A 57,671-nucleotide genomic window follows, 5' to 3' on the forward strand; every position below is an offset into this window, starting at 1 on the left:
ACGTTCGTGCAGGCGCCGGCCACCACCGCAGCCACCGCGACCACCGACCGACCGGTCACCCAGGTGACCCAGAGCGCCGCCGCGCAGGTCGTGCCCGAGCTGACCCGGCTCGTGCAGGCCGGCCCCGGCACCCACCGGATGGTGCTCCGGCTCGACCCCGAGCACCTCGGTGACGTCCGGATCACCCTGACCGTGCACCCCGGCGGGGTCCGGGTGCGCATGGCCACCGGCTCCGAGGACGCCCGCGCCACCCTGCACGAGGGGCTGCCCGCCCTGCAGCGCGCGCTGGAGTCGATGAGCGGCCGACCGGCCGGCGAGACGCAGCTGAGCGTGCTGCACCACTCGCAGGCCGCCGGGCAGCAGGGCAGCCAGCAGGCCGGCCACCACGCCGGCAGCCAGGCAGGCGGCCAGGCAGGCGGCCAGCCCGACCCCCAGGCGTACGACGGCGACAACCCGCCGCCGAGCCAGACCGACGCCGGCGCGTCGGACCACCAGACCCCCGGCGAGCGGCCCCAGGCCGAGCACCGGGCCGCAGGACGACCCGCAGGGACGCAGGTCGACACCACTGCCAGGGACGGCAGCCAGGGCGCGGGGACCCCCCGCCCGGCCGACCCGCCCACGTCGGACGCCTCGCGGCGCCTCGACGTGAGCATGTGAGGAGGGACCGTGACCATCCCAGCCACCGAGGCTGTGACGGGCAGCGGCATGGCGGGGCTCTTGCCCGCCAGCACGACGGCGGCGACCGATGAGAGCAAGGAGATGTTCCTGCAGCTCATGGTCGCGCAGCTGAGGTACCAGGACCCGATGAACCCGGCGGACTCCAGCGAGTTCCTCGCGCAGAACGCCCAGTTCACCGCCCTGGAGAAGATGCAGGCGGTCGCCGACCAGACGGCGATGGTGCTCCAGGCCACGACGGCCTTCGGCGCCAGCTCACTGGTGGGCCGCGACGTCTCCTACACCCTCAGCGACGGCACCCAGGGCACCGGAGCGGTGCACGGGGTGAGCTTCGGCGCCGCAGGACCGGTGCTCGACGTCGGCGGTGTCGACGTCCCGCTCGCGTCCGTGCTCGCGGTCACCGACGGCTCACGAGCCGGCCAGTCGTCAGGCCCCTCAGAGGGCCAGTCCTCCAGCACCCCGTCCGACCCGACCACGTCGGCCGTCTGACACCCGCCCCAGCAGTCCACCGGTCTCCACCGACCTTCTGAGACAAGGAACTCGTCCCATGCTCCGTTCGCTCTTCGCCGGCATCTCCGGCCTCCGCGTCAACCAGACCATGCTCGACGTCACCGGCAACAACATCGCCAACGCCAACACCACCGGCTTCAAGTCCTCGACCACCGTCTTCCAGGACACCCTGAGCCAGATGATGACCGGCGGCACCGCCGCCAACGCCGAGCGCGGCGGCACCAACCCGGTCCAGATCGGGCTGGGCGTCCAGATCGCCACCACGTCGACCAACTTCAACCAGGGCTCGGCCCAGATGACCGGCCGCGGCACCGACCTGATGCTGCAGGGCGACGGGTTCTTCGTCGTCCAGCGCGGCAACGAGCAGATGTACACCCGCGCCGGTGCGTTCACCTTCGACGAGACCGGCACCCTGGTGACCAACAGCGGCGCGCGGGTGCAGGGCTACGGCCTGGACGCCACCGGCGCCCCGGACTACGCGGCCGGCCTCATCGACATCACCCTCGACACCGCCGTGCTGCCCACGCTGACCCCGCCGGTGGGTGCGGGCACCGCGCTGACGTCGTACACCTTCGGCTCCGACGGCATGCTGCGCGGCGTCTTCTCCGACGGCATCCAGCGCGACATGGCCCAGCTGGCCAGCGCCGACTTCGCCAACGTGATGGGCCTGGAGAAGATCGGCGAGACGGCCTACCGCGCGTCGGCCAACTCCGGCGCAGTGCAGCTGGGCGTGCCCGGCCAGGACGGTGCGGGCACGATCATCGCCGGAGCGCTGGAGATGTCCAACGTCGAGCTCGCCGCCGAGTTCACCAACCTGATCCTCGCCCAGCGTGGCTTCCAGGCCAGCTCGCGGGTCATCACCACCTCCGACCAGGTCCTCGAGGAACTGGTCAACATCAAGCGCTGACCCCCGCGGAGAGGCCGTCGGCCCGGACCCCTCAGGTCCCGGTGCCGGCGGCCGATCTGTTTCCTCGACGGCCACGGACGGCCGTCGGGCCAAGCACAAGGATGGTGCCACCCCATGATTTCCCTGACCCGTCTCTCGGGGTCCGTGTTCGCTCTCAACGCCGACCTCATCGAGCGCATCGACAGCACGCCGGACACGGTCATCACGTTGGTCGACGGCAAGAAGTACGTCGTCGCCGAGCCGCTGCGCGACGTGATGTCCTCGATCCTGCGCCACCGCGCCGAGGTCGTCGCGCTGTCCAGCCACATCCAGGTCGGTGACCTGCGGCTGCCGGCCGACACCCACGACCCGCACGGGCTGGTGCCCGAGCAGCAGGCGCTCGCCTCACTGCTCGACCTGCACCAGCCCCGACCGAGCCTGAGCGTGATCGACGGCGACCACCCGAGTGGTGTCGCGGCGACCGTGACGGAGGAGGTGAGCCCCCGATGAAGGACCTCGCCACCGCGGTCGGCATCTTCGGCGGCTTCGGCGTCGTCATCACCGCCAACATCCTCGAGGGCGGCAACCCGATGTCGATGTTGCTGCTCCCGCCGATGCTCCTGGTGTTCGGCACCTCGATCCTCATCACCATCGCCGGCGGCACGCTGCCTGACGCCAAGGCCGCGGTGAAGGCCCTGGGTCGCGCCTTCGGCGGCAGCGGTCAGATCTCGGGCGCCGACGCGGTGCCGCAGATCGTGTCGCTGGCCGACCGCGCCCGCCGCGAGGGCCTGCTGGCCCTGGAGGACATGGTCAAGGACATGGACGACCCGTTCCTGGCCAAGGGCGTCACGCTGGCCATCGACGGCACCGACCCCGAGGAGGTCCGCGACATCCTCGAGGCCGAGGTGAGCGCCAAGAAGCGGGCCGACAAGCAGTCGGCCAAGTTCTACGCCGACGCGGGCGCCTACGCGCCCACCATCGGCATCGTCGGAACGGTCATGGGCCTGGTCCACGTGCTGGAGAACCTCGCCGAGCCCGAGAAGCTGGGTCACCTCATCGCCGCCGCGTTCCTCGCGACCCTGTGGGGCGTCGCCAGCGCCAACATCATCTTCCTGCCGATCTCCGCTCGCCTGAAGCGGCTCTCCGAGCTCGAGTGCGCCCGGATGGAGCTGGTCGTCGAGGGCATCGCCGCCATCCAGGCCGGCGCCAACCCGCGGGTGATCCAGCAGAAGCTCACCTCGCTGCTCCCCGCGGAGGACCAGCTCTCCGAGGCGGCGTGACATGAGCAGCGGCCACGGGTCCCGTCGCAAGAAGCACGAGGAGCACGAGGAGCACGAGAACCACGAGCGGTGGCTGGTCAGCTACGCCGACATGGTCACGCTGCTCATGGTGCTCTTCGTCGTCATGTTCGCGATGAGCCAGGTCGACGAGAAGAAGTACGCCCAGCTCAAGGAGGGTCTCGCGGCCGGCTTCGGCAGCAGCGACTCCCTCCTCGTGGGCAGCTCTTCGCTGCACGACCAGCCCGGGTCGGCCCCCGTCGACTCGGTGTCCCCCCAGCTGGCCACCGCCAACCTCGACTCCGAGCAGCGGCAGGTCGTGGCCAACGCCGTCCAGCAGGCGGCGGCGCTGCAGAACCAGCGGTCCTGGGACGAGGCCGCCGCCGAGGCCGAGCGCCTGGAGAAGGTCCGCGCGACGCTGACCGAGGCCCTGGAGCGCGAGGGACTGGCCGGCGACGTCGCGACGTCGTACGACCACCGCGGCCTGGTGATCAGCCTGGTCTCGCGCCACGTCGTCTTCCAGGCCAACCTGGCCTCGCTGAGCCTGCGCGGGCAGCAGGTCGTCGACGCGGTCGCGCCCGTGCTGCGGTCACTGGAGGACCCGCTCCAGATCGACGGTCACACCAACCAGGTGCCGGTGAAGCCGAAGTACTACGCCACGGACTGGGACCTCTCGGCCGCCCGTGCCGTCACCGTCCTGCGCCGTCTCGAGGAGCAGCACGGGCTCCCGACCGCCCGGCTCTCGATGGCCGGCTACGGCTCGACCCGACCACTGGTCGACCCCAGCAAGCCCGGCGCGCAGGCGGTCAACAAGCGGGTCGACATCGTCGTGTTGACCGACCTCGCACCCCAGGACGCCGCCCTGCTGCCCGACGCTGCGGCCAAGCAGGAGGCCGACGCCGCGATAGCACAGGAGAAGGCGACCGGCAAGGCCCAGAAGAAGGCCCGGACGAAGGCGGAGAAGAAGGCCGCCCGCAAGGCCAAGAAGGCCGAGCAGGCAGAGACCGACGACACGCACGACAGCGACACCGACGAGACCGACTCCCCCGACACCGACGGGGCCCACGCGGCCGCCGGACGCATCGCACCCGATCCGAAGGAGCAGTCATGAGCACCACCGCGACCGCCCCCGCCGCGGCCGGCGCCGCCCCCGAAGCAGAGGCCAAGGGCGGCAAGAAGAAGCTGATCATCATCGTCGTCCTCGTGCTGCTGCTCGGCGGCGGAGGCGGCTACTGGTTCTTCCTCAAGCCCGCCGGCGCGGAGCCGGCTCCGGAGCCGGGCGAGGTGCTCGTCCTGGACCCGGTCCAGATCAACCTGGCGGAGGGCCACTACCTACGCATCGGCATCGCGTTGCAGTTGGTCGTTGACATCAAGCACGAACCCGACGGCAGCAAGGCGCTGGACGCCACGATCGAGCTGTTCTCCGGCCAGGACATGGTGGACCTCGGCAAGGCCAAGCATCGCCAACAGCTCAAGGAGGAGCTCCTGGTGTACCTGGAGGAGGAGTACCACGGCGACGTGATGGGGGTGTACTTCACCGAGTTCGTCACCCAGTAGCGCCGCAGGGCGCACTCCCGCCGAACGGCGGGACGTCACCCGGGACCGGGCAGGAAACCGGTCCCCGGGCATAGTCCGAACGGACTATTTCCACGCCTGAGCCCGCTGGCGGCGCACGTTGCGGCAGCCGGTTGTCTCAGGAGAGGCCATGGACGGCCGATCGGGGCAACGTGAGCCTCCCGTCGAGCCTGCCGGCCGCCCCCGGACCGACCTCCGGCGGCCGGTCGCGCCGTCGCGGCGGCGCGGACGTCGTGCCCTACGACTTCCGTCGCCCCATCCAGCTCTCGCGTGAGCACCAGCGGATCCTCCAGCTCGGCTTCGACGGCTTCACCCGCCAGGCCACCACCGTCTTCACCAGCGCGCTGCGCTCGGTGTGCGCGGTCTCGATGCGCACCATCGACCAGCGCTCCTACGCCGAGTACGTCGACAGCCTGGACCAGCTGACCTACCTCACCCTCTTCACCACCGAGCCGATGCCCGGTCGCGGTGTCCTGCACCTGCCGCTGGACGCGGTGATGTCGTGCGTGGACCACATGCTCGGCGGGCCCGGCTCCCGGACCCAGCCCAAGCGGCCGCTGACCGAGATCGAGTCGGGCGTCGTGCGCGGCCTCGTCGAGCGGCTGCTGCGCGAGATGCGCTACTCCCTGGCCGCCATCGTGGCGATGGACCCCGAGGTCACCGGCGTCGAGTACAGCCCCCAGTTCGCCCAGGTCGCCGGCCCCGCCGACGTCATGGTCGTCATGGAGATGGAGCTGCGCATCGACGACGTGCCGTTCGAGATGTCGGTCTGCCTGCCCTTCAGCGGCCTGCACCCGCACCTCGCCGCCGCGGCCGCACCGGCCCCCGTGTCGAACCGGGAGCGTGCCCAGCGCGCGGAGGCCGCCCAGGTCCTCCAGCGCAGCTTCACCGACGTGCCCGTCGACGTGAGCGTCCGGTTCCGCTCCAGCTTCGTCGACCCGGCGCTGCTGTCGAGCCTGAGCATCGGCGACGTGCTCCGGCTCGGTCACCCCGCCTCGGCCCCGCTCGACATCACCGTCGACGACGAGGCCTTCGCCCACGCCACCCCCGGCACCCAGGGCGAGCGGCTCGCCGCCCTGATCGTGGCCGCCCGTCCGACGTCGCCCGATGAGCTCGCCGAGCTCAGCGGCGGCGGCGCCCACCAGCCCGCTCCCCCCACCCCGGTGCACCAGGTGACCGACCTCGCCGCGGGGCTGCCCCCCGACGTTGCTCGCGACCTTCCCCCCGGCTTCCCGCCGGGTGCCCCCACCGGCCTCGACGACCCGACCCTCACCCTGCAGGAGCTCCGATGACCGCCGCCCCGATCGTCCCCGGCCCGCACGACGCGGTCGCCACGACGGCTGCCGCCGCGCTGGCCGCGATCCTGCCGTCGTCCGAGCAGCTGGAGCCCGGGACGCCGCAGCCGGGCACCGAGCACGTCACGTCGCTCTTCTCCGCCGCAGTGGTCGCCGACCTCGGCGGCGCCATCAGTGGCCGGGTGGGCGTGCTCGTCGCCGACGAGCTGACCTCGGCGCTGTCCTCCAGCCCCATGGGGGAGCTGGACCTGGCCGCCGCCGTGCAGCCCGCACTCGACGCCGCGGCCGCCGCGCTGGGCGGCACCGCCCAGGCCGGCCGCACCGTCGACCTCGACGACGTCGTCACCGACATGGGCGGCGACTTCACCGCCGTCCCGCTGATGGGCAGCACGATCTTCGCCGCCGTGCTGGTGCCCGACTCGACGCTGCAGGAGGCGGAGCGGGCGACCGCCCCTGCCTCGACGGCGACGCCAGCGGCACCGGCCGCCGGCGCGACCGACGCCCCGTCGACCCTCGGTGAGGCGATCGGCGAGGCGCTGGGTGGGTCCGTGGACGAGTCCATGGGTGGGTCGACGGGCGCGGGTGCTGGGCACGGCTCGATCGCCCAGCCGACCCTGCCGCCCGTGCCCGGCCCGCCGGTCGAGGGCAACGTCCGCTCGATCGCCACCGGCCGCCGCGGCATCGAGATGCTGCACGGGGTCGAGATGGAGGTCACCGTCGAGCTCGGTCGCACCCGGATGTCCGTGCGTGACCTGCTCGCCCTGACGCCCGGAGCCGTGCTCGCCCTGGACCGGGCCGCCGGCAGCCCGGCGGACCTGCTGGTCAACGGTCGGCTCATCGCCCGGGGCGAGGTGGTGGTCGTCGACGAGGACTTCGGCCTCCGGATCACCGAGATCATAGACCAGAGCGCCGCGGTCTGATCCGCGTACGAGGGGGGAGAGAACCATGGGAGAGCTGCTGCTGCGGATGGTGTTCAGCCTGGCGGTCGTCGTCGGGCTGCTGATCCTGATCAGCCGGGTCGCCGCGCGTCGGCTGCACGGCAGGGCCGGGTCGCCGATCGAGGTCCTGCACCGCCAGGCGCTGAGCAAGTCCGCGTCCGTCTCGGTCGTCTCGGTCGCCGGCCGGGTGCTGGTGCTCGGCAGCACCGACCAGCAGGTCAACGTGCTCACCGAGCTCGACCCCGACGCCTTCAGCGCGGAGGAGGACAGCGCTGCCGAGGCGGCCGCCGAGCACGACGAGCAGTCCGACGACCTGGCCGAGGACCTGACCGGCGACGAGCTCACCGCCCTTCTGGCCGGTGAGACCGGGTCGATCGACCCGGCGGCGTACGACTCGCTGCCCTCGCTGGAGGCGCTGCTCGCCGAGCCCGACCAGGTCACCCTCGAGGAGCTCTTCGGCCACCGTCCGCCGACGCACGCCGCTCCGGCCACGTCCCCCGCCGCGGCCGCGGCCGCCTACGCCGCGCCCGTCGTTCCAGCCCCGGCCCCCGCGCAGCCGACCGCCTCCGACGAGGAGGACCCGTTCCTCCCCGAGGACCCGTCGTACGCCGCTTTCGCCTCGGCCCTGCGCGCGCAGTTGGCCACCGGGGCGCACGCCGACCCCGTCTCCCCGGCCGTCTCCTCCGGGGCCCGCAGCGGCCGCCACGCCGCTCCGGCGCCGGCCATGGAGCTGCCGCCGACGGTCACCGGCGGTGCCCGGGCCGCCCGCACCACCGAGGCGGCCCCGGCTGCCCCGGTCGCCCCGGCCCAGCCGACCGTCGCCGCAGCGCCGGCCGGCCCGTCCGCCGCTGACCTCGCCGCCCTGCGTGCGGCGCTGCTCTCCGCGCAGCTGCAGGCCGGCAGCAGCACCGCCGCCCGCACCACGGCGCCGACCTCGCGGCCGGTGCCCGAGGCGGGGCTCGCACCCGAGGGTGCGCTCAGCGGGTCGGTGCTCTCGCCCACGACCTGGCGTCAGGCCTACCGCGCCGTCACCCGCCGCGCCTCCTGACCACCGCGGCCCGGGGACCGGGGAACCCACCGGCCCCCGACCCGCCATGCCCTGACCGACCCTGACCGGCCCTGACCAGCCCCGACCTGCAGAGAGAGGTGAACCCGATGACCAGCAGCCGCACCGTCCGCCGTCACCCGGGCTCCCCCTCGACCCTCGTCCGCGCCCTGGTGGTCTCCCTGCTGGCGCCGCTGGCGCTGCTGCTGGTGACGGTCGGGACGACCGGCCAGGCCGCTGCCGCCCCCGGCCTCGCGACTGCCCAGGCCCAGGCCCAGGTCCAGGTCCAGGCCCAGGTCCAGGCAGCCCCGCAGCCCACCGCACCCGACGCCGAGCAGACCCAGGGCGGCAACGGTCGCAACCGCGGCAACCAGGGTGCCGACGAGACCGGCGCCGACAGCGTCGTCATCGACGTCGAGGGCCTCACCGACAAGCCGAGCTCGTCGGTGACGCTCCTGCTGACCCTGACCCTGCTCTCGCTGGCCCCGGCGATCCTGCTGACCTGCACCAGCTTCACCAAGATCCTGGTGGTGCTGGGCCTGACCCGGAACGCGCTGGGCCTGCAGCAGACCCCGCCCAACCAGGTGCTCGCCGGACTGGCGTTGTTCTTGAGCGTCTTCATCATGGCGCCGGTCCTGAGCCAGGTGAACGACGAGGGCCTGCAGCCCTACCTCGACGGTCAGAAGAACGCGGCGGCCGCCTACGAGTCGGGGGTGGAGCCGCTGCGGGAGTTCATGCTCGACCAGACCGGCGACGAGGAGCTGGCCCTGCTGACCAACGTCGCGCGTCGCGACCTCCCGGCCAACCGGGCCGAGGTGCCGATGTCGACGCTGGTGCCGGCGTTCATCATCAGCGAACTCAAGCAGGCCTTCATCATCGGCTTCATCATCTTCATCCCGTTCCTGGTCATCGACATCGTCGTGAGCGGGGCGCTGATGGCGCTGGGCATGATGATGATGCCGCCGGTGATGGTGTCGCTGCCCTTCAAGCTGCTGCTCTTCGTCCTCGTCGACGGATGGGCGCTGATCATCACGAGTCTGGTCCAGAGCTATGCCTAGCGGCCGTGAGGCCGCCAGCGCCCCCGACAGACCAGCCATCCGGGCCCGCCACGACGTGTCGGCCCCGGCTCCCCGGAGGACCCCATGAACGACACCACGGTCATCGAGATCGCCACCCTCACCATGGAGGTGGCGCTGAAGCTGTCCGCGCCGATCCTCCTCACGGCGCTCTCGGTCGGCTTCACGGTGTCGCTGTTCCAGTCGATGACGCAGATCCAGGAGTTCACCCTGGCGTTCGTGCCCAAGGTGGTCGCCGTCGGCGCCGCCCTGGTCGCCTCGGGCAACTGGATGCTGCAGACGCTCATCAACTTCACCCAGGACCTGTTCGCGATGATCCCCGGCCTGCTGGCCTGACGCGCGCACCCAGGAACCGACCCGTGTACGTCACCCTCGCCGGCGAGCCGCTGCTGGCCTACCTCCTGGCCTCGGTGCGCATCGTGGCCTGGCTGGTGGTCGTGCCGCCGTTCTCGACGCGGGCGGTGCCGACGATGGTCAAGGTCATTCTCAGCCTCGGCCTGGCGCTGGTCATCGCCCCGTCGCTGGCGCAGGCGGAGGTGCCGACCAGCCTGCCCGGCCTGGTCGTCACGGTGGTCACCCAGGCGGCCACCGGAGCCGCGCTGGGCTTCGTCACCTCGCTGATGTTCGCGGCGGTCGCGGCGGCCGGCAGCCTGGTCGACGTCTTCGGCGGCTTCGCGCTCGCGCAGGGCTTCGACCCGCTGGGCCAGCAGGGCAGCACCGTCTTCGGCACCTTCCACCAGTGGCTGTTCACGATGCTGCTCTTCGCCAGCGGCGGGCACCTGCTGGTCATCGGCGGCCTGCTGCGCACCTTCGACCTGGTGCCGGTCGGCGAGATGCCGCAGGTCACCGACGGCCCCGGGCTGCTCACCCGGATCTTCACCCTGTTCGTGGTCATCTCGGTGCAGGTGGCGCTGCCGATGATCGCGGTCCTCTTCGTCTCCGACCTCGGGCTTGCGCTGATGACCAAGGTCGCCCCCCAGCTCAACGCCCTGAACGTGATGTTCCCGGCCAAGATCGGGATGACCCTGGTCCTGGTGGGCCTGAGCTTCCCGGTGCTCATCACGGTCGTCGAGCGGGTCGTCGACCACGCGATGCGGGCGATGGCCGCCCTGATGGGCGGCTGAGGCAGGTGAGCACCCGTGGCCGGTGAGAAGACCGAGAAGGCGACCCCGAAGAAGCGCAAGGAGTCGCGCAAGGAGGGACAGGTCGCCCGCACCGCCGAGCTCGGCGGGTGGATCAGCCTGTTCCTGGTCACCCTGGCCCTGCCGCCGGCGCTGCGCTACCAGGCCGACTCGATCACCGGGCTGATGACCCGGTGCCTGCGGGCGCTGGAGGACCCCAGCGTCGAGGTGGCCTCGGCCCTGTTCCGCGACGCGGGCATGGCGGCGTTCCTGACCCTGGTCGTCCTCGGCGGCACGGTGCTGGTCCTCAGCACCGCGATCACGCTGGCCCAGGGCGGTCTCTACGTCGCCTCGAAGATGATGAAGCCCGACCTCGGCAAGCTCAGCCTGCTCAAGGGCGCCAAGCGGATGTTCGGTCCGCAGGCCTGGTGGGAGCTGGCCAAGATGCTGATCAAGACCCTGCTGGTGACCGGGCTGGTCTACCAGACCGTCTCCACGCTGATCCCGATGATCGGCGGGCTCGTCCCCATGGCGCGGCGGCGCATCACCAAGGCCACGAACATGACCAAGCAGGAGGTCAAGGACGAGCACAAGCAGGCCGAGGGCGACCCGATGCTCAAGGGCCAGATCCGCTCGCGCCAGCTGGCCAACGCCCGCAACCGGATGATCGCCGACGTGATGGAGTCCGACGTCGTGCTGGTCAACCCCACGCACGTCGCGGTCGCCCTGCGCTACCAGCCCGAGCGCGGCGCCCCGGTCGTCGTGGCGCGCGGGGCCGGCGTGGTGGCGGCACGGATCCGCGAGGTGGCCACCGACGCCGGCGTACCCCTGGTCCAGGACGTCCCGCTCGCCCGCGCCCTCCACCGCTCCACCGAGGTCGGGATGGAGATCCCCACCGAGCTCTTCGCCGCGGTGGCGCACGTGCTCGCGTTCGTCATCAGCCGCCGTCAGCGTGGGTCGTACGCCGGCACCCACCGCTCCCCGCGCGGCGAGGCCGCCCTGCCGGACGTGCCGCACGCCGGGGCACGTCGCCGCCGGACCCCCACGGCCGGCGCGACGGCCGGGCCGAACCCCTCAGGTGCCGTGCCCGCCGGTCGATAGGACCCCCGACGCCAGGAGGGCGTCGCTGCAGCCAGGACGGCTGGTCGAGTGAGCTCCACGACCCCGGAAGGCCCGCATGTCCCTCCAGCGACTGACCCAGATCGGCGTCCCGGTCGGGATCGTCATGATCGTCGTGATGCTCGTCGTCCCGCTGCCGCCGGTCGTGCTCGACCTGCTGATCGCGGCCAACATCGCCGGCGCGCTGCTGGTGCTGCTCACCGCGATGTCGGTCGAGCGCCCCCTGGACTTCGCCGCGTTCCCGGCCGTGCTGCTGGTGATGACGCTCTTCCGGCTGGCGCTCAACGTGAGCGCGACCCGGCTGGTGCTCCTGGACGGCTACGCCGGGAAGGTGATCGAGACCTTCGGGCACTTCGTTGTCGGCGGCTCCCTGATCGTCGGCCTGATCATCTTCGTGATCCTGCTGATCATCCAGTTCGTCGTCATCACCAAGGGCGCCGAGCGCGTGGCCGAGGTCGGGGCCCGCTTCACCCTCGACGCCATGCCCGGCAAGCAGATGGCGATCGACGCCGACCTCAACTCCGGGCTCATCGACGAGGACGAGGCACGGCGCCGTCGCCAGGAGGTGCACGCCGAGGCCGACTTCTACGGCGCGATGGACGGTGCCTCGAAGTTCGTCAAGGGCGACGCGATCGCAGCCATCCTCATCACGGTCGTCAACCTCATCGGCGGCATGGCCATCGGCTTGGCCCAGCTCGGGATGTCCCCCGGCGACGCCGTGTCCACCTACTCGCTGCTGACGGTCGGCGACGGCCTGGTCAGCCAGATCCCGGCGCTGCTGCTGTCGGTCGCCACGGGCCTGGTCGTCACCCGCAGCGCCGCGGAGTCCGACATGGGCTCCGACATCGTCAAGCAGATCACCGGCAACAAGAACGCCCTCCAGATCGCCGGCTTCGGGGCGATGGCGCTGTGCCTGATCCCCGGCCTGCCGAAGATCCCCTTCCTGGTCGTCGGCGGCGTGATGCTCCTGCTCTCCGCCCGCGCCGGGCGCGAGGAGCCCGCCGCGGTCGAGGCCACCGACGAGGTCGCCGAGCTACCCGCCGCCGACCACCCCGAGCAGCTCGCCGAGGAGATCCAGGTGGACCCGCTGGGCCTGGAGCTGGCCGCGGACATGATCGACCTGGTCGACCAGGCCCACGGCGGCGACCTGCTGCAGCGGGTCAAGGCGCTGCGCCGCAAGATCGCCGGCGACCTCGGCGTCGTCGTCCCGCTGGTCCGCACGCGCGACAACCTCGAGCTGCCCAGCCGCACCTACGCCATCAAGCTCTTCGACATCGAGGTCGCCCGTGGCGAGGCGCCCCCGGGCACCATCCTGGCGATCGGCGACTTCCTCGGCTCCTTGCCCGGCGAGGCCACCAAGGAGCCGGTCTTCGGCCTCGAGGCCAAGTGGATCCCCGCCGAGCTGCGGGCCCAGGCCGAGCTGTCCGGCGCCACCGTCGTGGAGCGCTCCGCGGTCATCACCACCCACCTCTCCCAGGTCGTCACCACCTACGCCGCCCGGCTCCTGGGTCGCGAGGACGTCCGCCTGCTCACCGACGTCGTCAAGCGCACCCACCCCAACGTGGTCGACGAGCTCACGCCCACCCTGCTCTCGCTCGGCGAGGTCCAGCGGGTGCTCCAGCAGCTGCTCGAGGAGGGCATCGCGATCCGCGACCTGGTCCGGATCTACGAGGCGCTGTCGCTGAAGGCGGCCCAGACCAAGGACGTCGACGCCCTCGTCGACGCCGCGCGCACCGCCCTCGGCCCGGCCGTGGTGGCGCCGTACGTCGCCGGCGGGACCGTGCACGTGCTCAGCTTCGACCCGGTCTTCGAGCAGCGGCTCCTGGAGTCGCTGCGCCACGGCGAGCAGGGCGCCACGCTCGTGCTCGACCCGGTGACCGCCCAGACCATCATCGGCGGGCTGGCCCAACACCTGGTGCAGGCCGAGAACCACAACATCCGCCCCGTGCTGGTGTGCGCGCCGCAGCTGCGTGCCGCCGTGCGCCGGCTGGTCCGCCCGGCCATCGACCGGCTAGCCGTCCTGGCCTACCCCGAGCTGTCCGGCACCGCCCAGGTGCGGTCGGTCGGCGTCGTCGGCGGCGAGCGGAACTCCGTGCTGGTCGGCGAGCAGCCGGCCGCCGCCCCCACCTCTGCACCCGCACCCGCACCCGTGTCCAGCGTCGCGATGGGAGCCTGACCATGAATCTGCTGTCCCCGCTCGTCCTCGGCGCTGCCGGCGTCTGCGCCTCCCCCGCGCTGTACCAGGCGCTCACCGGGGGGATGCCGATGGAGGTGGCGATGAGTCGCTACCTGGTCGCCCTCGGGATCTGCTGGGTCGCGCTCTCGGTCGTCGCGGCGATGGTCGGCGAGCCACCGGCACCGGTACGCCAGGCCGCGGACCGGGGGGTGGACCGGGGCGAGGACCCGACCCTGGAGATGGAGCGACCCCCAGGCGTGCCCGCCGAGCAGTGAGACTGCCCTGACGAGCGGGTCCGGCGGACGGATCCGGACCACCTGGGGGTCGGGTGGCTGCCCTGGATTGCCGGCAGCGACGTCCTACGAGGGAGCGCTGCTAGCGAGCAGCCACCTCACGCGTCCGTAGAGAAATCATGTCTCGGACCACCTCCTTTCCCGTGTCCCTCCACGGTAGGTCGGCGTCCTCCCCCGCACAACGGACTTTTCTCCCGCCCCCACCCCTCCCCGCCGAACCGGCGTATCAACACGCCGGCTCGCCTCCTGGATCGTCCTGGCCGGCTTGCTGCCGCCCGGCGCGGCCGACTCGTTCTACGCCGACCTGCTCCCCCGTCTGCACGGCCTCGCGCCGGTCGCGGTCGCCGGCGAGGACCAGGCGGCGGTCGACGCGATCGCCGCCCTCGTCGCCCAGGACCTCGACGCCGCCTGAGCAGGCTCCGCCTCCGGAGGTTGCCGAACCTATCGTTTTTCGATAGTTTCCTCTCGACTGACGAGAGGAGCTGTCATGCACGCGCACACGGTCACCGCCACCCGCATCATCCTGGCCCTGGGCCTCGCCGGCTCGCTGTTCGTCCAGGCCGTGCTGGTCCCCCTGCTCTACCTGGACCTGGAGGGCGCGCCGGCACCCGTCCGTCTCCAGGTGGTCACGATCATCGCCCTGGGCATCGTCGCCATCCAGGTGGTGATGGTGTGCACGTGGCGACTGCTCACGCTGGTCGGTCGCGACGAGGTCTTCTCGCCGCTCTCCTTCCGCTACGTCGACGTGATCAGCGCAGCGGTGGCGACCGGCGCGCTGCTGCTGTTCTGGCTGGGCGCGGTCGCCGCGCCCGGCGACGAGGTCGCCCCGGGCATGGTGCTGCTCATCGGTGGTGCGGGCGGCCTGGCCCTCGGCGCCGCCCTCGTGGTGCGTGTCATGCGCGCCCTGCTGAGGCAGGCGGTCGAGATGCGAGCCGAGCTGGCGGAGGTCATCTGATGCCCATCGTCGTCGACATCGACGTGATGCTCGCCCGCCGCAAGATGTCGGTGGGGGCGCTGGCCGAGGCCGTCGGCATCAGCCCCGCGAACCTGGCCGTGCTCAAGAACGGCCGGGCGAAGGCCGTGCGGTTCTCCACGCTCGAGGCACTCTGCGAAGCCCTCGACTGCCAACCCGGGGACCTGCTGCGTCACGAGCCCTGAGGACCGACAGCAGCACGCCCCTTCCCACCCGCCGAACCGGCGTATCAACACGCCGGCTCGACCCACAGCGCACGCCGAACCGGCGTATCAACACGCCGAACCGGCGTGGAGGGGAGGGTCAGGCGTCGGCCGCGGCGGTGAACTGGGAGCGGTAGAGCGCGGCGTACGCGCCGTCGGCGGCGAGCAGCGAGGCGTGCGTGCCCTGCTCGACGATCGCGCCGTCCTCCATCACCAGGATCAGGTCGGCGTCGCGGATCGTGGAGAGCCGGTGCGCGATGACGAACGACGTCCGGTCGGTGCGCAGCGCCGCCATCGCGTGCTGCAGCAGCAGCTCGGTGCGGGTGTCGACGCTGGAGGTCGCCTCGTCGAGGATCAGCAGCGCCGGGTCGGTGAGGAACGCCCGGGCGATCGTCAGCAGCTGACGCTCCCCCGCCGATAGGTTCGCCCCGTCCTCGTCGACGATCGTCTCGTAGCCGTCGGGCAGCGAGTGGACGAACCGGTCGACGTACGTCGCACGCGCGGCCTCCAGCACCTGCTCGTCGGTCGCGTCGGGCCGGCCGTAGGCGATGTTGTCGCGGATGGTGCCCTCGAAGAGCCAGGTGTCCTGCAGCACCATGCCGACCTGCGCACGCAGCTCCTGCCGGCTCAGGGTCGCGGTGTCGACCCCGTCGAGCAGGATGCGGCCGGCATCCACGTCGTAGAAGCGCATCACCAGGTTGACCAGCGTGGTCTTGCCGGCGCCGGTCGGCCCGACGATCGCCACGGTCTGGCCGGGGCTGGCCACCAGCGAGAGGTCCTCGATGAGCGGCCGTGTCGGATCGTAGGAGAAGGACACGTGCTCGAAGGCCACCTCGCCCCGGGTCACCCCGGCACCGGCGCGGGAGGCGACGGGCACCTCGGCCATCGGCTCCTCGTCGGCGTCGAGCAGCTCGAAGACCCGCTCGGCGGAGGCGACACCCGACTGCAGCAGGTTGGCCATCGACGCGACGGTGGTCAGCGGCTGGGTGAACTGGCGGGTGTACTGCACGAAGGCCTGCACCTCACCGAGCGTCACCGCCCCCGAGGAGATCCGCAGGGCACCCACGACCGCGACCACGACGTAGTTGAGGTTGCCGATGAACATCATCGTCGGCATCACCAGGCCGCTGATGAACTGCGCCTTGAACGACACGTCGTAGAGCGCGTCGTTGTGCTCGGCGAAGGTGCGCTCGACCTCGTCGGTGCGGCCGTAGACCTTCACCAGCGCGTGACCGGAGAACGCCTCCTCGATGTGGGCGTTGAGCCGACCGGTCGTGCGCCACTGCGCGACGAACTGGCCCTGCGACCGCTTCATGATCGCGCGGGTCGCCATCAGCGAGACCGGGACGCTGAGCACCGCGACCAGGGCGAGCAGCGGGCTGATCCAGATCATCATCGCCAGCACCGCCAGCACGGTGAGCAGCGACTGGAGCAGCTGGCTCATCGTCTGCTGGAGGGTCTGGCTGATGTTGTCGATGTCGTTGGTGACCCGGCTCAGCAGCTCTCCGCGCGGGGAGCGGTCGAAGTAGCCCAGCGGCAACCGGTGGATCTTGTCCTCGACGTCCGAGCGCATCCGGCGCACGGTGCGCTGGACGACCCCGTTGAGGACGAAGCCCGCCAGCCACGAGAGCGCCGACGCGGCGGCGTACACCGCGAGGACCAGCAGCAGCCACTCGCCGACCGCGCCGAAGTCGACGCCCTGGCCGGGCACGACACCCTGGCCCTGGACGGCCTCGGGCAGCTGGTCGTCGGGCGTGCCGACCGGCGTGCGCGAGCCGACGAACCCGCGGAAGACCAGGTCGGTGGCGTGACCGAGCAGCCGGGGCCCGATCGACATCAGCAGCACCGAGACCACCACCAGGGCGACCACGAGCGTGGCCAGGGCGCGCTCGGGGCGCATCCGGCCGACCAACCGCCGGGCCGAGGGGCCGAAGCTCATCGCCTTCTGCCCCACCATGCCGCCACCCATCGGGCCGCGACCGGGGCCGCCGGCGGGTGCCTCGATCCGCTCCGTGGCCGCGAACCCCTGCTTGCCCGGTGTCGTGGGGGTGCTCATGCCGCCTCCTCCGCGGAGAGCTGCGACTCCACGATCTCCTGGTACGTCGGGCAGTCGGTCACCAGCTCGTCGTGGCTGCCCCGGCCGACGACCCGGCCGTCCTCGAGCACCACGATCACGTCGGCGTCACGGATCGTGGAGACCCGTTGCGCCACCACCACGACCGTCGACTCGGTCGTGACCGGTCGCAGGGCCGCGCGGAGCTTGGCGTCGGTGGCCAGGTCGAGCGCGGAGAAGGAGTCGTCGAAGAGGTAGATCGCGGGGCGCCGGACGACCGCGCGGGCGATCGCGAGCCGCTGGCGCTGGCCACCGGAGAAGTTGGTGCCGCCCTGGGCGACCGGGGAGTCCAGCCCCTCGGGGAGCGCGCTGACGAAGTCGCGCGCCTGCGCCACCTCCAGCGCCTGCCACATCTGCTCCTCGGTGGCGTCGGGCAGCCCGTGGGCGAGGTTGCTGCGGACGGTGCCGCTGAAGAGGTAGGCCTTCTGCGGCACCATCCCCAGCTCCGCCCACAGCACCTCGGGATCCAGGTCGCGCACGTCCACGCCGGCGACGCGGACGGTGCCCGCGGTGGCGTCGAAGAGCCGCGGCACCAGGTTGACCAGCGTGGACTTGCCGGCACCGGTCGAGCCGATGACGGCCACGACCTGCCCGGGACGCGCGGTGAGCGAGCAGTCGCTGAGCACCGGCGACTCCGCCCCCGGGTAGGAGAACGTGACCGCCTCCAGGTCGAGGTGGCCGCGACACGTCGGGTCCAGCGGGCGCGGGTCGGGACTGCGGCGTACGGACGTCTCGGTGGTGAGGACCTCGGAGATCCGCTCGGCGCAGACCGCCGAGCGCGGCACCTGCATGAGCATGAAGGTCGCCATCATCACCGACATCAGGATCTGCATGAGATAGGAGAGGAACGCGGTGAGCGCGCCCACCTCCATCTGGCCGGCGTCCACGCGCTGGCCGCCGAACCAGACCACCCCGACGCTGGAGACGTTCACCACCAGCATCGCCAGCGGGAACATCGTCGCCATCCAGCGCCCGGCGCGGACCGCCACGTCGGTGAGGTCGTCGTTGGCGACCGCGAACCGCTCGGTCTCGTGCCGCTCGCGGACGAAGGCGCGCACGACCCGGATGCCGGCGATCTGCTCGCGCAGCACCCGGTTGACCTCGTCGATGCGCGACTGCATCGCCCGGAAGCTCGGCAGCATCCGGGAGATCACGAAGCCGACCGAGAGGAACAGCGCCGGCACGACGACCGCCAGGATCCACCCGAGCCCGAGGTCCTCGCGCAGCGCCATCAGCACGCCGCCGACCATCATGATCGGGCTCGAGACCGCGATCAGGCAGGTCATCACCACGAGCATCTGGACCTGCTGGACGTCGTTGGTGGTGCGCGTGATCAGCGACGGTGCGCCGATCTGCTGCACCTCGCGGGTCGAGAAGGTGCCGACCCGCTGGAACAGGTCGCGCCGCAGGTCACGGCCGAACGCGGTGGCGGTGCGCGCGCCGAACCAGGCGGCCCCCACCGAGCAGACGATCTGCACGACCGAGACCGCGAGCATCACGCCCCCGAGCCGCCAGATCAGCGCGGTGTCCCCGGGGACGACGCCGTCGTCGATGATCGCCGCGTTGAGGCTCGGGAGGTAGAGCATCGCGAGCACGCCGACGAGCTGCAGGGCGACGACGGCCACCAGCCAGGGGCGGTACGTCGACGGTGAGGCGGTCGGCGTCGGAGCCGACCAGGGCGACCATCAGGCCGTGGATCTCGGCGCGCGCCGCCTGCGCCTGCTCACCGTCGTGGTCGGGCGGCCGGAGCATGCCGACCCGGCGCATCAGGTAGAACGTGGCGCGGTAGCGCTGCTGGAGCACCCCCACCAGGCGCACGAGCCGGTCCTCCAGGGGCAGGTCCACCTCGATCTCGCGGATGCGCTCGACCAGCGCCCCGGGCTCGAAGGCCCGGCTGATCGCTGCCTCGACCAGCTCGTCCTTGGTGTCGAAGACGCGGAAGATCGTGCCCTCGGCGATGCCGGCGGCCTCGGCGATCTGGCGGGTGGTGACGTCGCGGCCGTGCTCGCGCAGCAGCCGGAGGGTGACGTCGACCAGGGAGGTGCGGCGGTCCTCGGGGGACATCGGGCGGGCGCGGGGCGGCATGCCCGCAGCCTAGCCCAGGAGTGAGTGAGCACTCACTCGATTAGTCGGGGTCAGGGCTGGAGCCGGCGGGTCGTCCACCCTTGTGCGGTACGCCGGTACTCCAGCCGGTCGTGCAGCCGCGAGGGCCGGCCCTGCCAGAACTCCACCGCCTGCGGCCGCACCAGGTAGCCGCCCCAGTGCTCCGGCGGCGGGACGTCGCGGCCCTCGAACGCCCGCTCCGCCCCGGCGTACGCCGCCTCGAGCGCGGAGCGGTCGGCGACGGGCTCGGACTGGGCCGACGCGTGCGCGCCGAGCTGGCTGCCGCGCGGGCGCTGGGCGAAATAGGCCTCGACCTCCGTGCGCGGGAGCAGCTCGGCGGTCCCCTCGACCCGGACCTGCCGCTCCAGCGGGTGCCACGGGAACAGCAGCGCGCAGCGCGGCTCGGCCGCCAGCGCGCGCCCCTTGCGGGAGGCGTGGTTGGTGAAGAAGACGAAGCCACCGTCCTCGACGCCCTTGAGCAGCACGGTGCGCACCGACGGTGCGCCGTCGGGATCGGTGGTGGCGACGACCATCGCGTTCGGCTCGTCGAGGCCGGCGGCCACCGCCTCGGCGAACCAGCGGTCGAAGACCACCAGCGGGTCGGGGTCCAGGTCGCTCTCGTCGAGCCCCCTGGCGGCGTACTCGCGGCGCAGCGCGCGCAGGTCGGTCATGGACCCGAGCGTACGGACGCAGGGCCCACGCGTCGGTCTCGGCGGACGGCCGCTGCGCCGGGCCGGCGGGACGTCCGGCAGAATGCATGAGGTTTGACCCCGGCCGCGACCCGGCCGGACGAGACGGACGAGACGGACCACGTAGGACGACGAAGGAGTCGACATGCCTGAGGTGCACCACGGACTGGAGGGCGTCATCGCCTTCGAGACCCAGATCGCCGAGCCGGACAAGGAGGGCTCCGCGCTCCGCTACCGCGGCGTCGACATCGAGGACATCGTCGGCCGGGTGCCGTTCGAGCACGTGTGGGGCCTGCTGATCGACGGCGCCTACACCCCCGGCCTCCCGCCGGCCGAGGCCTACAACATCCCGGTCCACACCGGCGACGTCCGCGTGGACGTCCAGGCCGCGATCGCGATGCTCGCGCCGGCCTTCGGCTTCGGCCAGACCTACGACATCTCCGACGAGCAGGCGCGCGAGGACCTCGCCCGCGTCGCCGTCATGGTGCTGTCGTACGCCGCGCAGTCCGCGCGAGGCCTCGACAAGCCCGTCGTCCCCCAGAAGATCGTCGACGAGGGCAAGACGCTCGCCGAGAAGTTCCTGATCCGGTGGAAGGGCGAGGCCGACCCGAAGCACGTCAAGGCGATCGACGCCTACTGGTCCTCCGCGGCCGAGCACGGCATGAACGCCTCGACGTTCACCGCGCGCGTCATCACCTCCACCGGCGCCGACGTCGCCGCGGCGTTCTCCGGCGCCATCGGCGCGATGAGCGGCCCGCTGCACGGCGGCGCCCCCTCGCGCGTGCTGGGCATGATCAGCGACGTCGAGCAGTCCGGCGACGCCGACGCCTACGTCAAGGGCATCCTGGACCGCGGCGAGCGCCTGATGGGCTTCGGCCACCGGGTCTACCGCGCCGAGGACCCCCGCGCCCGCGTGCTGCGCCGCACCGCCAAGGAGCTCGACGCCCCGCGCTACGCCGTGGCCGAGGCGCTGGAGCAGGCGGCGCTCAAGGAGCTGCGCGAGCGTCGTCCCGACCGCGTGCTCGAGACCAACGTGGAGTTCTGGGCCGCCATCGTGCTCGACTTCGCCGAGGTCCCGGCCAACATGTTCACCTCGATGTTCACCTGCGCCCGCACCGGCGGCTGGTCGGCGCACATCCTGGAGCAGAAGACCACCGGTCGCCTGATCCGTCCCTCCGCGGTCTACGCCGGCCCGGCCCCGCGCCCGGCCAGCGACGTCGAGGGCTGGGACGACGCCTGGGCCTGAGCCCCGACCGGAGCCCGCTGGTCTCGAGACGGTTGCAGCGCAACCTCCTCGACCGGCGGGCTTCGTCGTTCCCGAGGGCGGGCTCCTCGACCGGCGGGCTCCGTCGTTCCTGGCGGGCCCCGTCGTTCACTTCTTTTTCTTGACGACCCGGCCCTCGTAGAAGCTGGTGTTGCCGAAGCCGCCCTGCCGCGACAGCGAGATGTGCACGTGGTCGCGGTGGCGCAGCGTCTTGGAGCACTTCTTCTTCCGCTTGCACGAGGAGGAGAGGTAGTCGGTCGGCTCGAAGCCGCGCCACGCGGCGTACATCTGGTCGTTCCAGATGATGTACATGATCCCCATCCGGCGGGCCTTCGCCGCCGGGCGCTCGCGGTGGTCCTCGGCGAGCACGTCCTTGAGGAACGCCTTGACCCGCTTGCGGCCGGCCTTGGTGGTGGCGTCGTTGGACCAGTCGACGGCCGCCGCCCCCGGCTTGGCCTTCGGGCTGCACCTCTCCTCGGGCTGGTAGTGCGCGAAGTCCTCGATCGCGGCGCCGGCCGGCGCCGTGCCGGTCACGGTGAAGGCGCCGGCCAGCAGCAGGACGGGCAGCAGCCCGGACACGAGCGACCTCAGGGCGCGACGAACAGGCACGAGCATGGTGGATCCCTCCGAGACCGAGACTCCTCGGCCGCCTCCCCGCGACCGAGGGGACGAGGGTAGGCAGGTCGGCCGATCCCTGTCCCGGGTTCAAGAGACCGCGGTGGGCCGGGCCCGGTCGGGGGGCGCGGAGCGACCTCAGACGCCGACGAGCAGCTCGCGCGCCTGGGTGACCGGCTGGGTGCCGTTGAACAGCTCGAAGCGCCACCCGTGGCGGCGGGACTGGCTCAGGGTCCCCGACAGCTGGAACGGCACGCGCTCGACGATGCCCTCGGGATAGGTCAGGACCGCCTCGGTGCGGGCCACGAACCACAGCACGTCGCCGCGGTGGCGCGCCCAGACCTCGCCGACCTCCCAGCCCATGGTGAACGGCTCCTCGAAGACCTCGGCGAGGAAGAAGGCGAGCTCCTCGTGCCCGTGGGCGTGCTCCCCGAGGTCGTCGCCGTAGGCGGCGCCGTCAGGGGTGAAGCAGGCGACGGCGGCGTCCACGTCGCGCTCGGCGAAGGCGCGACCCAACCGGGCGAGCGTCTCGACGACGACCCGCTGGAGATCCGCGCTGACCTGCTGCTTCTTCACACCTCCTCAACGACGGGCGGGCCCGGGGGGTACGCCGTCGACCGGGGGGATCTGGAGCACCTTGCCGAAGCAGCGCGAGAGCGGGGAGTCGCGGTAGTGCCCGAAGCCGGGCACGGGCTCGTAGCCGCTGGAGGTGTAGAGCGCGATCGCCTCCGGCTGGGCGGCACCGGTCTCCAGGACCAGGGCGCGGACGCCGGCCTCGGCGGCGGTCCGCTCGAGGTGGGCCAGGACCAACCGCGCCAACCCGCGGCGCTGGGCGGCGGGCACCACGAACATCCGCTTCACCTCTGCCAACGGCGCGTCGGACGGCAGGCCGGGCACCACGGCGGCCGTCGTGCGGCGCCAGGCGCCGGTCGCCACCGGCGTACCGTCGAGGTGGCCGATGAAGAAGCTGCCGTGCGGCGGCTGGAACATCAGCGGGTCCAGCGGGGTCTCGTCGGGGCCGCCGTAGCGCCCGACGTAGAAGGCCTGCACCTGCTCGACGAGCAGCGCGACCTCGGGGTCGCCGTAGCCGACCTGGGAGATCGTCCAGCCCTCAGGCCAGCGAGGCCCCGCATCCGTCACAGAATCTCGCGTCCTCGTCGTTGCGCACGCCGCAGGAGCGGCAGTACGGACCGGTGACCGCCGCCCCACGGCTCCCCTCGGCGCCGTGCGGACCGTCGTCGACGGTGCGGCCGACGCCCATGATGCCCTCCCCGTCGGAGAGGTAGGCGGCCGACTGCTTCAGCGTCGGCATCGTCTCGCCGGCCGCGTAGCGCGCCTGCGCCCCGATCGTGCCGGCGTTGAGCGCGGCGAGGCCGAAGACGCACAGGAAGCCACCGGCCGCCATCATCAGGATCGGCCCGAAGTCGGCGTCCACGCTCGTCGACTGGGCGTCGGCGATGAAGCCGCGCACACCGAGGCCGCCGATGACGAGCCCGGCGAGGAGCAGGACGACCCCGATGACGCGCAAGGTGGTGCGGGTGCCGGCCGTGCGGGGCAGGTCATGGCCCTCGGGGCCCCGGGAAGTGGTCATGCCACCTCTTTACCCTGGCGGACACGTGGGAAACGACGTCGACACGCCTGGGATGATGGCGCCGTGACGTCGGACCTGCGCATCCCCGCCGACCTGCTCCCCCGTGACGGCCGCTTCGGCTCCGGCCCCTCGAAGGTGCGCGTCGAGCACCTCGACGCCCTCGCGGCCACGGGTACGACGCTGATGGGGACCTCCCACCGGCAGACCCCGGTCCGGTCGCTGGTCGGCCGCGTCAAGGAGCGGCTCGCGACGCTGTTCTCGCTGCCCGAGGGCTACGAGGTCGTGCTCGGCGTCGGCGGCTCCACGGCGTTCTGGGACGTCGCGACCCACGGCCTCGTCGAGCGCCGCTCCCAGCACCTGGTCTACGGCGAGTTCACCGGCAAGTTCGCCACTGCTGCGGCCGCGGCCCCGTGGCTGGCCGAGCCGTCGCTGGTGCGCGCCGAGCCGGGCTCCCTCGCCACCCCGGTGGCGACCGAGGGCGTGGACGCCTACGCCTGGGCGCACAACGAGACCTCCACGGGCGTGATGGCCCCGGTGCTGCGTCCGACCGGGATCGACGAGGACGCACTCGTGCTCGTCGACGCCACCTCGGGGGCCGGCGGGCTGCCGGTCGACCTGTCCGAGGTGGACGTCTACTACTTCGCCCCGCAGAAGGGCTTCTCCTCCGACGGTGGGCTGTGGGTGGCGCTGATGTCGCCCCGTGCGCTCGAGCGGGCCCGACGGATCGCGGCGACCGACCGGCACGTCCCGGCGTTCTTCGACCTGCCGACCGCGATCGACAACTCGCGCAAGGACCAGACCTACAACACGCCCTCGGTCGCGACGCTGTTCCTGATGGACGCGCAGCTGGAGTGGATGCTCTCGCTCGGTGGCCTCGACGCCACCGTGGCCCGCACCCGCGCCTCGGCCGCGCACCTCTACGACTGGGCCGAGCGGGCCTCCTGGGTGACGCCGTTCGTCGCCGACCCGGCGCACCGCAGCCACGTGGTCGGCACCCTCGACCTGCACCCGCCGCTGGACTTCGAGGACGTGCTGCGCGTGCTGCGCGCCAATGGCATACTCGACACCGACCCCTACCGCAAGCTCGGTCGCAACCAGCTGCGTGTGGCGATGTTCCCCGCGATCGACCCCGACGACGTCCTGGCCCTGACCCGGTGCCTGGACTGGGTGCTCGAGCGGCTCAGCTGAGCAGCTTCAGCGTCGCCCGCTCCAGCGCCGCCTGCCGCTGGTCGGGGGTGTCGTAGGTCCGCCGGGTCGTGCGCTCGATGGTGCGCCCCTCCTCGTAGGCCTCGATCACCCGCGGGTCGACGTAGGAGGACCGCGCCAGGGTCGGGGTGTTGCCCAGGAAGCCCGACACCTCCTTCATCGCCCCCGCGACCGCCCGCTTGCGCGAGGCGGCGCTCTCCCCGTGCTCGGGGGTCTCGGCCAGGGCCGCCGCGGCGAGCACGGTGGCGTGCCAGGTGCGGAAGTCCTTGGCCGTCGCCTCCACCCCGGTGGTGTCGCGCACGTAGTCGTTGACCAGCTCCGGCAGCACCGACCGCCACGAGCGGGAGAGCTTGTAGGACAGCAGTCGCGGGTCCTCGGCGCGCCGCCGGCGCATGACCTCGACCGCCTCGATCACGACCAGGTCGTCGATCTCGACCCGGTGCTCGACCCCCGACTTCCCGACGAAGGCGAAGACCAACCGGTCCTGGCGCCGCCGCACGTGCCGCCGCTCGAGCGTGGTCAGGCCGAAGGAGCCGTTCTCGTCGGCGTACACGTCGTTGCCGATGCGGAAGTAGCCGAGGTCGAGCAGCCGCACCGCCGCCGCGCAGGCGCGCTCCAGCGGCATCCCCTCGCGCCCGAGGTCGCCCACGACCCGCTCGCGGGCCTTGACCAGGGCCTTGCCGAAGAGCAGCACCCGCTCGAACTTCTCCTGGTCCCGCTTCTCGCGCCAGGCCGGGTGGTAGAGGTACTGCCGCCGCCCGGCGTCGTCGGTGCCGACGGCCTGCAGGTGCCCGTTCTCGTACGGCGTCACCCACACGTCGCGCCAGGCAGGCGGGATCACCAGCGACCGGACCCGGTCGGCGTCCTCGTCCGGCAGCCGCTCGCCCGCGGCGTCGAGGTAGACGAACCCGCGCCCGGCCCGGCGCCGGGTCCACCCGGGCTGGTCGGGAGAGGTCCTGCGCAGCCGCACCATGGCCTGAACCGTAGGTCGGGCTCAGCGCCGGCGGACCACCCAGCCGACCACACCCAGGAGGGCGATGAGCCCCACGAAGACAGCCATCACGACCCCCAGGGAGGCGAGACCACCCGCGAGCGAGGCGTCCTCTGCCGCGGGCGCTTCGGTCGCCTCCGCCTCCTCCTCCGGCGTGGCCGAGGGTCCGGCCGGCTCCGGGGCCGGGGCCACCGCCCGCCGCACGTCGCGCGGCAGCCGCACCTCCAGCACGTCGGTGAACTGCCCCTCGGTGGAGACCAGCACCCGCCCGTCGGGGGTCACCGCGATGCCCTCGCCCTGGTCCTGGTCGGGCAACGAGAGGCCCCCGACGGCGCGCATCGAGGGCCAGGCGTAGACGACCGCCCGCGCGTAGCCGCGCACCACGAGGTGCTTCCCGTCGGGCCAGAACGCGCCGTCGGTGGCGATCGGGATCGCGTCGGCGACGGGGCGCAGCTTGTTCGGGCGGTCCGGGTCCAGGCGCCGGGGCGCCGCGTAGAGGACGCCGCCGAAGATCTGCTTGGAGACGACGTAGAGCCGGCCGGTGAGCGGGTGGGACAGCAGCGTCTCCGCGTCGCGCGGCCCGTCGGCGTACACGAGCTCGAAGGTGGGGTAGGTGCCGCTGCGCTCGCCCCGCCCGACCGGGACGCGGGTGACCGAGATCGAGCTGCGCGCGGCGCCGTTGTCGCCGATGTCGCCGACCCAGACCTCGCCCGGGCCGGCGGGTGCCAGCGCCTCCATGTCGACCGGCGACTCGGCGAACCGCGTCACGCCGACGGTGTCCCCCGCCTCGGCGCCGCCGAGGGCGACGGTGAAGACACGGCCGGAGTCGCCGGAGTCGTTGATGGTCGACAGCAGCCCGCCCCGGACGACGAGGCCCGAGGACTCCACGACCTCGGGGTCGGTGAAGGACATCACGACCTCGCCGCGGTCGGCGGTCAGCGCCGCGGTCACTCCCCCGGCCAGGAACGGCAGGGCGACCAGCACCGCCAGCAGCCGGCTCACGCCCCGCTCGATCCCTGGCCCGATCCCTGGCCCGATCCCTGGCCCGATCCCTGGCCCGATCCCTGGCCCGATCCCTCGAGCGCTCGGCCAGCCGCGGCCGCAGCTGCCAGGTGGCCACGAGGTCGTCGTACTCCGAGACCACCGAGCCACCACGGACCGGCGACCCGGTGCGGACCGCGCGCAGCATCGTGTTGCGCGGCGTGTGCTCGGACCCGACGAACTCCACGACGTCCACGCGGTAGCCCTGCTGCCGCATCAGCGAGGCCCGCAGGGCGTCGGTGAGGGTATCGGCGAAGCGCTCGCGCAGGATGCCGTGCCGGGTGAGCGCGGAGTACGGCGACGGGGTGGGCGCCTTGCGCAGCTGGGCCGCCACGTCGTGGTGGCAGCAGGGCGCGGCGAGCACGACGGGTGCCTGCCAGCCCACGGCCCGGGCGAGCGCGTCGTCGGTGGCGGTGTCGCAGGCGTGCAGCGCCAGCACCACGTCGGGGGCCGGGTCGACCACGACGTCGCCGATGGTGCCGACCGCGAACGACATCTGCGCGTCGACGCCGAGCGAGGCGGCGACCTCGCCGTTGTGGTCGGCCGACTGCTGCTTCACGTCGGCCCCCACGAGGTGCACCGGGAGCCCGCGCACGTGGGTGAGGAAGCGGTGGGCGGCGAAGGTGAGGTAGGCGTTGCCGCAGCCGAGGTCGACCACGCGCAGCGGCTCCTCCGGCGTCGGCCGGCGCAGCGCACCCCGCGAGCGGGCGTCGGAGAGCGCCGCGTCCAGCTGGCGCAGGAACTCCTCGACCTGGCGCAGCTTGGCCTGCCGGCTGGGCTTGACCCGGCCCTGCGCGTCGGTGAGCCCGAGCGCGCGGAACACCGGGTCGGACTCCTCGAGCAGGCGTTCCTTGTCGCGGTCGTGCCCCCGCTCGGCCTGCACGGCCTCCTTGCGGGCCGCCGAGTGCAGCAGCCCCTCGCCCTTCTTGGTCACCCGCAGCTGGTGGGTGTGCGTGGTGGTCTCGACGTGCCAGTTGCCGAACGGCTCGTCGAAGAGCAGCGCGTCCAGCGCCTCGGCCGCCGGGCCCGCGGCCGGCTCGTCGCCGAAGAGGTGGTTGCTGGTGTGCGCCTGCGTCGCGTCGTACGCCGTCAGCTGCAGGTGCCGGCCGGCCTTGAGGTCCACGGGGCGGAGCTCGACGCGGCGCCAGCGCGGCTCGCCCTCGCGGCGGCGGCCCGAGGCCACCGCACGGACCAGCGTGTCGGGGGCGAGGAGCTCGGCCCGCAGGCGGGCGAGGGTGCGCAGCAGCGGCTCGGCCATGGTCAGCTCAGACGATGGCGGCGACGACGACGATCAGCAGCAGGATCCCCAGCGCGGCGGGGATGATCAGGCGCCGGTGCTTGGGGTTCACGACTCGAGCCTAGAGGCGAGGAGTTCAGCGAGGTGCATCGCCGGGACGTCCGCGAGGTCGTCGAGCTGGACCTTGCAGGACATGCCGTCGGCGAGCACGACCGCGTCGGGGTGCGAGCGCACCGTCGGCAGCAGGTGCGTCTCCGCGACCGCGACCGAGACCTCGTAGTGCCCCTTCTCCATCCCGAAGTTGCCGGCGAGGCCGCAGCAGCCGGGCACGCGGGTGACCGTGGCGCCGAGGCGCTCGAGCAGCCGCTGGTCGGCGTCCCAGCCCATCACCGCGTGCTGGTGGCAGTGCGGCTGGGCGACGACCTCGACCCCGGTGAGGTCCGGGAGCCCCAGACCGCCGGGGCGCTCGGCGTCCAGGCGCGCGACGAGCTCGGCGAAGGTCAGCACTCCCTCCGCGACCTCGCCGGCGCGCGGGTCGTCGCTGAGCTCGACCAGGTCGCTGCGCAGCGTGGCGGTGCACGAGGGCTCCAGGCCCAGCACCGGCACGCCGGAGGCGACGTAGGGCGCGAGCGTCGCGGCCGTGCGGGCGGCGATCCGCTTGGCCTCGGTCAGCTGGCCGGTGGTGATCCAGGTGAGCCCGCAGCAGGCGTCGTCCTCGATGACCCGCACGGTCAGCCCGGCTGCCTCCAGCACCCGGATCGCGGCGTGGCCGGAGCCGGGCAGGAAGTGGTCGGTGAAGGAGTCGGCCCACACCCACACGTCGGGGGTCTCGGGCAGCCGGGCCGTGGTCGCGGAGCGGCGCAGGGTGCGGGTCGCGAAGGTCGGGAGCGAGCGGCGCTGGTCGACGCCGGCGGTCGCCCGGGCGAGCTTCGCGAACGCCGGCACCTTGAGCGAGGCATTGACCACCGGCGCCACCGGGGCGGCCAGCGCGGCCCACTTCGGCAACCGGCCGAGCAGCCGGTGGGAGCGCGGGCGGCGCTCGGTCGAGCCCTCTGCGTCGTACCGCTGGTGGAGGGCCTCGGACTTGTAGGTCGCCATGTCGACACCGGTCGGGCAGTCCGACGCGCAGCCCTTGCAGGCCAGGCAGAGGTCGAGCGCGCCGGCGACGGCCGGGTCGCCCAGCCCGCCGACCAGCGTGCCGTCGAGCGCCTCCTGCAGCACCCGCGAGCGACCGCGGGTGGAGTCCTTCTCGTCGCGGGTCGCCTGCCACGACGGGCACATCACGCCCGAGCCCTGGCCGGCGACCTGGGGCGCCACGCACTTGCCGACGCCGGTGCAGCGGTGGACGGCGTCGCCCAGGGACCCGCCGTCGTGGAGCAGCCGCAGCGCGGTGCGCGGCTCGCGGCGCGGGCGCGCGGGGCGCAGGTGGGCGTCGACCGGGTCCGGGTCGACGAGCACACCTGGGTTGAGCACGTCGTCGGGGTCGCAGACGGCCTTGACCGCGCCGAAGAGCCGCAACGACTGTTCGTCGTACATCACCGACAGCAGCTCGGAGCGGGCACGACCGTCGCCGTGCTCGCCCGAGAGCGAGCCGCCGTGCTCGCGCAGCTTCTCAGCACAGGCCAGGAGGAACTCGCGGAACCGGCGCCGCCCGGCGTCGGGGTCGCTCTGCCGGTCGGTGAAGTCGAAGTCGATGCGCACGTGCACGCAGCCGTCGCCGAAGTGGCCGTAGGGCACACCCTGCAGGTCGTGGGCGCCGAGCAGCTCGTCGAAGTCGCGCAGCCAGGCCCCGAGGCGCTCGGGCGGCACCGCGGCGTCCTCCCACCCGGAGTACGCCGGTCGCCCGAGGCTGCGCGCGGCCAGCCCGGCCCCGTCCTCCCGGATGCGCCAGAGCGCCGCGGCCTCCCGGGCGTCGGTGACCACCCGGTGCTCCAGCGCCGAGCCGGCCGCGACCAGCGCCTGCTCGAGACCGGCGTCGGTGTACTCCACGAAGAGCCAGCCGCCGCCGCGGGGCAGGTCGGGCACCGACCCGCCACCGGCCCGGACGAGGTCGACGATGCGGGCGTCGAGACCCTCGCAGGCCACCAGCGGACCCACCGCCAGCAGGGCCGGGACGGCCTCGGCCGCCTCCACCATCGTCGGGTAGCCGAGCACCAGCAGGTGCCGGGTGACCCGGTCGTCGACGAGTCGCACGGTCGCGCCGAGGACGACGCCCAGCGTGCCCTCGGAGCCGACCAGGAACTTCTCGACCGAGCGACCGTTCTCGGGGAGCAGGTGCTCCAGGGAGTAGCCGCTGACCTGGCGGGTGAAGCGGCCGAAGTGCGTCCGCACGTGCCCGAGGTCGGCGTCCACGACCCCGGTCAGGCCGTCGACGACCGGCGACGACCCGCCGCTCCACACCTCGCCGGTGCCGAAGGCCACGTCGAGACCGAGCACGTTGTCCGCGGTGCGGCCGTAGCCCAGGGCGCGGGAGCCGCAGGCGTTGTTGCCGATCATCCCGCCGATGGTGCAGCGGGGGTGCGTGGACGGGTCGGGGCCGAAGCGCAGCCCGTGCGGTGCCGCGGCGCGCTGCAGGTCGGCGTGCACGGTTCCGGGCTCGACCACGGCGGTGCGCGCCTCGGGATCGATCGCCAGCACCCGGTTGAGGTGCTTGGTCGTGTCCACGACGATGCCCGGCCCGACGGCGTTGCCGGCGATGGAGGTGCCCGCACCGCGCATGGTCAGCGCCGTACCGGTCGCGCGCGCCACGGCCAGGGCGGCCAGCAGCTCGTCGCGGTCGCGCGGCCGCACGACCACCTGCGGGGGGACGCGGTAGAGCGAGGCGTCGGTGGAGTACAGAGCCCGGGCCAGCGTGGAGTCGTCCACGTCGCCGACGCCGGCCGCCCGCAGGGCTGCGGTCAGGTCCTGCGCGGCGGCCCGGTCCTGCGTGGCGGTCACGACGCCGTCCCGGGGCGGTAGCGACGGGTCGCGATCCAGAGCACGGCGGCCAGCAGCAGGGCGACGTACCCGATGGTCGCGGCCACGGCGACCGGGTCCAGCGAGGGCTCCGGGTCGTCGGCGGCACGCACCGTCACCGCCTGCACGACCACGAGGAGCACCATCGTGAGCGCGCCGATCCCGAGCAGGTCGGTCTCCAGCCGCGCGCGCAGCCGGGCCTCCCGGGCAGGGGTCGCGGTCCACCAGTCCTTGTGCGGCACGTTGACCATTGTCAGGGGCGCCCGCCGCATCCACCGCGCCAGTCCCACCATGAGCACCGCGATCCCCAGCCCCAGCACGGAGAACGTGACCAACGCCTCCTGCCGCCCGACGATCCGGTCGGCCTCGCCCCCGGGCCCGAAGTGGATCGGCACCCGGTCCGGGAGGGTCACCGCCGCGATCAGCAGCACCCCGGCGTACGCCGCGCAGGCCAGCGCCATGACGACGCGCACGAGCTCGCGCAGGCGCTCGTCGCGACCACCCGTCCCGCCACTCGTCGCACTGCTCATCCCACTGCTCACCAGTGGTGCATGGAGTCGCGGAACACGGTCGCCAGGTCCTCCGCACGCACCTCGCGCGGCGCGGTGGCCAGCAGCCGCTGCTGCTTCAGCGCCCCCTCGACGAGGTCGTCGACGTCGGAGTCGAGGTAACCGACCTCCGCGAGCCCGCTGGGGATGCCGATGTCGCGCATCAGCCGCGTCAGCACCCCCGGCAGCACGTCGGGACCGTCGCCGGTCACGTCCGGCTCGAGCAGGCGAGCGGCCTCGAGGTGTCGCTGCGGGGACGCCTCGAAGGTGAACCGGAACGCCTCCGGCGCGGTCAGGGTCACCGCCATGCCGTGCGGCACGATCGGCTCGCCGTCGGGGTAGCCCTCGGGACGGTAGTCGCGCACCCGTCCCGCGATGGGGTAGGCGTTGGCGTGCGGCACGTGCACGCCGGCGTTGCCGAAGCCGAGCCCCGCGAAGGTCGCGGCCAGCGCCATCTGCTCGCGGGCCTCGACGTCACCGCCGTCGGCCACCGCCCGCCGGAAGGAGCCGGCCAGCAGCGACATCGCTCGCTGCGCCCACAGGTCGGCGATCGGGTTGGCCCCGCAGTAGGGCACCCGCTGCTCGGGCGTCTTGGCGTCGAAGTCCGCGAACCACCGGGCGGTCCAGCTCTCCAGCGCGTGGCAGAGGATGTCCATCCCAGCCGCCGCGGTCACCATCGCCGGCTGCCCCATCGTCAGCTGCGGGTCCACCACCGCCATGGTCGGCCGCAGCGCGGGGTGACTGATCCCCGTCTTCACGTGCAGCGACAGCACGTCGAGGACGCAGATCGTGGTCGACTCCGAGCCCGTGCCGGTCGTGGTGGGCACCGCCACCAGCGGCAGCAGCGGCTGGCTCGGCGCCTGTGCCCGCCCGACGGGCGCGTTGAGGTAGTCCATGAGCTCGCCGGGGTTGGTGGTCAGCAGGTTGACCGCCTTGGCGGTGTCGATCGAGGAGCCCCCGCCGACGGCGAGCACCGCGTCGAAGGGCCCGGCGTCGCGGGCGAACGCGATCGCGTGCTCCATCGAGGCGTCCGTGGGCTCGACCCGCACACCGTCGTACGTCGTCACCTCGAGGCCCCGCGCGCGCACCTGCTCGGCGATCCGCTCGGGGTTCCCGGTCGCGGCCACGCCGGGGTCGGTCACCAGCAGGATCCGGCGCGCGCCCAGCGCGGCGAGGTCGTGACCGAGCTCGGCGGAGGCCCCGGACCCGAACTTCAGGGCGGGGGCGGCGTAGGTGAAGACGGTCTCGCTCATGTGCCCACCGTAGGACCCCGGACCGCCGTAGCATCCCTCCAGCACGACCCGGAGCAGCGCGAGCCGGGGGTCCAGGAGGGGGGGCGACCATGGCGCATCGACGCGGCGCGGCCGGAGTCGTGCTCCTCGTCCTGGGCGGGGTGCTGGCCTCGATCGCCCTCGGCTGGGTCCTCTCGCGCCCCGAGGACCCCGACGTCTCCGCCGCGGCTGAGCCGGTCGTGCGCGACGGTGCCCTCGTCGACGCCCGCACCGGCGACCCATGGGTCCCGCAGGGCCTGAGCTGGTCCGGCTTCGAGTCCGCCTGCGCCCAGGGGTGGGGCTACTCCGGCCTGGACCCGCTCGGCGAGGACGCCGAGGCCGAGCAGGCGGCCCTCATCGCGTCCTGGGGCGCCGACACCGTGCGCCTGCCGCTGAACCAGGACTGCTGGCTCGGCACCCGCGGCGCCCCCGTGAGCGACGACTTCGTCGAGCGCACCCCGCAGGGCTACCGGCGGGCCGTGGGGCGGTTCGTCGAGGCGCTCCACGAGGAGGGCCTCGTGGTCGTGCTGGACCTGCACAGCCGCAAGCGCATCGGCAGCGCGGCCTTCGGCAGCATGGCGATGCCCGACTCGGAGTCGCTGGCGTTCTGGCGCTCGGTCGCCGCCCAGTACGCCGACAGCCCCTCGGTCCTCTTCGACGCCTTCCACGCCCCGCACTCGCGCGTGGACGCCCGGGGCCGGCCGGTCCTCGAGCTGGGCTGGCGGTGCTGGAGCCGCGGCGGCTGCGACGTGCCGGTCGACGACGACCGGACCCCGACGCGGGCGGGCCGGGCCACCTACGAGGCGCTGGGCATGGACGACCTGGTCGACTCCATCCGACGCACCGGCGCCGAGCAGCCGATCCTGCTGAGCGGACTGGACCGGGCCAACGACCTGGGGGCCTGGCTGGAGTGGGCGCCGGAGGACGACCAGCTGGTGGCGGCGTTCCACGCCTACGACACCGCCGACTGCGGGCCCACGTGCTGGGAGGAGGTCATCGCCCCGCTCTCCGACCTCGTCCCCGTGCTGACCACCGAGCTCGGCGCCGAGGACCCGACCGACGGGTGGGTCGCGGACTACCTCGCGTTCGCCGAGCAGCAGGACATCGGGTCGCTGCTGTGGGTGTGGGCCGAGCGGCCAGGGGACCCGATGGCGCTGGTGAGCGACCTCGAGGGCACTCCCACGGCCTGGGGCGAGCTGGCCCGCCGGTGGTGGACCGACGAGCTCCCCGGCGCCGGATAGCGGACGTCCCGGGGTCCGGCGGGCGTCTGAGCGACCGTCTGAGCGACCCCTCGTGGAGACCGCGTGGCACGACGGTTGTTACCGACGGTGACGGGCCCCCTCGATCCTGTTACCGAACCTTGTAAGTGCTGTTCCCCCGTGTGGGAGGGCCCGCTCATACCGTCAAAGCATCGCTGGCGCGGACCGTGTGCCGGCTTCGGAGGAGGGGCGGGCGCATGACGGTGCAGGCAGGAGCCTGGCAGGGCGGCACACGCGGCAGCGGCAAGGGTGTCGGCGCCGCGGTCCTGGGCGCCGTGCTGACCCTCCTGATCTTCGTCGCGGTCTTCGTGAGCTTCCTCATCGCGCCGCTGGCGCTCCTGCTCGTCGCGTTCCTGGCCTGGACGGTCATGAAGCCGCGGCAGGAGTCCGGCCAGGCGCCGGCCGCCGGCGCCGCGCCCACCGAGGACGACACCTCCTACGGCTTCGGGGCGGGGGCCCGATGAGCACCGACACCCGCGCCGGCACCACGAGTGCCGCCGCCCGACTGGGCGACGGTATCGACGTCGAGCTGCGCCACCTGCTGCCCGAGGGCCTGTGCCGCACGTTCCGGGTGATGCCGTACGCCGTCGCCAACGGCACCGTGCTCGTGGCCGCCGCCGACGCCGACGACGAGATCGCGCTGGAGGTCGTCCGGGAGCGGATCGAGCAGCCGGTGCTGCTCGTGCGCCACACGGCTGTGGAGATCATCGCTGCGATCGACGAGACCTTCCCGCCCGACGACGACCGGGTCGAGAGCCCCGAGGCCCGCCGAGCCCGCACCCAGATGGCCCAGATGCTCACCCGCAGCGGCCTGGTCACCAAGGAGCAGCTGCAGCGCGCGACGCTGGAGTACTCCCGCACCGGCGACCCGCTCGGCGACATCCTGGTCTCCCACGGCGCCATCACCGAGGACGTCCTCGTGGCTGCGCTCTCGGAGATCCACCAGATGCAGCGCGTCGGCCTGCGTGACTTCGCACCCGACCCCCAGGTCACCCGCCGTCTCCCCGAGCCGCTCTCGCAGTCGCTGCAGGTCGTGCCGGTCGCCGAGGCCGACGACACGGTGCTGCTCGCCGTGGCCCGCCCGCTCGAGGCCGAGGACCTGCGCGCTGTCGAGGAGGCCCTCGACCAGCCGGTCCGCCAGCTGCTGGCCAACCGCACCGACCTCGACCAGCTCATCCAGCAGGTCCACTCCGAGCACTACGCACAGGTCTCGACCGAGCTCCTCATGGAGTCCGCGCCGGAGTCCTCGGCCCACGTGGTCATCGCGCCGACCCAGAAGGCCGTCCTGGTGATGGTCCTGGTGCTGATCGCGATCTGCGGGATCCTCTGGCCGATGGGCACGCTCATCGGCCTGGTCGGTGCCGCGAGCTTCGCCTACCTCTTCGTCTCGGTCTACAAGTTCCGGCTGACGCTGCGGGCGCTCGGCACGCACCTCGAGACCGACGTGACCGACGCCGAGATCGCGCTGCTGGACGAGCGGCACCTGCCCGTCTACACGATCCTGGTGCCCCTCTACAAGGAGGCCGGCATCGTCTCCCGCCTGGTGCGGGACATCAATGCGCTGGACTACCCCCGCACCCGCCTCGACGTGAAGCTGCTGTGCGAGGAGGACGACGAGGAGACCATCACGAAGATCCGGTCGATGGACCTCCCGCCGCACTTCCACCTGGTGGTCGTGCCGGACAGCCAGCCCAAGACCAAGCCGAAGGCCTGCAACTACGGCCTGCAGCTCTCCCACGGCGACTACTGCGTGATCTTCGACGCCGAGGACCGCCCCGACCCCGACCAGCTCAAGAAGGCGGTCATCGCCTTCTCCCGCGTCCCGGGCAACGTGGTCTGCATCCAGGCCAAGCTCAACCACTTCAACCAGGACCAGAACATGCTCACGGCCTGGTTCGCCAACGAGTACTCCATGCACTTCGAGCTGGTGCTGCCCGCCATGGGCGCCTCGGAGTCGCCGATCCCGCTGGGCGGCACCTCCAACCACTTCGTCACCTCGGTGCTGCGCGACCTCGGCGCCTGGGACCCCTTCAACGTCACCGAGGACGCCGACCTCGGCATCCGGCTGCACCGCGAGGGCTACCGCACCGCGATGATCGACTCCACCACGCTGGAGGAGGCCAACTCCCAGGTCGGCAACTGGATCCGTCAGCGCTCGCGCTGGAACAAGGGCTACTTCCAGACCTGGCTGGTGCACATGCGCCACCCGTTCCAGCTGATGCGCGCCACGGGCCTGAGCGGGTTCCTGTCGTTCAACCTGACCATGGGCAGCGCGTTCGTCCTGCTGATGAACCCCATCTTCTGGGGCCTCACCACGCTCTACGTCTTCACCCAGGCCGGCTTCATCCAGCAGCTGTTCCCGGGCATGGTCTTCTACGCCGCCAGCGCGATGCTCTTCATCGGCAACTTCGTCTTCGTCTACCTCAACGTCGCGGGCAGCCTGCAGCGCGGCGAGTTCAGCATCACCCGCACCGCACTGCTCTCCCCCCTCTACTGGGGCCTGATGAGCTGGGCGGCCTGGAAGGGCTTCATCCAGCTGTTCACCAACCCCTTCTACTGGGAGAAGACCGAGCACGGTCTGGACGAGGTATCGGCATGAGCGCCACCGACACCACTCCCCCGCCGCCCACCCCGGCCGGCGAGCACCACATCGTGGTGCAGCCCGAGCAGCCGACCCGCCGCGTCGTCACCAACGCCGAGCGGCTCTCCGGCGTCATCCAGTCCGTCGGTCGACGTCACACCGACATCCCGCGCCGCCGCTGGGAGAGCCTGGGCGTCTTCGCCTTCTTCCTCCTCGCCTGGAGCCTGTTCGGCCACTGGCTGGTCGTGGACAAGCACGTGGTCGGCTTCGAGACCCTCGACCGCCTCAACCGGGCGCTCATGGTGTGGCACAACGACCCGCCGAAGCTCTCGGCGCTCGGCTTCGACTACCCGCCGCTGGCCACCCTGCTGGTCACCCCGCTGACGATCTTCAGCGACCTGGCCCGCAACCTGGCGATCATCCCGATCACCTCGGCGGTCTTCGCGGCCGGCACGATGGTCGTCCTCAACACGATGATGCGGCGCGCGGCCGTGCTCGCGCCGCTGCGCTACACCGTCCTGGTCGCACTGGGCGCCAACCCGCTCGTCGCGCTGTACGCCGCCGGCGGCGCGCGCCACTTCCTGTGGCTCTCGCTCGTGGTCGTCGCGCTCGGCGCCCTGTTCGCCTGGTACGTCACCGCCGACATCCGGTTCGTGATGATCGCCGGGCTCGCCTTCTCCGTGGCCACCCTGGCCGGCTACTCCAGCCTGCTGTGGTTCGTGCTGAGCGCCGTGATGATCGGCGCGGTCCTGGCCCGCATGGGTGCGGACGGCACCGAGATCGAGGGCACCACCGTCGGCTTCGCCTCGCCGACCGTCTACGTCATCGCGCTGTGGACGGCCTTCAACCTGCTGCTGCTGGGCAACCCGTTCGCCTGGATCACCGAGAGCAGCGACGCCCTCGGCAACGTCAGCGCCGAGGAGTTCTCGATCGTGGGGCTGCTGCGCTGGACCGGTGAGCTGGTCCTGTACGGCGCGCCGATCGCCATCGTGGTCCTCCCGGCACTGTTCTTCGCCGGCATGGCCCGTCGCAACACCTTCGCGCTGTGGCTCGGCGTCATCCTCACCTTCACCGTCCTGGCCCCGGCCGGCGCGGTCGTCCTCAACGTGACCGACAGCCCGATGGTGCTGCGCAACGCGCTGCCGATCCTGGTCATCGCGGTCATCGGCGCCATCTGGCTGGCCCGCTCCGCCGGCTCGAGCGCGACCCTGGTCAGCGCGCTGCTGGTCGTCGGGCTGCTGCTGAGCATCCCGTGGACCTTCCAGGGCATGAAGGACTACAAGTACCAGAACCTCGAGTCCACCTTCGCCGCGGCGATCTCGACCGGCCAGAGCCAGGAGGGTGCCCGCACCCGGTCCGGCCAGGTCGTCGGCGTCGTGGACGAGCAGGCGATGGCGTCGTTCATCCGCGCGAACGTCACCCGCCGCGGCTCGATCCTCACCGACAACGCCCAGACCTACGCGGTCATGCTCTTCACCGGCCGGCCGGACCTGTTCTTCGACCGGGTCGACCAGTCCGACGGCCCCTGGCTGGAGGCCGCGGCCGACCCGGCCGAGCACGTCGACTACATGTTGCTGTCGACCGACACCGGCGCGGACCTGCTGAGCAGGCTCTACCCGGAGGCTGCGGCCGGCCGGCACCCGTCGCTGACCACGGTCTACACCACCGCGCGCTACACGCTGGTCGGCGTGCCGTCGGGCTTCGACCCCGGGGGTGCCGTGCCGAAGACCGCCAGCGAGATCGCCGAACAGTCCGGCGCCGAGGGGGACGGCTCGGAGGAGCCGGTCACCGACGAGCAGGAGCCGACGCTGCTCCCCGGGCTGGAGGTGACGTCGTGATCGACCAGCGCACCCCCGGCATCGAGCCGCCGCCGTCCCTCGACGACATCCTGTCCCACTCCGACCGGATCGGCCGCGTGGACTTCAACCACCGCCTGGTCCCCGAGCCCGCGCCCGAGCCGGAGCCCGAGCGCATCGAGCCCGCCGACGAGGACACCGCCGCAACCGCGGTCCCCGTCGAGGAGCCGGCCAGCTTCGAGGCGACGGCGGTCGAGGAGGCTCCTGCCGACGAGGCAGGGACCGCGGCCGACCTGGCCGACGCCGTGGACGTGACGGACGCCGTGGACGTGACGGACGCGGCGGAGGAGCCGACCGCGCTGCCCACGATCCCGCCGGTCGTCAGCGACCTGGCCGACGAGGTCGAGCCGGCCCCGGAGCCGGACCCGCAGCCCGTCGCCGCCGCGGACCACGACGACCCGGACGGCGACCTGCAGGAGGACGAGGAGGTGGCTGACGTGCTGGAGCTGTCCGAGCCGACGTCGGCGCTGCTGGCCCTGGTGCCCGCCGAGGACGCCGCGGTGGTCGCCGAGGACGTCGACGACGTCGTCGCCGGCGTGATCGGTCGCATCCGGGAGGTGCGCTCGGCGACGATCGCCCACCTCGAGGCGATCGAGGTCGAGTCGGCGCTGCGCTGCGAGATGCTCACCGCCCAGGCCGAGCTCGACGCCGAGCTCATCCGCCTGCACGCCCGGCGTGAGGCCCACGCGATCATCGCCGCGGCCCGGCACCGCTCGGGGCTGCCGCCGCGCACCTCCAGCGACGAGCAGCGCCTGCGCGAGCTGCACGACGCCGCGACCCGCCTGTCCGAGGAGCTCGAGGCCCTGGGCATCCACCGCGGTTCTCCCGACCACCCGTTCTCCCGATGACTCGGCGGCCGATGACCATGCGACCCACCAGCACCCAGACCACCCGCCGCAACGGCGCGGTCCGCCGCGGGCTGTCCGCCCTCGCGGTCGCGGCCCTCACCGTCTCCCTCGCGGCCTGCGGCTCGGACTCCGACGACGAGTCGGGGCGCACCCCCGAGGCCGAGGTCACCGTCACCGCCGGTGCCGCGGAAGCCACCACTGACGGGCTGCCCACCGCCGAGGCCCGCCTCTTCGCGGCCACCTCGCCGTGGAACACCCGGGTCGACGGCGAGCCGGTCGACGACGCGTCGTCGCGGATGATCAACCGCGCACAGTTCCGCGTCGGCGTCGTCGAGGACGCCACCACCGTCCGCACGGTCCCCCGTCGGATCACCGACCCGCTCTACATCAACACGGTGTCGTGGACGGTGCCCGTGGTGGCCGGCGGCGAGCCGACCGCGGTCGTGTGCCGCCAGTCCCAGTGCGGGGACGGCGACGACACGGTGACCCTGACGATCCCCGCGGACGTCGACCCCGACCCCCGCTACGACGGCTGGTTCACCATCGTCGACGCGGGTGACAACGTCGCCTACGACCTGTGGCGCGCCCGTCGCGAGGACGACGACTCGATCTCCTACCACTACATGAAGAAGTGGGCGCTGGACGGCCCGGGCTACCAGGAGCCCGGCAGCGTCGGGGCCCGTGGTTCCGGCCTCCCGCTCTTCGCCGGCCTCATCCGTCCCGGCGAGCTCGAGGCCGGTCTGATCGAGCACGCGCTCGCCATCAGCGTCCCCGGTCCGGCGCAGAACAGCTATGTGCAGCCGGCGTCCTCCACCGACGGCAACGGCGAGACCAACTCGCTCCCCGAGGGCGCCCGCATCCGCCTGAAGGCCGACGTGGTGCCCGAGCGTCCCCGCGACCCGCGCACCGGCAAGCCGATCCGGCTCACGGCGCAGCAGCAGCGCATGGCCGACGCGATCGTGCTGACCCTGCGCACCTACGGCGCGATCGTCGTCGACCGCGCCGAGGTGCCGACGCTGTACGCCCAGCGCGACGTCACCGCCGACCTGATCCAGGGCAACGAGCTCCAGGGCCTGACCCTCGACGACTTCGAGGTCGTCCAGCTGGGCCAGCGCTATCCCTACCCGCCCGTCGAGGGGACGGATCGATGACCAGCCTGATGAGCGGCCCGGCGAGCACCCGCACGCGTCGCACCCACCGGACCAGGACCGCGCTCACCGCCGGCCTCGCGGCCTTCGCTCTCCTCGGGCTCAGCGCCTGCTCCGAGGAGCCCGCCCAGAACGCGACCGACATCGTGGCCGACGCGCAGGCCCAGGACTACCGCGACGACCAGGCCGAGAGCCAGCGGGTCCGCGAGGCCTACCGCCAGCTCCCGCAGCCGACCAGCGGCACCGTCCGCATCAGTGGCAACCGGGGCTCGCTCACGCCGGACGAGGTCTTCGCCTTCAACCAGAGCGGCACCAGCACCGACGTGTCGATGACCTACGACGGCGAGGACGCCGCGTTCGCGGCGCTGTGCTCGGGCGAGGTCGACATCGTCGACTCCTCGCGCGGGGTCACCCGTGCCGAGCTCGAGGCCTGCCGACGCGTCGGCCTGGACCTCGTGCAGTTCCAGGTCGCCTCGGACGCCGTCGTGGTGGCCACCAAGAACGAGTCCGACGTCGGCGGCGACTGCCTGTCCACCGACCAGGTCCGCGAGATCTACCGCGCCGGCTCCCCGGTCACCCGGTGGTCCCAGCTCGGCGACGGCTTCGACGACGTGCCCCTCAAGGTCGGCGGTCCCAACCGGGAGAACAACGCCTTCTCCTTCTTCGGGCAGTACGTCCTCGGTGCGCCCCAGCCGGCGATGACCAACCTGCGCTCGGACTACCGCGCCTTCGACACCGACCAGGGCTCGCGACTGTTCGTCGTGGGCCGCGAGAAGGACTACGACCTGGTCGGCAAGCTGCGTGAGCGCAGCCGCAAGCGCGAGCTCATCAAGCAGCAGCTCTCCGACTGGTACCCGGTCGTCAACGACGCCAAGGACGAGGTGCAGGTCGCTCGCGAGGAGGTCGCCAAGGGTCAGCGCGACCAGCGCCCGCTGGCCACCCAGCAGGCCGACCAGGCCCGTCTGCAGCGTGCGATCGAGGCGCTGGAGGCCGCCCAGAGTCGGATGCGGGTCCTGGAGGCCCGCAAGCGGGAGATCACCGCGGTGTGGGAGCGCTCGGTCAACGCCCGCAAGCGCGTCCAGGCCTCGCGCGGCAACGTCGCCTACTTCCGGTTCAGCTACTACGAGCTGTTCGAGGAGCAGCTGCGTCCCTTCGAGATCACCACGCCCGAGGGCGAGCGCAACTGCATCTTCCCGAGCCAGCAGACCATCACCAGTGGCGAGTACCCGCTGGCCCGCCGGATGTTGCTGACCACCACCCAGCGCTCCCTGGAGCGCAACGAGGTCGCCGAGTTCCTGCTGTACTACCTGAAGAACGCCGAGGACGACGCCACCCGGGCCCGTCTGGTCTCGGTGCCCGCGGCCGACATCGAGGTCCAGAAGGCGTGGGTCACCGGGGACAGCGAGCCGGTGTTCGTCGAGCTCGACCCCGAGCCGGTCGTGACCACCGACGAGCAGCCCTCCACCAGCCTCCAGCCCGCCCGATGATCCGACGCACCACCCTCGGAGCACCGATGCCCCGTCCCGCCGTCCTCCCCGTCGCTGCCGTCGCCCTCGCGGTGGTGGTGGCGATGCTGGCCACGGTCGCGACCGCACCCGACGCCGAGGCCAGGCGTGCCCCCGACGACGTGATCACCAAGACGATCTCGCTGTCGTGGCAGGGCAAGACCAACAAGAGCAACTACACCTCCTCGGGGCGCATCCCCGGGATCGGGCAGCTCAAGCTGGTCTGCAAGCCCAAGAACACGATGCTCAAGATCAAGCCCGACGACCGGAACCGCGAGACCACGATGTGGCTGGCGAAGTACGAGAAGAAGAACGACAACGACGTCGTGGCGGTCAAGAACGTCCGGGTCTACCGCTACGACACCGCCGACGACGACGGCACCGGGGGGACCGGCAAGGCGGCCCACGAGGGCCTCAACCAGCTCACCCCGATCGAGACGTTCGCCAGCGGGTACGCCGAGGGCGTCATCAGCACGCGCACCGGCCGCCACCTGCCCGGCGGCGCGCAGGACGCGGTGCCGGCGACGTCGATCAAGTTCAGCTGGTGGTGGGAGAACTTCCGCGAGCCGCGGCGCTTCCGGTCCTGCTCGATGAAGGCCGAGCTGGCCACCGACCCGACCCAGTCGACGATGTTGACCTGGCACGGCGACCAGGACTCCGAGGGACGCACGGTCGTGACCTCCGACCTGTCGCCGCTCGGGACGCTGGAGCTGACCTGCCAGACCGGTCGGCGCAGCATCCAGTGGCTCCGACTGATCACCGACGACCCCCACGCCTCGATGCGCGCCCGCACCATCACCGCCGAGGGCCTCATCGACGACCACGTCGAGGAGGACTACATGGAGGCCGCCGGTGGCTACGTCGGCCCGCTCGACATGCCCGAGAACGGCATGATGGAGCTCAACCTGACCGCCCACGGCCAGACCGTGAACATGTTCCTGTCGTCGTACTTCATCACCAACGACGACGAGAACCCCCACCTCAACCTCTGCGAGGTCGCAGCCGCACCCTTCTAGGCCGAGACGTCACTCGCGCACGGTCGAGACGTCACTCGCGCACGGCCCCCACGTGGGGCGTACGGCGGTGCGCGGGACGAGGTCGAGGGGCTCGGCCTCGACCGGGGTCGGTGCGGTGCCGCCGAGGTGGGCGGGGTGCCAACGGGCCCGCTCCCCCGGCCGCGGGGCGTGGTGCGGCATCGTCTGCAGACCTTCGAGCAGGTGGGTCATCCGCTGGCCGAGGGCGTGGGTGACCTGCACGAGGTCGGCGTCCGGGGCCACCGTGAACGGCTCCCCGAACGCCACGTCCACCCGGACACCACGGTGCAGCGACAGCCCGGCCCGCTCGTCGAGGTGACGGCGCAGGGGCCAGAGCCGCTGGTGCCCCCAGACCGCGACGGGGACGACGGGGACCCCGCTCTCCCGGGCCAGCGCCGCGACCCCGGGCATCAGGGCCCGGATCGTGTAGCTGTGCGAGACGCCCGCCTCGGGGAAGACGCACACCGGCTCACCCTCGGCCAGCAGGCGGCGCGCGGCGAGGTAGGCGGCAGCCGGGGCCTCGCGGTCCACGGGCACGTGGCGCATCGACCGCATCGCCGTCCCGACGACGGGCACCTCCCACATGTCGTGGCGGCACAGGAACCGGATCCTGCGCCCTCGCGACAGCCCCGCCTCACCGACGAAGACGAAGTCGGGGAAGGAGGCGTGGTTGCTGGCCAGCAGCACCGGCCCCGAGCGCGGCAGGTGGTGCTCGTCGTGCCAGTCCCGGCGCACCTCCAGCCCGCGCAGCACCACCCGACCGAGCAGGGTCGTCGTGGCGTACCAGCCCTCCCGGCTCACCGACGCCCTCGACGCGGCACTCAGCTGAACGGCGGTCGGGAGTCGACCGCCAGGGAGCGGCGGCCGGCCCAGCGCCACACGCGCGCGGCGCGGTCGCGGTCCTCCTCGGTCACCAGGTTGCCCATCCAACGCAGCGCGAGCGTCATCAGCAGGTCCGAGCGCATCCCGGCCGGGCCGAAGCGGGGCAGCACCCACGGCACGGTGACCAGCCCGGCCAGTCGCCGGGCGATGGAGAACGCCTCGCCGTAGTGCTCGCGCAGGATCGCCGGCCAGGCGGTGCTCATGCCTGCGGCGTCCGGCCCGAGCCCGGCGATCAGGTCGGCCACCATCCGCCCGGTCTCCAGGCCGTAGTCGATGCCCTCGCCGTTGAGCGGGTTGACGCAGCCGGCCGCGTCGCCGATGAGCGCCCAGTTGGCGCCGGCGACGTTGGAGACGGCTCCGCCCATCGGCAGCAGCGCCGAGGTGGGCATCCGCAGGTCGCCGGAGAGACCGAACTCGTCGCGACGCTGGTCGGCGTAGAACTGCATGAGCGGCTTGATGGCGATGTCGGCGGGCCGCTTGGCGGTGGCGAGGGTGCCGACGCCGAGGTTCACCTCACCCGTGCCCAGCGGGAAGATCCAGCCGTAGCCCGAGAGCACCGCGCCCTTCTCGTCCCGCAGCTCCAGGTGCGAGCTGATCCACGGGTCGTCGGTCATCGTCGAGGCGACGTAGGAGCGGCCGGCGACGCCGTAGACGGTGTCGCGGTGCCACTCGCGCCCCAGCACCTTGCCCAGTGGGGAGCGCACGCCGTCGGCGACGACGAGCCGTCGGCACGCGATCTCGAAGCGCTGCGCGCCTGTACGTCCTCCCTCGCCGCGTCGCTCGAAGACGACCGCCGCGACGCGAGCACCGTCCCAGCGCACGTCGACGGCGCGGGCGTCCTCGACGCCGATCGCGCCGGCCTTGAGCGCGGTCGTGCGCAGGTGGTCGTCGAGCTCGGTGCGGGCCACCGCACTCCCCCACGACGGCAGCGAGCCGCCGGGCCAGGGCAGGTGCAGCACCTGCCCGAAGCCGTGCGCGCGCAGACCCTGGTTGACGGTGTGCGCCCGCAGCCAGTCCTCGAGCCCGAGCCGGGACAGCTCGTGGACCGCGCGCGGGGTCAGGCCGTCCCCGCAGGTCTTGTCCCGCGGGTACGTCGCCGCGTCGGCCAGCACGACGTCCAGCCCCGCCCGCGCCAGCCAGGCGGCCGCCGCGGATCCGGCGGGTCCGGCGCCCACGACCAGGACGTCGGTCTCGGTGGGAAGAGTCGCGCTGCTCACGAGGTGATCCTCTCAGGCGGGTGGGAACCGTCGTGTGGTGGTCGGTCATCCGCTGGTCGAGGAGAGCTGGTGAGTCTGTGGTCCGACTAGATCTCGACACACCAAGACCCCGCCGGCGCAAGCGCCGGCGGGGTCTTGGCTCGCTCGATCTGGTTCCCGGTTACCAGAGCTAGCGCTCCGCGCTAGCTCTGGTAGGAACCAAAGTCGAAGTCGTCGAGGGCGACGGCCTGGCCACCGCTCCCGCCGAACTCGTAGTCGTAGGAGTCGTAACCGGTGACGGAGTACGCCGCGGCGCGGGCCTCCTCGGTCGGCTCCACCCGGATGTTGCGGTACCGCTCGAGGCCGGTACCCGCCGGGATCAGCTTTCCGATGATCACGTTCTCCTTCAGACCGCGCAGCGAGTCGCTGCGGCCGTTGATGGCCGCGTCGGTGAGCACGCGGGTGGTCTCCTGGAAGGAGGCCGCCGAGAGCCACGACTCGGTCGCCAGCGAGGCCTTGGTGATGCCCATCAGCTCGGGACGGCCCGCCGCGGGCTTGCCGCCCTCGGAGACGACCCGACGGTTCTCCTCCTCGAACCGCACGCGGTCGACGAGGTCGGAGGGCAGCAGGTTGGTGTCGCCCGACTCCAGCACCGTGATCCGGCGCAGCATCTGCCGCACGATGATCTCGATGTGCTTGTTGTGGATCGACACACCCTGCGAGCGGTAGACCGCCTGGATCTCCTTGACCAGGTGCTCCTGGGCCCGGCGGACACCGAGGATGCGGAGCACCTCCTTCGGGTCGGGGGTACCGCTGGTGAGCTGGTCGCCCACGTTGATGTGGTCCCCGTCGGCGACCGAGAGGCGGGTACGCCGGCTGACGGCGTACTCGATGACCTCGGACCCGTCGTCGGGGGTGACCAGGACCTTGCGGGCCTTGTCGGTCTCCTCGATCTCGACGCGACCGGCGACCTCCGAGATGGGCGAGAGGCCCTTGGGGGTGCGGGCCTCGAAGACCTCGACCACGCGGGGCAGACCCTGGGTGATGTCGTCGGCGGAGGCCACACCACCGGTGTGGAAGGTACGCATGGTCAGCTGCGTGCCGGGCTCACCGATGGACTGGGCGGCGATGATGCCGACGGCCTCACCGATGTCGACCAGCTTGCCGGTGGCCAGCGAGCGGCCGTAGCACTTGGCACAGGTGCCGGTGCGGGCCTCGCAGGTCAGGACCGAGCGGATCTTGACCGAGTCGACGCCGGCGGCGATCAGCTCGCCGATCTTGACGTCGCCGAGGTCCTCGCCGGCGGCGGCCAGGACCTCGCCGGTCTCCGGGTGGACGACCTCGGTGGCGGCGGTGGTGGCGTAGACCGACGTCTCGACGTCGTCCGTGGCGACCAGGGTGCCGTCCTCGGTGCGGGTGCCGATCGTGCGGGGCAGGCCGCGCTCGGTGCCGCAGTCCTCCTCGCGGATGATGACGTCCTGCGAGACGTCGACCAGACGACGGGTGAGGTAGCCCGAGTCGGCGGTACGCAGGGCGGTGTCGGCCAGACCCTTGCGAGCACCGTGGGTGGAGATGAAGTACTCCAGGACCGAGAGGCCCTCACGGAAGTTCGCCTTGATCGGGCGCGGGATGATCTCGCCCTTCGGGTTGGCCACCAGACCACGCATGGCGCCGACCTGACGGATCTGGTTCATGTTTCCGGAGGCACCCGAGTGCACCATCATGTAGATGGGGTTGGTCGGGTCGAAGGCCTTCTCCATCGCGTCACCGACGCGGCGGCTGGCCTCGGTCCAGATCTCCACGAGCTCCTGACGGCGCTCGTCGTCGGTCATCAGGCCGCGCTCGAAGTCCTTCTGGACCTTCGCGGCCTGCTTCTCGTAGGACTCCAGGATCTGGAGCTTGTCGGCCGGCGTGGTGACGTCGTCGATGGAGACGGTGACACCGGAGAAGGTGGCCCACCGGAAGCCGGCGTCCTTGAGGGCGTCCAGCGACGCGGCAACGACGACCTTGGTGTAGCGCTCGGCCAGGTCGTTGACGATCTGACCCAGGCGCTTCTTGCCGACCTCGCCGTTCTCGAACGGGTAGTCCGCCGGGAGGGTGTCGTTGAACAGGATCCGGCCCAGGGTGGTGTCGAGGGTGATCGCCCGCGACTCCTCCCAGTCCGCGCCGAGCTCGAGGTCCAGCGGCGGCACGATGTCGTCGAGGCGGACCTTGATCCGGCTCTGGAGGGTGATCTCCTGGCGGTCGAAGGCCATGATGGCCTCGGCCGGCGAGGAGAACACGCGGCCCTCGCCGGGCTCGCCGGCGCGGTCGCTGGTCAGCCAGAACAGGCCGATGATCATGTCCTGCGAGGGCATGGTCACCGGGCGGCCGTCGGACGGCTTGAGGATGTTGTTGGTCGACAGCATCAGCACGCGGGCCTCGGCCTGGGCCTCGGCGGACAGCGGCAGGTGCACGGCCATCTGGTCACCGTCGAAGTCGGCGTTGAACGCGCCGCAGACGAGCGGGTGGATCTGGATGGCCTTGCCCTCGATCAGCTGCGGCTCGAAGGCCTGGATGCCGAGGCGGTGCAGGGTGGGCGCACGGTTGAGCAGCACGGGGTGCTCGGTGATGACCTCCTCCAGGACGTCCCACACGACCGGGCGGGCCCGCTCAACCATCCGCTTGGCGGACTTGATGTTCTGCGCGTGCGACAGGTCGACGAGGCGCTTCATCACGAACGGCTTGAACAGCTCCAGCGCCATCTGCTTGGGCAGACCGCACTGGTGCAGCTTCAGCTGCGGACCCGACACGATGACCGAGCGGCCCGAGTAGTCCACGCGCTTGCCGAGCAGGTTCTGGCGGAAGCGACCCTGCTTGCCCTTGAGCATGTCCGAGAGCGACTTCAGCGGCCGGTTGCCCGGGCCGGTGACGGGGCGACCACGGCGACCGTTGTCGAACAGCGAGTCGACGGCCTCCTGGAGCATCCGCTTCTCGTTGTTGACGATGATCTCGGGCGCACCGAGGTCGAGCAGCCGCTTGAGGCGGTTGTTGCGGTTGATGACGCGGCGGTACAGGTCGTTGAGGTCGGAGGTCGCGAAGCGGCCACCGTCGAGCTGCACCATCGGACGCAGGTCCGGCGGGATGACCGGGACGGCGTCGAGCACCATGCCCTGCGGCTTGTTGCCGGTCTTGCGGAAGGCGTCGACGACCTTGAGGCGCTTCAGCGCCCGGACCTTCTTCTGGCCCTTGCCGGTGGCGATGGTCTCGCGCAGGTTCTCGACCTCGGCGGCGATGTCGAAGCTCTCGAGGCGCTTCTGGATCGCCGTGGCGCCCATGTGGCCCTCGAAGTACTTGCCGAACCAGTTCTTCATCTCCCGGTACAGCATCTCGTCGCCCATGAGGTCCTGGACCTTGAGGTTCTTGAAGGTGTCCCAGACCTCGTCGAGGCGGTCGATCTCGCGCTGCGCACGGTCGCGCAGCTGCTTCATCTCGCGCTCGGCGCCGTCCTTGACCTTGCGACGCTGGTCGGCCTTGGCACCCTCGGCCTCCAGGGCCGCGAGGTCCTCCTCCAGCTTCTGCTGGCGGTCGGCCAGGGACTGGTCGCGACGCTTCTCCAGGCGCTCGCGCTCCAGGCCGACCTTGCCCTCGAGGGAGGAGAGGTCGTTGTGGCGGGCGTCCTCGTCGACGTGGGTGATCATGTACGCCGCGAAGTAGATGACCTTCTCGAGGTCCTTCGGGGCGAGGTCGAGCAGGTAGCCCAGGCGGCTGGGCACGCCCTTGAAGTACCAGATGTGGGTCACGGGAGCGGCGAGCTCGATGTGGCCCATGCGCTCGCGGCGGACCTTCGAGCGGGTCACCTCGACGCCGCAGCGCTCGCAGATGATGCCCTTGAAGCGCACGCGCTTGTACTTGCCGCAGTAGCACTCCCAGTCCCGGGTGGGACCGAAGATCTTCTCGCAGAAGAGGCCGTCACGCTCGGGCTTGAGCGTGCGGTAGTTGATGGTCTCCGGCTTCTTGACCTCGCCGTGGCTCCAGCCGCGGATCTCGTCCGCGGTGGCCAGGCCGATCTGAAGCTGGTCGAAGAAGTTCACGTCGAGCACGGTGGCTGCAACCCTTCGGTAGTTCTAGAAAAAGTGAAGTAAGGGGGCGGAGGGGCGCCGCCGGCGGTCGAGGAGGTTGCTCTGCAACCGTCTCGAGACCCCCGACGGCGCCGGGCTCACACCTCTTCGACCGAGCTGGGCTCGCGGCGGGACAGGTCGATGCCGAGCTCCTCGGCGGCGCGGAAGACGTCCTCCTCCGCGTCACGCAGCTCGATGCTGCTGCCGTCCTGGGAGAGGACCTCCACGTTCAGGCACAGCGACTGCATCTCCTTGACGAGCACCTTGAACGACTCGGGGATGCCCGAGTCGGGGATGTTCTCGCCCTTCACGATGGCCTCGTAGACCTTGACGCGTCCGGGGACGTCGTCGGACTTGATCGTCAGCAGCTCCTGCAGGGCGTAGGCGGCGCCGTAGGCCTCCATCGCCCAGACCTCCATCTCACCGAACCGCTGGCCACCGAACTGGGCCTTACCGCCCAGCGGCTGCTGCGTGATCATCGAGTAGGGGCCGGTGCTGCGGGCGTGGATCTTGTCGTCCACGAGGTGGTGCAGCTTGAGGATGTACATGTAGCCGACCGAGACCGGGTCCGGGAACGGCTCGCCGGAGCGCCCGTCGAACAGGCTGGCCTTGCCGGTCTCGTCGATCATCCGCACGCCGTCGCGGTTGGGGATCGTCGAGCCGAGCAGACCGGTGATCTCGTCCTCGCGCGCACCGTCGAAGACCGGGGTCGCGACCCGGCTGTTCGGCTCGGCCTTGTCGGCGTGGATCTTGATCAGGCGCTGCTTCCAGTCGGCGCTGTCGGCGTCACCGGAGAGGTTGAGGTCCCACCCCTGCTTGGCCAGCCAGCCCAGGTGCAGCTCGAGGATCTGGCCGATGTTCATCCGTCGCGGGACACCCAGCGGGTTCAGGATCACGTCGACCGGGGTGCCGTCCTCCATGAACGGCATGTCCTCGATCGGCAGGATCTTGGCGATGACGCCCTTGTTGCCGTGGCGGCCGGCCAGCTTGTCGCCGACCGAGATCTTCCGCTTCTGGGCGACGTAGACGCGCACCAGCTGGTTGACGCCCGGGGGCAGCTCGTCGCCGTCCTCGCGGTCGAAGACCCGGACGCCGATGACGGTGCCGGACTCGCCGTGCGGGACCTTCATCGAGGTGTCGCGGACCTCGCGCGCCTTCTCACCGAAGATCGCGCGCAGCAGGCGCTCCTCCGGGGTCAGCTCGGTCTCGCCCTTGGGCGTGACCTTGCCGACGAGGATGTCACCGGTGGTGACCTCGGCGCCGATGCGGATGATGCCGCGCTCGTCGAGGTCGGCCAGGCCCTCCTCGGAGACGTTCGGGATGTCCCGGGTGATCTCCTCGGGGCCGAGCTTGGTGTCGCGGGCGTCGACCTCGTGCTCCTCGATGTGGATCGAGGTGAGGACGTCCTCCTGCACCAGGCGCTGGCTGAGGATGATCGCGTCCTCGTAGTTGTGACCCTGCCAGGGCATGAACGCCACGAGGAGGTTCGTGCCCAGCGCCATCTCGGCGTCGTCGGTGCACGGACCGTCGGCGATCGGCGTACCGACCTCGACCCGGTCACCCTCGCTGACCAGCGGACGCTGGTTGATGCAGGTGCCCTGGTTGGAGCGCTTGAACTTCGAGAGGCGGTAGGAGGAGTAGGTGCCGTCGTCGTTCATCGTCTCGACGAGGTCGGCGGACACCTCCTTCACCACGCCGGCGGCGTCGGCGACGACCACGTCACCGGCGTCGACGGCCGCGCGGTACTCGATGCCGGTGCCGACCAGGGGGCTGTCGCTCTTGATGAGCGGGACCGCCTGGCGCTGCATGTTGGCACCCATGAGCGCGCGGTTGGCGTCGTCGTGCTCGAGGAAGGGGATCAGCGCCGTCGCGACCGACACCATCTGGCGCGGCGAGACGTCCATGTAGTCGACCTCGCCGGCGAGGAGCTCGGAGACCTCGCCGTCGCGCTGGCGCACCAGCACCCGCTCGTTGACGAACTTGCCCTGCTCGTCGAGCGCGGCGTTGGCCTGCGCGATGACGTAGCGGTCCTCGTCGTCGGCGGTGAGGTAGTCGACCTTGTCGGTGACCTGGCCGTTCTCGACCTTGCGGTAGGGCGTCTCCACGAAGCCGAACGGGTTGATCCGGCCGTAGGAGGCCAGCGAGCCGATCAGACCGATGTTGGGACCCTCAGGGGTCTCGATCGGGCACATGCGGCCGTAGTGCGACGGGTGGACGTCACGGACCTCCATGCCGGCGCGGTCGCGGGAGAGACCACCCGGGCCGAGCGCGGAGAGGCGCCGCTTGTGCGTCAGACCGGCGATCGGGTTGGTCTGGTCCATGAACTGGCTGAGCTGGGAGGTCCCGAAGAACTCCTTCAGCGCCGCCACCACGGGGCGGATGTTGATCAGCGACTGCGGCGTGATCGCCTCGACGTCCTGGGTCGTCATCCGCTCGCGGACCACACGCTCCATGCGGGCCAGACCGGTGCGCAGCTGGTTCTGGATCAGCTCGCCCACGGTCCGCATGCGGCGGTTGCCGAAGTGGTCGATGTCGTCGGCGGCGATGTCGAGGGTGCCCTGGGGCGCCTCGACCTGGGTGCGGCCGTCGTGCAGCGCGACGATGTACTTGATCGCGGCGACGACGTCGTCCACGGTCAGCGTCTGCTGGTCGAACGCCTCGGTCAGGCCGAGCTTCTTGTTGATCTTGTAGCGGCCGACCTTGGCCAGGTCGTAGCGCTTGGGGTTGAAGTAGTAGTTGTTCAGCAGCGTCTGCGCCGCCTCGCGCGTCGGCGGCTCGCCCGGACGCAGCTTGCGGTAGATGTCGAGCAGCGCGTCGTCCTGGCCCTGGGTGTGGTCCTTCTCCAGGGTCAGCATCATCGACTCGTACTCGCCGAACTCCTCGCGGATCTGCTCGTTGGTCCAGCCGAGGGCCTTGAGCAGCACCGTGACGTTCTGCTTGCGCTTGCGGTCCAGGCGCACGCCGACCATGTCGCGCTTGTCGATCTCGAACTCCAGCCACGCGCCACGGCTCGGGATGAGCTTGGCGGTGTAGATGTCCTTGTCCGAGGTCTTGTCGGCCGAGCGCTCGAAGTAGACGCCCGGGCTGCGGACCAGCTGGGAGACGACGACGCGCTCGGTGCCGTTGATGACGAAGGTGCCCTTGGGGGTCATGAGCGGGAAGTCGCCCATGAAGACCGTCTGGCCCTTGATCTCACCGGTGTCGTTGTTGGTGAACTCCGCGGAGACGTAGAGCGGAGCGGAGTAGGTGAAGTCCTTCTCCTTGCACTCGTCGACGGTGTACTTGGGGTCGTAGAAGACCGGGTTCTCGAACGAGAGCGACATGGTCTCGGAGAAGTCCTCGATCGGGGAGATCTCCTCGAAGATCTCCTGGAGACCGGACTTCTCGGAGACGTCCTCACCCTCGGAACGACGACGCTCGACGACGGCGTTCCACTTGTCGTTGCCGACGAGCCAGTCGAAGCTGTCGGTCTGGAGGGAGAGGAGCTGGGGAACCTCGAGAGGTTCGGCGATCTTCGCGAACGAGATGCGGCGGTGGCCGGAGGTGTTGAGCGGAGTGGAGGCAGGCGCAGCCAAGAGGGATCCTTCGACGGGTCAGCTCATCGATGGCGCGAGCCCCCCACAAGTCAGCCACCGGACAGGCTGAAGAGCATTTGAGGGCAGGCGCAAAGCGCCACCTTACACACTCGTCGGGCGCGCCACAAGAACGGCGTCCACTCGGATCGAACGTCTCGATGAGTGTGGGGCGTCGCGGGCCCGAGGTCAAGCACCTCGCAGGCGCGGCTGTGGACCGCGCCCCGCTCTCACTCCTGGATCGGCGTGGTCTGCAGGCCGTCCACGAGCCACTGGCCGTCGACCCTCGCCATGGTCACCGTGACCTGGTCCTTGTAGACGATCGGCTCGCTGACCTGCTTGTTCGTGGTCGGCCGGTCGACGAAGAGGAGCACGTCGACCCGGTCCCTGCCGGTGCGCACGACGGCGGAGTCGACCACCTGGGCACCGACGACCGTCTGGGTGCCGGGGGCGTTGTCCTCGATGAGGCTGAACAACGGGTCGTACTTGTCGTCCTGGTAGGCCGCGGTCATGTACGACCGGGCGGCCGCGGCGTCCTCGTCGAGGCGGCGGTAGTCGTAGGAGAGCACCGGCACGATCGCACGCACGGCCGCGGCGCGGGCCTGCTCGGCCGACTCCTCGACCAGCACCCCGCCCTTGTCGCTGACCGGCTCCGGGGCGCGGACCGCGGCCACGACGGCCACCGTCAGTGCCAGCCCGGCGAGCACCGCGAGGACCACGAGCGCCCAGGCCGGCACCACCGGGAGTCGCCGGCCGAGGGCGCGACCGCTGTCCTCGACGTCCGCGGAGGTGCCCTCGACCGGCGCCGGGGTCGTCGCGACCACCGGGTCGACGGCGGCGACAGGGGCGACCGGGTCGACCCGGTCCCCCGCCGGGGCAGAGCCGGCCGGGGCGACCGGGCCGTCCAGCCCGGCGTCGTACGCCGACCGCGAGGCGGGGTCCAGCAGCACCTCGGCCGCCTGGTTGTAGGAGCGGAAGCGTCGGTCGGAGGGGTCGAGGTCGGCGATGGCGGCACGCCAGGCCGACCGGATCTCCTCGGACGAGGCGTCCTGGTCGACCCCGAGGAGGTCGTACCAGCTCGGTCCGGCGCTCACTGCTCGTCCTCCGTGGGCTCGGGGCTCGCGCTTTCCGGACCGGCCCCTTCGGAACCGGAGCCGTCGGGCTCGGTGCCCGGCTCGGGAGGGCGCCGTAGACCTCGCACGCCCGGCCGAGCTCGGCCTGGGCGACGGTCAGCTCGGCGGTCCCGACCTGCTGCTCGAAGTCCGCGCGGAAGGCGGGCGTGATCAGCTCGCCCACCCGCTCGCGATAGTCGGGCATGGTGCCGTCGTCGGAGAGGTCCTCGGGCCCGTAGGTGTTGACCCGCAGCATGAACTGGGTCGCCACCGAGAGCACCGCCTCGCGCTCGGCGGCCACGGCGTTCTCACCGGAGAGCAGCGCGCCCACCCGGCCGGGCAGACCGCCGCTGGCCGCCGACGTGCGGGAGGCCAGCAGGAGCCCGGTGGTGACCAGGGAGCCGATCAGCACCAGCACGAGCACGACCGCCAGCACCAGCCGGAAGCCCGGCGAGGTGGAGCTGCGGTCGTGGGACCCGTGCTGCTGATCGGCGTCCTCGCCGCTCACCGGCTCGACGTCAGGGGCTGGAGGAACAGCCACTTCCAGGACTCCTTCCCCAGGGTGCGCGGCGCCACGCTACCCGGGGAGGTCAAGGAACCAGGCACGCGGTCGCCCCAGGTGAGGGTCTCCGACTCGGGGTCGTAGGAGGCCACGACCTCGGAGTCGTAGTCGGCCGGAGCACGGAAGCGGTCGTAGATGTTCTGCGCACCGCGGGCGTTGCTCACCGCGGGAGGCTCGTCGCAGCGGGCCTCCTCGTTCATCGGCCGGTTCTCGCCGTTCTGCGGCGGACGGGTGTCGGTGCTCTGGTAGCCGTCGTGGCAGATCGGGTTCGTGGTGATGATCAGGCCGAAGTGGGCGTCGTAGAGACCGGTGTCCGGCGACTTGGAGACGACGGTGAAGCCGCCCTCGACGACGTAGGGGTAGATCACCAGGATCTGCTCGAGACCGTCGAGGCGACGGGTCACGATCTCCCCGGTGGTGATCAGGTTGTTGATCAGGCTGCCGAGCTCGACCTCGTTGTCGTCGATGAAGCGACGCAGCGCGACCGCAGCGCCCGAGCCGTTGTCGAGGAGCGTGTTGATCTCCGGGTCGGCGTCGGCCAGCGCCCCGGTGAACAGGGAGAGGTTGCGGGCGAACGAGCGGATCGCGCTCTCGGAGGCGATCTGGCCGTTCAGGACGGTGTTGCCGTCCCGGATCAGCGCCGTGGTGGTGTCGAAGTTGTCGTTGGCGGCGTTGATGAAGTCGTTGCCGGTGTCGATGATCTGCTGCAGCTCCTCGCCGGTGCCGGCGAACGCAGCACCGAGCTCGGTGACCGTGGTCTTCAGGGCCTTGCGGTCCACGGAGCCGACGGTGGTGGCCAGGTTGGAGAGCAGCTGCTCGACCTGGATGGGGGTCCGGGTGTCGGCCATCGCGATCTCGGAGCCGTCGGCGAGATAGGGCTCGTCGTTGGACTTGGGCTGGAGCTCGACGTACTGCTCACCGACGGCGGACTTGTTGCCGACCAGCGCCAGCGTCGCCGCGGGGATCGAGTCGTGCTGGTTGTCGATCGCCAGCTCGACGTCGACGCCCTCCTCGGTGAGGACCAGCCGGTCGACCTTCCCGATCTGCACGCCGCGGTAGGTCACCTCGGCGCCGGCGAAGATGCCGCCGGAGGAGCCGAAGTGCGCGGTGACGGTGTAGGCGCTGTCGTAGAACAGCCGGTCGAGCTTGGCGTAGCGGGCTCCGACGAAGCTGCAGCCGACCAGCGTGATGACCACGAAGACGAGCAGCTGGATCTTGGTACGGCGCGTGATCACGAGACCACCATCCCCGGGATCATCAGGCCGACCAGGTCGGCGTCGTAGAGCGCGGCGAGCTCGGAGACCTGGGGCCCCGTGGGCTCCGCTCCCCCGCCGGGAGCGGTGCGCGGCAGGCCCTGGCCACCGCTGGTGCCACCGAACAGGTCACCGAGGATCGGCAGCTCGATGCCGCCCAGGCCCGGGAGGTCCGGGAGCCCGGGCAGGTTGCTGAGCAGCGAGCAGACCACGACCTCCTCGTTCTTGGGCTTGGCGCACTCCTCGCGCAGCTGCAGGAGCAGCTCGACGCTGCCGAGCACCTTCTGGCACGAGTTGGAGGTGAGGTCGGCACTGGCCAGGCAGTTGAGGACCGCTCCGACGACCGCGGTGGGCTCCAGCTCGGTCGGCAGCAGGGTCGGCAGGCTGGTGGGCACACCGGTGATGCCGAGGGAGAGGTCGACCTCGAGCTCGACGGAGAGGTTGGTGTAGTCGCCCATGTGCAGGTTGCGGGCGACCTGCGGGTCGCGGCCGACCACCTCGTCGACGAAGGGGTAGGTCAGGGCGACGTTGACGGACTTCACGAAGGCGTCACCGGAGTTCGCGAGCTCGGTCAGCACGGGCTGGAGCTGGCGGATGGTCTCGATGGTCGTGTCCTTGGACTGCTCGATGACCCGGACGCCCACGTCGCCGAGCTCGTTGAGCGACTGCAGCATCGTGACGAGGTCCTCGCGCTGACGGTCCAGCGAGCGCAGGGCGCTCGGCAGCTCGTCGAGGGCGTCGTCGATGGTGCCCTGCTGCTGGCGCACCGAGATGGCCAGCTGGTTGAGCCGCTCGATGGCGTCGACGATGTCGGCCTTGTTGTCATCGAGGGTCTCGGTGAACACGTCGAGCTGGCGCAGCACCGACCGCGCGGAGTCCTCGCGGCCCTCGAGGGCGTTGTTGAGCTCGGAGGCGATCGTCTTCAGCTGCGCGACACCGCCGCCGTTGAGGACCAGCGACAGCGCGCCGAGCACCTCCTCGACCTCGGGGTTGCGGCCGGTCTGCTCGAGCTGGATGAGGTCGCCGTCGCCGAGCCGTTCGGCGTTGCCACCGTCGGCGGGGGCGTCGAGCTCGACGAACTTCTCGCCGAGCAGCGAGGTCTGCCGCAGGCGGGCCACCGCGTCGTCGGGGAGGTCCACGTCGTTCTGCAGCTCCATGGTGACCAGGGCGGTGTAGCCGTCGAGGTCGACGTCGGTGACCGTGCCGACGGTGATGTCGTTGATCTTCACCGTCGACTTGGGCACCAGGTCGAGCACGTCGGCGAACATCGCGGTCACCGTGATCGGGTCGTCCCCGGTGTCGGGGCCACCGGGCAGCGGCAGCGAGTAGACGTCGAACTCGCAGGCCGAGAGGGTCAGCGAGGCCGCGAGCAGGCCGAGGGCCAGGCGCGTGCGGCGCAGCGTCGTACGGCGCATCAGCGGGTCACCTCCACGAGGCCGCCCAGCGTGGGGTCGGCCACCTGGGGCGCCACGGTCCGAGCGCCGGTGCCGGTGGATGTGCGGGGCGCGGTGGCCTGGATCAGGTCGCACAGCGCTCCGGTCGGGTCGACGGAGTTGACGACGGTGCACAGCAGCAGGCCCGGGTCGTTGACCAGCTGGTTCTCGATGTTGCCGATGTTGGTGTTGGCGTCGAGCGTGCCGGCCTGGGGGTTGTAGGTGAGCGCGAGGTTGTTGAGCGCCAGCGGCGCGACCGCGAGCACCTCCTCGAGGTTCACGCGCTGCTTGACCAGCACCTTGGCCACCCGGTTGAGCTTGGTGATGTCACGGCCCAGGACGTCCTGGTTGGTCTCGACGAAGTCCTTGACCTGGCCCAGGGCGGTGCCGAGGTTGTCCAGCGAAGCGACCAGCTCCTGGCGCTCGCCGGCGAGCAGCTCGCTGACGTCGGAGAGCGAGGTGTTGAACTGCCGCACCGTGGTGTCGTTCTCGGCCAGCGTGCTGACGAAGGCCTGCACCTCGGTCAGGGAGGAGAAGAGCTCCT

General features: G+C 71.6%; 50 protein-coding genes and 2 pseudogenes (1 of these 52 running past the window's edge). 30 read left to right on the forward strand and 22 right to left on the reverse strand.

Annotated features, from left to right (window positions below; genetic code table 11):
- From A6R01_RS07820 to A6R01_RS07910, 19 genes are all read left to right on the forward strand, one after another.
- Positions 1–657: flagellar hook-length control protein FliK (locus A6R01_RS07820; RefSeq protein WP_292604907.1), on the forward strand; the 657-nt coding region annotated here is incomplete at its 5' end.
- A gap of 9 nt (positions 658–666) precedes the next feature.
- Positions 667–1,164: a flagellar hook capping FlgD N-terminal domain-containing protein gene (locus A6R01_RS07825; RefSeq protein WP_292604908.1), complete on the forward strand. Its 498-nt coding sequence runs from the start codon at positions 667–669 to the stop codon at positions 1,162–1,164.
- A gap of 58 nt (positions 1,165–1,222) precedes the next feature.
- The gene (locus A6R01_RS07830) at positions 1,223–2,092 is read left to right on the forward strand and encodes a flagellar hook-basal body complex protein (RefSeq protein WP_292604909.1); all 870 of its coding nucleotides are present in this window, start codon (positions 1,223–1,225) and stop codon (positions 2,090–2,092) included.
- A gap of 114 nt (positions 2,093–2,206) precedes the next feature.
- Entirely contained in the window at positions 2,207–2,581 is a 375-nt protein-coding gene (locus tag A6R01_RS07835) for a flagellar FlbD family protein (RefSeq protein WP_292604910.1), read from the forward strand.
- The gene (locus A6R01_RS07840; RefSeq protein ID WP_292604911.1) at positions 2,578–3,351 is read left to right on the forward strand and encodes a MotA/TolQ/ExbB proton channel family protein; all 774 of its coding nucleotides are present in this window, start codon (positions 2,578–2,580) and stop codon (positions 3,349–3,351) included. The genes A6R01_RS07835 and A6R01_RS07840 overlap by 4 nt, the downstream gene beginning before the upstream one ends.
- A gap of 1 nt (position 3,352) precedes the next feature.
- Positions 3,353–4,459: a flagellar motor protein MotB gene (locus tag A6R01_RS07845; protein WP_292604912.1), complete on the forward strand. Its 1,107-nt coding sequence runs from the start codon at positions 3,353–3,355 to the stop codon at positions 4,457–4,459.
- Positions 4,456–4,905 (forward strand): flagellar basal body-associated protein FliL, encoded by a 450-nt coding sequence (locus tag A6R01_RS07850; protein WP_292604913.1) that lies wholly within the window; start codon positions 4,456–4,458, stop codon positions 4,903–4,905. The genes A6R01_RS07845 and A6R01_RS07850 overlap by 4 nt, the downstream gene beginning before the upstream one ends.
- Before the next feature lie 170 nt (positions 4,906–5,075).
- Complete coding sequence (locus tag A6R01_RS07855; RefSeq protein ID WP_292604914.1) at positions 5,076–6,215, forward strand: flagellar motor switch protein FliM; 1,140 nt, start codon at positions 5,076–5,078, stop codon at positions 6,213–6,215.
- Positions 6,212–7,138 (forward strand): flagellar motor switch protein FliN, encoded by a 927-nt coding sequence (fliN, locus tag A6R01_RS07860; RefSeq protein ID WP_292604915.1) that lies wholly within the window; start codon positions 6,212–6,214, stop codon positions 7,136–7,138. Before A6R01_RS07855 ends, fliN begins: the two co-directional genes overlap by 4 nt.
- A 25-nt stretch (positions 7,139–7,163) precedes the next feature.
- Positions 7,164–8,204: a flagellar biosynthetic protein FliO gene (locus tag A6R01_RS07865; protein ID WP_292604916.1), complete on the forward strand. Its 1,041-nt coding sequence runs from the start codon at positions 7,164–7,166 to the stop codon at positions 8,202–8,204.
- Positions 8,205–8,311: 107 nt separating this feature from the next.
- Positions 8,312–9,259, forward strand: a complete 948-nt coding sequence (fliP, locus tag A6R01_RS07870) for a flagellar type III secretion system pore protein FliP (RefSeq protein ID WP_292604917.1) — start codon at positions 8,312–8,314, stop codon at positions 9,257–9,259.
- An 84-nt stretch (positions 9,260–9,343) separates the two neighbouring features.
- Positions 9,344–9,613 carry a flagellar biosynthetic protein FliQ gene (locus A6R01_RS07875; RefSeq protein ID WP_292604918.1) on the forward strand — a complete coding sequence of 90 codons (270 nt, stop codon included), beginning with the start codon at positions 9,344–9,346 and terminating at the stop codon, positions 9,611–9,613.
- Positions 9,614–9,636: 23 nt separating this feature from the next.
- Positions 9,637–10,401: a flagellar biosynthetic protein FliR gene (locus A6R01_RS07880; protein WP_292604919.1), complete on the forward strand. Its 765-nt coding sequence runs from the start codon at positions 9,637–9,639 to the stop codon at positions 10,399–10,401.
- 15 nt (positions 10,402–10,416) lie between these two features.
- Positions 10,417–11,499, forward strand: coding sequence for an EscU/YscU/HrcU family type III secretion system export apparatus switch protein (locus A6R01_RS07885; RefSeq protein ID WP_292604920.1), 1,083 nt, complete (start codon positions 10,417–10,419; stop codon positions 11,497–11,499).
- A gap of 76 nt (positions 11,500–11,575) precedes the next feature.
- The gene (gene flhA, locus A6R01_RS07890) at positions 11,576–13,693 is read left to right on the forward strand and encodes a flagellar biosynthesis protein FlhA (RefSeq protein WP_292604921.1); all 2,118 of its coding nucleotides are present in this window, start codon (positions 11,576–11,578) and stop codon (positions 13,691–13,693) included.
- A 2-nt stretch (positions 13,694–13,695) separates the two neighbouring features.
- Positions 13,696–13,968: a hypothetical protein gene (locus A6R01_RS07895; protein ID WP_292604922.1), complete on the forward strand. Its 273-nt coding sequence runs from the start codon at positions 13,696–13,698 to the stop codon at positions 13,966–13,968.
- 283 nt (positions 13,969–14,251) lie between these two features.
- Positions 14,252–14,398, forward strand: coding sequence for a hypothetical protein (locus A6R01_RS07900; protein ID WP_292604923.1), 147 nt, complete (start codon positions 14,252–14,254; stop codon positions 14,396–14,398).
- 75 nt (positions 14,399–14,473) lie between these two features.
- Positions 14,474–14,941 (forward strand): DUF2975 domain-containing protein, encoded by a 468-nt coding sequence (locus A6R01_RS07905; protein WP_292604924.1) that lies wholly within the window; start codon positions 14,474–14,476, stop codon positions 14,939–14,941.
- Positions 14,941–15,144, forward strand: coding sequence for a helix-turn-helix transcriptional regulator (locus tag A6R01_RS07910; protein ID WP_292604925.1), 204 nt, complete (start codon positions 14,941–14,943; stop codon positions 15,142–15,144). The genes A6R01_RS07905 and A6R01_RS07910 overlap by 1 nt, the downstream gene beginning before the upstream one ends.
- A 118-nt stretch (positions 15,145–15,262) precedes the next feature.
- Here A6R01_RS07910 and A6R01_RS07915 read toward each other — a convergent pair whose 3' ends face one another.
- From A6R01_RS07915 to pdxH, 4 genes and pseudogenes are all read right to left on the reverse strand, one after another.
- Positions 15,263–17,218, reverse strand: coding sequence for an ABC transporter ATP-binding protein (locus tag A6R01_RS07915; protein WP_292604926.1), 1,956 nt, complete (start codon positions 17,216–17,218; stop codon positions 15,263–15,265).
- Positions 17,215–18,861, reverse strand: a complete 1,647-nt coding sequence (locus A6R01_RS07920; RefSeq protein ID WP_292604997.1) for an ABC transporter ATP-binding protein — start codon at positions 18,859–18,861, stop codon at positions 17,215–17,217. Before A6R01_RS07920 ends, A6R01_RS07915 begins: the two co-directional genes overlap by 4 nt.
- Positions 18,862–19,186: 325 nt before the next feature.
- A pseudogene (locus A6R01_RS07925) lies at positions 19,187–19,360 on the reverse strand (helix-turn-helix domain-containing protein); the annotation flags it as partial.
- A 50-nt stretch (positions 19,361–19,410) separates the two neighbouring features.
- Positions 19,411–20,049, reverse strand: coding sequence for a pyridoxamine 5'-phosphate oxidase (gene pdxH / locus A6R01_RS07930; protein WP_292604927.1), 639 nt, complete (start codon positions 20,047–20,049; stop codon positions 19,411–19,413).
- 163 nt (positions 20,050–20,212) lie between these two features.
- Between pdxH and A6R01_RS07935 the strand changes: the two genes are divergently transcribed.
- Positions 20,213–21,313: a citrate synthase 2 gene (locus tag A6R01_RS07935; RefSeq protein ID WP_292604928.1), complete on the forward strand. Its 1,101-nt coding sequence runs from the start codon at positions 20,213–20,215 to the stop codon at positions 21,311–21,313.
- 126 nt (positions 21,314–21,439) lie between these two features.
- On the opposite strand, the gene A6R01_RS07940 is transcribed toward A6R01_RS07935, so the two are convergent.
- The 4 genes from A6R01_RS07940 to A6R01_RS07955 all read right to left on the reverse strand — a co-directional run bounded on the left by A6R01_RS07940 (position 21,440) and on the right by A6R01_RS07955 (position 23,537).
- On the reverse strand, positions 21,440–21,946 hold the full coding sequence (locus A6R01_RS07940; RefSeq protein WP_292604929.1) for a hypothetical protein: 507 nt from the start codon (positions 21,944–21,946) through the stop codon (positions 21,440–21,442).
- Positions 21,947–22,084: 138 nt separating this feature from the next.
- Entirely contained in the window at positions 22,085–22,522 is a 438-nt protein-coding gene (locus tag A6R01_RS07945; protein ID WP_292604930.1) for a nuclear transport factor 2 family protein, read from the reverse strand.
- Positions 22,523–22,528: 6 nt separating this feature from the next.
- Positions 22,529–23,086, reverse strand: a complete 558-nt coding sequence (locus A6R01_RS07950; protein WP_292604931.1) for a GNAT family N-acetyltransferase — start codon at positions 23,084–23,086, stop codon at positions 22,529–22,531.
- Positions 23,058–23,537 carry a zinc ribbon domain-containing protein gene (locus A6R01_RS07955; RefSeq protein ID WP_292604932.1) on the reverse strand — a complete coding sequence of 160 codons (480 nt, stop codon included), beginning with the start codon at positions 23,535–23,537 and terminating at the stop codon, positions 23,058–23,060. The genes A6R01_RS07950 and A6R01_RS07955 overlap by 29 nt, the downstream gene beginning before the upstream one ends.
- Before the next feature lie 63 nt (positions 23,538–23,600).
- On the opposite strand from A6R01_RS07955, the gene serC reads away from it, so the two are divergent.
- The gene (gene serC, locus A6R01_RS07960) at positions 23,601–24,725 is read left to right on the forward strand and encodes a phosphoserine transaminase (protein ID WP_292604933.1); all 1,125 of its coding nucleotides are present in this window, start codon (positions 23,601–23,603) and stop codon (positions 24,723–24,725) included.
- On the opposite strand, the gene A6R01_RS07965 is transcribed toward serC, so the two are convergent.
- The 6 genes and pseudogenes from A6R01_RS07965 to A6R01_RS07990 all read right to left on the reverse strand — a co-directional run bounded on the left by A6R01_RS07965 (position 24,718) and on the right by A6R01_RS07990 (position 32,768).
- A complete protein-coding gene (locus tag A6R01_RS07965; protein WP_292604934.1) occupies positions 24,718–25,716 on the reverse strand; it encodes a DNA topoisomerase IB in 999 nt (332 codons plus the stop codon). The two genes, serC and A6R01_RS07965, sit on opposite strands and share 8 nt — an antisense overlap.
- Before the next feature lie 21 nt (positions 25,717–25,737).
- Positions 25,738–26,736 (reverse strand): hypothetical protein, encoded by a 999-nt coding sequence (locus A6R01_RS07970; protein WP_292604935.1) that lies wholly within the window; start codon positions 26,734–26,736, stop codon positions 25,738–25,740.
- Between the two features lie 421 nt (positions 26,737–27,157).
- Positions 27,158–28,033, reverse strand: a pseudogene (locus tag A6R01_RS07975) (methyltransferase); the annotation flags it as partial.
- 87 nt (positions 28,034–28,120) lie between these two features.
- Positions 28,121–30,949, reverse strand: coding sequence for an FAD-binding and (Fe-S)-binding domain-containing protein (locus tag A6R01_RS07980; RefSeq protein WP_292604936.1), 2,829 nt, complete (start codon positions 30,947–30,949; stop codon positions 28,121–28,123).
- On the reverse strand, positions 30,946–31,497 hold the full coding sequence (locus A6R01_RS07985; protein WP_292604937.1) for a DUF1648 domain-containing protein: 552 nt from the start codon (positions 31,495–31,497) through the stop codon (positions 30,946–30,948). Before A6R01_RS07985 ends, A6R01_RS07980 begins: the two co-directional genes overlap by 4 nt.
- Positions 31,498–31,505: 8 nt before the next feature.
- Entirely contained in the window at positions 31,506–32,768 is a 1,263-nt protein-coding gene (locus tag A6R01_RS07990) for a hydroxyacid-oxoacid transhydrogenase (RefSeq protein WP_292604938.1), read from the reverse strand.
- Between the two features lie 89 nt (positions 32,769–32,857).
- On the opposite strand from A6R01_RS07990, the gene A6R01_RS07995 reads away from it, so the two are divergent.
- From A6R01_RS07995 to A6R01_RS08030, 8 genes are all read left to right on the forward strand, one after another.
- Positions 32,858–34,027: a cellulase family glycosylhydrolase gene (locus A6R01_RS07995; protein ID WP_292604939.1), complete on the forward strand. Its 1,170-nt coding sequence runs from the start codon at positions 32,858–32,860 to the stop codon at positions 34,025–34,027.
- A 215-nt stretch (positions 34,028–34,242) separates the two neighbouring features.
- The gene (locus A6R01_RS08000) at positions 34,243–34,509 is read left to right on the forward strand and encodes a hypothetical protein (RefSeq protein ID WP_292604940.1); all 267 of its coding nucleotides are present in this window, start codon (positions 34,243–34,245) and stop codon (positions 34,507–34,509) included.
- Positions 34,506–36,644: a glycosyltransferase gene (locus A6R01_RS08005; RefSeq protein WP_292604941.1), complete on the forward strand. Its 2,139-nt coding sequence runs from the start codon at positions 34,506–34,508 to the stop codon at positions 36,642–36,644. The genes A6R01_RS08000 and A6R01_RS08005 overlap by 4 nt, the downstream gene beginning before the upstream one ends.
- Entirely contained in the window at positions 36,641–38,464 is a 1,824-nt protein-coding gene (locus tag A6R01_RS08010) for a hypothetical protein (protein ID WP_292604942.1), read from the forward strand. The genes A6R01_RS08005 and A6R01_RS08010 overlap by 4 nt, the downstream gene beginning before the upstream one ends.
- Positions 38,461–39,330 (forward strand): hypothetical protein, encoded by an 870-nt coding sequence (locus A6R01_RS08015; protein ID WP_292604943.1) that lies wholly within the window; start codon positions 38,461–38,463, stop codon positions 39,328–39,330. The genes A6R01_RS08010 and A6R01_RS08015 overlap by 4 nt, the downstream gene beginning before the upstream one ends.
- 11 nt (positions 39,331–39,341) lie before the next feature.
- Complete coding sequence (locus tag A6R01_RS08020; RefSeq protein WP_292604944.1) at positions 39,342–40,481, forward strand: hypothetical protein; 1,140 nt, start codon at positions 39,342–39,344, stop codon at positions 40,479–40,481.
- A complete protein-coding gene (locus A6R01_RS08025; RefSeq protein ID WP_292604945.1) occupies positions 40,478–41,965 on the forward strand; it encodes a substrate-binding domain-containing protein in 1,488 nt (495 codons plus the stop codon). Before A6R01_RS08020 ends, A6R01_RS08025 begins: the two co-directional genes overlap by 4 nt.
- A 26-nt stretch (positions 41,966–41,991) precedes the next feature.
- On the forward strand, positions 41,992–42,999 hold the full coding sequence (locus A6R01_RS08030) for a hypothetical protein (protein WP_292604946.1): 1,008 nt from the start codon (positions 41,992–41,994) through the stop codon (positions 42,997–42,999).
- A gap of 9 nt (positions 43,000–43,008) precedes the next feature.
- On the opposite strand, the gene A6R01_RS08035 is transcribed toward A6R01_RS08030, so the two are convergent.
- The 5 genes from A6R01_RS08035 to A6R01_RS08055 all read right to left on the reverse strand — a co-directional run bounded on the left by A6R01_RS08035 (position 43,009) and on the right by A6R01_RS08055 (position 53,861).
- The gene (locus A6R01_RS08035; RefSeq protein WP_292604947.1) at positions 43,009–43,818 is read right to left on the reverse strand and encodes a 1-acyl-sn-glycerol-3-phosphate acyltransferase; all 810 of its coding nucleotides are present in this window, start codon (positions 43,816–43,818) and stop codon (positions 43,009–43,011) included.
- Between the two features lie 20 nt (positions 43,819–43,838).
- Positions 43,839–45,116, reverse strand: coding sequence for a geranylgeranyl reductase family protein (locus A6R01_RS08040; protein ID WP_292604948.1), 1,278 nt, complete (start codon positions 45,114–45,116; stop codon positions 43,839–43,841).
- 182 nt (positions 45,117–45,298) lie between these two features.
- Positions 45,299–49,177: a DNA-directed RNA polymerase subunit beta' gene (locus A6R01_RS08045; RefSeq protein WP_292604949.1), complete on the reverse strand. Its 3,879-nt coding sequence runs from the start codon at positions 49,175–49,177 to the stop codon at positions 45,299–45,301.
- 116 nt (positions 49,178–49,293) lie between these two features.
- Positions 49,294–52,770, reverse strand: coding sequence for a DNA-directed RNA polymerase subunit beta (gene rpoB / locus A6R01_RS08050; RefSeq protein ID WP_292604950.1), 3,477 nt, complete (start codon positions 52,768–52,770; stop codon positions 49,294–49,296).
- A gap of 227 nt (positions 52,771–52,997) precedes the next feature.
- Positions 52,998–53,861 carry a DnaJ domain-containing protein gene (locus A6R01_RS08055; protein WP_292604951.1) on the reverse strand — a complete coding sequence of 288 codons (864 nt, stop codon included), beginning with the start codon at positions 53,859–53,861 and terminating at the stop codon, positions 52,998–53,000.
- Positions 53,862–54,133: 272 nt separating this feature from the next.
- On the opposite strand from A6R01_RS08055, the gene A6R01_RS08060 reads away from it, so the two are divergent.
- Positions 54,134–54,367: a hypothetical protein gene (locus A6R01_RS08060; protein ID WP_292604952.1), complete on the forward strand. Its 234-nt coding sequence runs from the start codon at positions 54,134–54,136 to the stop codon at positions 54,365–54,367.
- Between the two features lie 16 nt (positions 54,368–54,383).
- Here A6R01_RS08060 and A6R01_RS08065 read toward each other — a convergent pair whose 3' ends face one another.
- The 3 genes in view from A6R01_RS08065 to A6R01_RS08075 are tightly spaced (each overlapping or abutting the next) and all read right to left on the reverse strand, a layout consistent with a single transcriptional unit that may run on beyond the window.
- The gene (locus A6R01_RS08065; protein ID WP_292604953.1) at positions 54,384–55,676 is read right to left on the reverse strand and encodes an MlaD family protein; all 1,293 of its coding nucleotides are present in this window, start codon (positions 55,674–55,676) and stop codon (positions 54,384–54,386) included.
- The gene (locus A6R01_RS08070) at positions 55,673–57,109 is read right to left on the reverse strand and encodes an MCE family protein (protein WP_292604954.1); all 1,437 of its coding nucleotides are present in this window, start codon (positions 57,107–57,109) and stop codon (positions 55,673–55,675) included. Before A6R01_RS08070 ends, A6R01_RS08065 begins: the two co-directional genes overlap by 4 nt.
- A protein-coding gene (locus tag A6R01_RS08075; protein WP_292604955.1) for an MCE family protein crosses the window boundary here: on the reverse strand, positions 57,109–57,671 show its 3' end. 583 nt of this gene lie beyond the right edge of the window; the window shows 563 of its 1,146 coding nt (coding positions 584–1,146); the start codon falls outside the window, past its right edge; its stop codon occupies positions 57,109–57,111. The genes A6R01_RS08070 and A6R01_RS08075 overlap by 1 nt, the downstream gene beginning before the upstream one ends.

Source organism: Nocardioides sp. REDSEA-S30_B4, assembly GCF_001627265.1.
Classification (GTDB): Bacteria; Actinomycetota; Actinomycetes; order Propionibacteriales; family Nocardioidaceae; genus Nocardioides.

Bases quoted from the DNA above. Each gene is read 5' to 3' on its own strand.
- A6R01_RS07830 (WP_292604909.1), top strand. From the start codon at position 1,223: ATGCTCCGTTCGCTCTTCGCCGGCATCTCCGGCCTCCGCGTCAACCAG.
- A6R01_RS07835 (WP_292604910.1), top strand. From the start codon at position 2,207: ATGATTTCCCTGACCCGTCTCTCGGGGTCCGTGTTCGCTCTCAACGCC.
- A6R01_RS07840 (WP_292604911.1), top strand. From the start codon at position 2,578: ATGAAGGACCTCGCCACCGCGGTCGGCATCTTCGGCGGCTTCGGCGTC.
- A6R01_RS07845 (WP_292604912.1), top strand. From the start codon at position 3,353: ATGAGCAGCGGCCACGGGTCCCGTCGCAAGAAGCACGAGGAGCACGAG.
- A6R01_RS07850 (WP_292604913.1), top strand. From the start codon at position 4,456: ATGAGCACCACCGCGACCGCCCCCGCCGCGGCCGGCGCCGCCCCCGAA.
- fliN (WP_292604915.1), top strand. From the start codon at position 6,212: ATGACCGCCGCCCCGATCGTCCCCGGCCCGCACGACGCGGTCGCCACG.
- A6R01_RS07865 (WP_292604916.1), top strand. From the start codon at position 7,164: ATGGGAGAGCTGCTGCTGCGGATGGTGTTCAGCCTGGCGGTCGTCGTC.
- fliP (WP_292604917.1), top strand. From the start codon at position 8,312: ATGACCAGCAGCCGCACCGTCCGCCGTCACCCGGGCTCCCCCTCGACC.
- A6R01_RS07875 (WP_292604918.1), top strand. From the start codon at position 9,344: ATGAACGACACCACGGTCATCGAGATCGCCACCCTCACCATGGAGGTG.
- flhA (WP_292604921.1), top strand. From the start codon at position 11,576: ATGTCCCTCCAGCGACTGACCCAGATCGGCGTCCCGGTCGGGATCGTC.
- A6R01_RS07895 (WP_292604922.1), top strand. From the start codon at position 13,696: ATGAATCTGCTGTCCCCGCTCGTCCTCGGCGCTGCCGGCGTCTGCGCC.
- A6R01_RS07905 (WP_292604924.1), top strand. From the start codon at position 14,474: ATGCACGCGCACACGGTCACCGCCACCCGCATCATCCTGGCCCTGGGC.
- A6R01_RS07910 (WP_292604925.1), top strand. From the start codon at position 14,941: ATGCCCATCGTCGTCGACATCGACGTGATGCTCGCCCGCCGCAAGATG.
- A6R01_RS07915 (WP_292604926.1), bottom strand. From the start codon at position 17,218: ATGAGCACCCCCACGACACCGGGCAAGCAGGGGTTCGCGGCCACGGAG.
- A6R01_RS07920 (WP_292604997.1), bottom strand. From the start codon at position 18,861: ATGCTCTACCTCCCGAGCCTCAACGCGGCGATCATCGACGACGGCGTC.
- pdxH (WP_292604927.1), bottom strand. From the start codon at position 20,049: ATGACCGACCTGCGCGCGCTGCGCCGCGAGTACGCCGCCAGGGGGCTC.
- A6R01_RS07935 (WP_292604928.1), top strand. From the start codon at position 20,213: ATGCCTGAGGTGCACCACGGACTGGAGGGCGTCATCGCCTTCGAGACC.
- A6R01_RS07940 (WP_292604929.1), bottom strand. From the start codon at position 21,946: ATGCTCGTGCCTGTTCGTCGCGCCCTGAGGTCGCTCGTGTCCGGGCTG.
- A6R01_RS07955 (WP_292604932.1), bottom strand. From the start codon at position 23,537: ATGACCACTTCCCGGGGCCCCGAGGGCCATGACCTGCCCCGCACGGCC.
- A6R01_RS07965 (WP_292604934.1), bottom strand. From the start codon at position 25,716: ATGGTGCGGCTGCGCAGGACCTCTCCCGACCAGCCCGGGTGGACCCGG.
- A6R01_RS07985 (WP_292604937.1), bottom strand. From the start codon at position 31,497: ATGAGCAGTGCGACGAGTGGCGGGACGGGTGGTCGCGACGAGCGCCTG.
- A6R01_RS07990 (WP_292604938.1), bottom strand. From the start codon at position 32,768: ATGAGCGAGACCGTCTTCACCTACGCCGCCCCCGCCCTGAAGTTCGGG.
- A6R01_RS07995 (WP_292604939.1), top strand. From the start codon at position 32,858: ATGGCGCATCGACGCGGCGCGGCCGGAGTCGTGCTCCTCGTCCTGGGC.
- A6R01_RS08000 (WP_292604940.1), top strand. From the start codon at position 34,243: ATGACGGTGCAGGCAGGAGCCTGGCAGGGCGGCACACGCGGCAGCGGC.
- A6R01_RS08005 (WP_292604941.1), top strand. From the start codon at position 34,506: ATGAGCACCGACACCCGCGCCGGCACCACGAGTGCCGCCGCCCGACTG.
- A6R01_RS08010 (WP_292604942.1), top strand. From the start codon at position 36,641: ATGAGCGCCACCGACACCACTCCCCCGCCGCCCACCCCGGCCGGCGAG.
- A6R01_RS08020 (WP_292604944.1), top strand. From the start codon at position 39,342: ATGACCATGCGACCCACCAGCACCCAGACCACCCGCCGCAACGGCGCG.
- A6R01_RS08025 (WP_292604945.1), top strand. From the start codon at position 40,478: ATGACCAGCCTGATGAGCGGCCCGGCGAGCACCCGCACGCGTCGCACC.
- A6R01_RS08030 (WP_292604946.1), top strand. From the start codon at position 41,992: ATGCCCCGTCCCGCCGTCCTCCCCGTCGCTGCCGTCGCCCTCGCGGTG.
- A6R01_RS08060 (WP_292604952.1), top strand. From the start codon at position 54,134: ATGAACTGGGTCGCCACCGAGAGCACCGCCTCGCGCTCGGCGGCCACG.
- A6R01_RS08070 (WP_292604954.1), bottom strand. From the start codon at position 57,109: ATGCGCCGTACGACGCTGCGCCGCACGCGCCTGGCCCTCGGCCTGCTC.